This is a genomic window from Nostoc sp. 106C (assembly GCF_002154725.1).
Lineage (GTDB): Bacteria > Cyanobacteriota > Cyanobacteriia > Cyanobacteriales > Nostocaceae > Aulosira.
The window spans coordinates 1-46,811 of record NZ_MTAW01000096.1 but is presented as its reverse complement, the minus strand read 5'-3'; the positions used below and the strand labels follow the sequence as shown (position 1 = coordinate 46,811).

Annotated in this window: 44 protein-coding genes and 3 pseudogenes; 20 read left to right on the top strand and 27 right to left on the bottom strand. The window is 40.8% G+C overall.

What is annotated here, in order from left to right; genetic code table 11:
• Nucleotides 1–39: 39 nt before the first annotated feature.
• Nucleotides 40–357 (top strand): type II toxin-antitoxin system RelE/ParE family toxin, encoded by a 318-nt coding sequence (locus tag BV375_RS12370; RefSeq protein WP_243713923.1) that lies wholly within the window; start codon nucleotides 40–42, stop codon nucleotides 355–357.
• An 81-nt stretch (nucleotides 358–438) separates the two neighbouring features.
• Here BV375_RS12370 and BV375_RS12365 read toward each other — a convergent pair whose 3' ends face one another.
• Together BV375_RS12365 and BV375_RS12360 are read right to left on the bottom strand one after the other, a co-directional pair.
• Nucleotides 439–1,161: a hypothetical protein gene (locus tag BV375_RS12365; RefSeq protein WP_086760826.1), complete on the bottom strand. Its 723-nt coding sequence runs from the start codon at nucleotides 1,159–1,161 to the stop codon at nucleotides 439–441.
• A gap of 21 nt (nucleotides 1,162–1,182) precedes the next feature.
• A complete protein-coding gene (locus BV375_RS12360; RefSeq protein ID WP_086760824.1) occupies nucleotides 1,183–2,595 on the bottom strand; it encodes a methyl-accepting chemotaxis protein in 1,413 nt (470 codons plus the stop codon).
• A 220-nt stretch (nucleotides 2,596–2,815) separates the two neighbouring features.
• Between BV375_RS12360 and BV375_RS12355 the strand changes: the two genes are divergently transcribed.
• The 3 genes from BV375_RS12355 (at nucleotide 2,816) to BV375_RS12345 (ending at nucleotide 4,526) form a co-directional block, all read left to right on the top strand.
• On the top strand, nucleotides 2,816–3,847 hold the full coding sequence (locus tag BV375_RS12355) for a serine/threonine-protein kinase (RefSeq protein ID WP_086760822.1): 1,032 nt from the start codon (nucleotides 2,816–2,818) through the stop codon (nucleotides 3,845–3,847).
• A gap of 113 nt (nucleotides 3,848–3,960) precedes the next feature.
• Nucleotides 3,961–4,227: a hypothetical protein gene (locus BV375_RS12350; protein ID WP_086760820.1), complete on the top strand. Its 267-nt coding sequence runs from the start codon at nucleotides 3,961–3,963 to the stop codon at nucleotides 4,225–4,227.
• Entirely contained in the window at nucleotides 4,224–4,526 is a 303-nt protein-coding gene (locus BV375_RS12345; protein ID WP_243713922.1) for a type II toxin-antitoxin system VapC family toxin, read from the top strand. Before BV375_RS12350 ends, BV375_RS12345 begins: the two co-directional genes overlap by 4 nt.
• Nucleotides 4,527–4,718: 192 nt before the next feature.
• On the opposite strand, the gene BV375_RS12340 is transcribed toward BV375_RS12345, so the two are convergent.
• The gene (locus tag BV375_RS12340) at nucleotides 4,719–4,931 is read right to left on the bottom strand and encodes a helix-turn-helix transcriptional regulator (protein ID WP_045872408.1); all 213 of its coding nucleotides are present in this window, start codon (nucleotides 4,929–4,931) and stop codon (nucleotides 4,719–4,721) included.
• A 199-nt stretch (nucleotides 4,932–5,130) separates the two neighbouring features.
• On the opposite strand from BV375_RS12340, the gene BV375_RS12335 reads away from it, so the two are divergent.
• Both BV375_RS12335 and BV375_RS12330 read left to right on the top strand, forming a co-directional pair.
• Entirely contained in the window at nucleotides 5,131–5,625 is a 495-nt protein-coding gene (locus tag BV375_RS12335; RefSeq protein WP_086760818.1) for a hypothetical protein, read from the top strand.
• A 211-nt stretch (nucleotides 5,626–5,836) separates the two neighbouring features.
• Nucleotides 5,837–6,400: a Uma2 family endonuclease gene (locus tag BV375_RS12330; protein ID WP_086760816.1), complete on the top strand. Its 564-nt coding sequence runs from the start codon at nucleotides 5,837–5,839 to the stop codon at nucleotides 6,398–6,400.
• Between the two features lie 126 nt (nucleotides 6,401–6,526).
• On the opposite strand, the gene BV375_RS12325 is transcribed toward BV375_RS12330, so the two are convergent.
• Both BV375_RS12325 and BV375_RS12320 read right to left on the bottom strand, forming a co-directional pair.
• Nucleotides 6,527–7,429 carry a S1 RNA-binding domain-containing protein gene (locus tag BV375_RS12325; protein ID WP_086760814.1) on the bottom strand — a complete coding sequence of 301 codons (903 nt, stop codon included), beginning with the start codon at nucleotides 7,427–7,429 and terminating at the stop codon, nucleotides 6,527–6,529.
• Between the two features lie 78 nt (nucleotides 7,430–7,507).
• Nucleotides 7,508–8,248, bottom strand: a complete 741-nt coding sequence (locus BV375_RS12320) for a dienelactone hydrolase family protein (protein WP_086760813.1) — start codon at nucleotides 8,246–8,248, stop codon at nucleotides 7,508–7,510.
• Nucleotides 8,249–8,447: 199 nt separating this feature from the next.
• Here BV375_RS12320 and BV375_RS12315 point away from each other — a divergent pair, with 199 nt between their 5' ends.
• The 3 genes from BV375_RS12315 to BV375_RS12305 are packed head-to-tail and all read left to right on the top strand — an operon-like array spanning nucleotide 8,448 to nucleotide 10,883.
• Complete coding sequence (locus BV375_RS12315; RefSeq protein ID WP_086760810.1) at nucleotides 8,448–9,431, top strand: GntR family transcriptional regulator; 984 nt, start codon at nucleotides 8,448–8,450, stop codon at nucleotides 9,429–9,431.
• A 34-nt stretch (nucleotides 9,432–9,465) separates the two neighbouring features.
• Entirely contained in the window at nucleotides 9,466–10,053 is a 588-nt protein-coding gene (locus tag BV375_RS12310) for a Uma2 family endonuclease (protein WP_086760808.1), read from the top strand.
• A 41-nt stretch (nucleotides 10,054–10,094) separates the two neighbouring features.
• Complete coding sequence (locus tag BV375_RS12305; RefSeq protein WP_086760806.1) at nucleotides 10,095–10,883, top strand: DUF4058 family protein; 789 nt, start codon at nucleotides 10,095–10,097, stop codon at nucleotides 10,881–10,883.
• 196 nt (nucleotides 10,884–11,079) lie between these two features.
• Here BV375_RS12305 and BV375_RS12300 read toward each other — a convergent pair whose 3' ends face one another.
• The 4 genes from BV375_RS12300 to tig all read right to left on the bottom strand — a co-directional run bounded on the left by BV375_RS12300 (nucleotide 11,080) and on the right by tig (nucleotide 16,051).
• Entirely contained in the window at nucleotides 11,080–11,991 is a 912-nt protein-coding gene (locus tag BV375_RS12300) for an alpha/beta hydrolase (protein WP_086760804.1), read from the bottom strand.
• 70 nt (nucleotides 11,992–12,061) lie between these two features.
• Nucleotides 12,062–13,405, bottom strand: coding sequence for an ATP-dependent protease ATP-binding subunit ClpX (clpX, locus tag BV375_RS12295; RefSeq protein WP_086760802.1), 1,344 nt, complete (start codon nucleotides 13,403–13,405; stop codon nucleotides 12,062–12,064).
• 9 nt (nucleotides 13,406–13,414) lie between these two features.
• On the bottom strand, nucleotides 13,415–14,113 hold the full coding sequence (gene clpP / locus BV375_RS12290; RefSeq protein WP_086760833.1) for an ATP-dependent Clp endopeptidase proteolytic subunit ClpP: 699 nt from the start codon (nucleotides 14,111–14,113) through the stop codon (nucleotides 13,415–13,417).
• 489 nt (nucleotides 14,114–14,602) lie between these two features.
• Nucleotides 14,603–16,051 (bottom strand): trigger factor, encoded by a 1,449-nt coding sequence (tig, locus tag BV375_RS12285; RefSeq protein ID WP_086760830.1) that lies wholly within the window; start codon nucleotides 16,049–16,051, stop codon nucleotides 14,603–14,605.
• 868 nt (nucleotides 16,052–16,919) lie between these two features.
• On the opposite strand from tig, the gene BV375_RS12280 reads away from it, so the two are divergent.
• From BV375_RS12280 to BV375_RS12270, 3 genes are all read left to right on the top strand, one after another.
• Nucleotides 16,920–17,963: an aspartate-semialdehyde dehydrogenase gene (locus tag BV375_RS12280; RefSeq protein WP_086760800.1), complete on the top strand. Its 1,044-nt coding sequence runs from the start codon at nucleotides 16,920–16,922 to the stop codon at nucleotides 17,961–17,963.
• Between the two features lie 163 nt (nucleotides 17,964–18,126).
• Complete coding sequence (gene dapA, locus BV375_RS12275) at nucleotides 18,127–19,011, top strand: 4-hydroxy-tetrahydrodipicolinate synthase (protein WP_086760798.1); 885 nt, start codon at nucleotides 18,127–18,129, stop codon at nucleotides 19,009–19,011.
• A 286-nt stretch (nucleotides 19,012–19,297) separates the two neighbouring features.
• On the top strand, nucleotides 19,298–21,070 hold the full coding sequence (locus tag BV375_RS12270; RefSeq protein WP_086760796.1) for a ribonuclease J: 1,773 nt from the start codon (nucleotides 19,298–19,300) through the stop codon (nucleotides 21,068–21,070).
• Between the two features lie 111 nt (nucleotides 21,071–21,181).
• On the opposite strand, the gene BV375_RS12265 is transcribed toward BV375_RS12270, so the two are convergent.
• Both BV375_RS12265 and BV375_RS12260 read right to left on the bottom strand, forming a co-directional pair.
• Complete coding sequence (locus BV375_RS12265) at nucleotides 21,182–22,078, bottom strand: AAA family ATPase (RefSeq protein WP_086760795.1); 897 nt, start codon at nucleotides 22,076–22,078, stop codon at nucleotides 21,182–21,184.
• 279 nt (nucleotides 22,079–22,357) lie between these two features.
• On the bottom strand, nucleotides 22,358–23,554 hold the full coding sequence (locus tag BV375_RS12260; RefSeq protein ID WP_086760793.1) for an anion transporter: 1,197 nt from the start codon (nucleotides 23,552–23,554) through the stop codon (nucleotides 22,358–22,360).
• A 582-nt stretch (nucleotides 23,555–24,136) separates the two neighbouring features.
• Between BV375_RS12260 and BV375_RS12255 the strand changes: the two genes are divergently transcribed.
• Nucleotides 24,137–24,514, top strand: coding sequence for a Mo-dependent nitrogenase C-terminal domain-containing protein (locus BV375_RS12255; protein WP_086760791.1), 378 nt, complete (start codon nucleotides 24,137–24,139; stop codon nucleotides 24,512–24,514).
• A 182-nt stretch (nucleotides 24,515–24,696) separates the two neighbouring features.
• Here BV375_RS12255 and BV375_RS12250 read toward each other — a convergent pair whose 3' ends face one another.
• Entirely contained in the window at nucleotides 24,697–26,694 is a 1,998-nt protein-coding gene (locus tag BV375_RS12250; RefSeq protein WP_086760789.1) for a caspase family protein, read from the bottom strand.
• Between the two features lie 197 nt (nucleotides 26,695–26,891).
• Between BV375_RS12250 and BV375_RS12245 the strand changes: the two genes are divergently transcribed.
• From BV375_RS12245 to BV375_RS12235, 3 genes are all read left to right on the top strand, one after another.
• On the top strand, nucleotides 26,892–27,407 hold the full coding sequence (locus BV375_RS12245; RefSeq protein ID WP_086760787.1) for a hypothetical protein: 516 nt from the start codon (nucleotides 26,892–26,894) through the stop codon (nucleotides 27,405–27,407).
• Nucleotides 27,408–27,605: 198 nt separating this feature from the next.
• Nucleotides 27,606–27,782, top strand: a complete 177-nt coding sequence (gene rpmF, locus BV375_RS12240) for a 50S ribosomal protein L32 (protein WP_086760785.1) — start codon at nucleotides 27,606–27,608, stop codon at nucleotides 27,780–27,782.
• Between the two features lie 333 nt (nucleotides 27,783–28,115).
• Entirely contained in the window at nucleotides 28,116–28,709 is a 594-nt protein-coding gene (locus BV375_RS12235) for a sulfite oxidase-like oxidoreductase (RefSeq protein WP_086681734.1), read from the top strand.
• A gap of 106 nt (nucleotides 28,710–28,815) precedes the next feature.
• Here BV375_RS12235 and BV375_RS12230 read toward each other — a convergent pair whose 3' ends face one another.
• The 5 genes and pseudogenes from BV375_RS12230 to ureC form a co-directional block, all read right to left on the bottom strand.
• Complete coding sequence (locus BV375_RS12230; protein WP_086760783.1) at nucleotides 28,816–30,198, bottom strand: aldehyde dehydrogenase; 1,383 nt, start codon at nucleotides 30,196–30,198, stop codon at nucleotides 28,816–28,818.
• 137 nt (nucleotides 30,199–30,335) lie between these two features.
• Entirely contained in the window at nucleotides 30,336–31,481 is a 1,146-nt protein-coding gene (locus BV375_RS12225; protein ID WP_086760781.1) for a hybrid sensor histidine kinase/response regulator, read from the bottom strand.
• A 750-nt stretch (nucleotides 31,482–32,231) separates the two neighbouring features.
• Nucleotides 32,232–32,363 (bottom strand): hypothetical protein, encoded by a 132-nt coding sequence (locus BV375_RS38705; RefSeq protein ID WP_279432924.1) that lies wholly within the window; start codon nucleotides 32,361–32,363, stop codon nucleotides 32,232–32,234.
• A 66-nt stretch (nucleotides 32,364–32,429) separates the two neighbouring features.
• Nucleotides 32,430–33,240, bottom strand: a pseudogene (locus BV375_RS35945) (transposase).
• A 3-nt stretch (nucleotides 33,241–33,243) separates the two neighbouring features.
• Nucleotides 33,244–34,959, bottom strand: a complete 1,716-nt coding sequence (gene ureC, locus BV375_RS12210; protein WP_086760779.1) for an urease subunit alpha — start codon at nucleotides 34,957–34,959, stop codon at nucleotides 33,244–33,246.
• 246 nt (nucleotides 34,960–35,205) lie between these two features.
• Between ureC and BV375_RS12205 the strand changes: the two are divergent.
• Nucleotides 35,206–35,388 (top strand): annotated as a pseudogene (locus BV375_RS12205) (element excision factor XisH family protein); the annotation flags it as partial.
• Nucleotides 35,379–35,708 (top strand): XisI protein, encoded by a 330-nt coding sequence (locus BV375_RS12200; protein ID WP_086760775.1) that lies wholly within the window; start codon nucleotides 35,379–35,381, stop codon nucleotides 35,706–35,708. The pseudogene BV375_RS12205 and the gene BV375_RS12200, both read left to right, overlap by 10 nt.
• 69 nt (nucleotides 35,709–35,777) lie before the next feature.
• Here BV375_RS12200 and BV375_RS12195 read toward each other — a convergent pair whose 3' ends face one another.
• From BV375_RS12195 to groES, 7 genes are all read right to left on the bottom strand, one after another.
• On the bottom strand, nucleotides 35,778–36,083 hold the full coding sequence (locus BV375_RS12195; RefSeq protein WP_086760772.1) for an urease subunit beta: 306 nt from the start codon (nucleotides 36,081–36,083) through the stop codon (nucleotides 35,778–35,780).
• A gap of 18 nt (nucleotides 36,084–36,101) precedes the next feature.
• Nucleotides 36,102–36,404 (bottom strand): urease subunit gamma, encoded by a 303-nt coding sequence (gene ureA, locus BV375_RS12190; RefSeq protein ID WP_086760770.1) that lies wholly within the window; start codon nucleotides 36,402–36,404, stop codon nucleotides 36,102–36,104.
• A 39-nt stretch (nucleotides 36,405–36,443) separates the two neighbouring features.
• Nucleotides 36,444–37,289 (bottom strand): urease accessory protein UreD, encoded by an 846-nt coding sequence (locus tag BV375_RS12185; RefSeq protein ID WP_086760768.1) that lies wholly within the window; start codon nucleotides 37,287–37,289, stop codon nucleotides 36,444–36,446.
• A gap of 31 nt (nucleotides 37,290–37,320) precedes the next feature.
• Nucleotides 37,321–38,607 carry a photosystem II assembly protein gene (locus tag BV375_RS12180; protein WP_086760766.1) on the bottom strand — a complete coding sequence of 429 codons (1,287 nt, stop codon included), beginning with the start codon at nucleotides 38,605–38,607 and terminating at the stop codon, nucleotides 37,321–37,323.
• Entirely contained in the window at nucleotides 38,600–39,538 is a 939-nt protein-coding gene (locus BV375_RS12175) for a radical SAM protein (RefSeq protein ID WP_086760764.1), read from the bottom strand. The genes BV375_RS12180 and BV375_RS12175 overlap by 8 nt, the downstream gene beginning before the upstream one ends.
• A gap of 156 nt (nucleotides 39,539–39,694) precedes the next feature.
• Nucleotides 39,695–41,332 carry a chaperonin GroEL gene (groL, locus tag BV375_RS12170; RefSeq protein WP_086760762.1) on the bottom strand — a complete coding sequence of 546 codons (1,638 nt, stop codon included), beginning with the start codon at nucleotides 41,330–41,332 and terminating at the stop codon, nucleotides 39,695–39,697.
• A 100-nt stretch (nucleotides 41,333–41,432) separates the two neighbouring features.
• Entirely contained in the window at nucleotides 41,433–41,744 is a 312-nt protein-coding gene (groES, locus tag BV375_RS12165; protein WP_086681770.1) for a co-chaperone GroES, read from the bottom strand.
• Between the two features lie 336 nt (nucleotides 41,745–42,080).
• Here groES and BV375_RS12160 point away from each other — a divergent pair, with 336 nt between their 5' ends.
• Together BV375_RS12160 and BV375_RS12155 are read left to right on the top strand one after the other, a co-directional pair.
• Nucleotides 42,081–42,554 carry a ferredoxin gene (locus tag BV375_RS12160; protein WP_086760758.1) on the top strand — a complete coding sequence of 158 codons (474 nt, stop codon included), beginning with the start codon at nucleotides 42,081–42,083 and terminating at the stop codon, nucleotides 42,552–42,554.
• 331 nt (nucleotides 42,555–42,885) lie between these two features.
• The gene (locus BV375_RS12155) at nucleotides 42,886–43,563 is read left to right on the top strand and encodes a response regulator transcription factor (RefSeq protein ID WP_010997804.1); all 678 of its coding nucleotides are present in this window, start codon (nucleotides 42,886–42,888) and stop codon (nucleotides 43,561–43,563) included.
• A 662-nt stretch (nucleotides 43,564–44,225) separates the two neighbouring features.
• Here BV375_RS12155 and BV375_RS38700 read toward each other — a convergent pair.
• From BV375_RS38700 to BV375_RS12140, 3 genes and pseudogenes are all read right to left on the bottom strand, one after another.
• Complete coding sequence (locus BV375_RS38700) at nucleotides 44,226–44,996, bottom strand: hybrid sensor histidine kinase/response regulator (protein WP_279432925.1); 771 nt, start codon at nucleotides 44,994–44,996, stop codon at nucleotides 44,226–44,228.
• Nucleotides 44,997–45,032: 36 nt separating this feature from the next.
• Nucleotides 45,033–46,206: pseudogene (locus BV375_RS12145) on the bottom strand (IS4 family transposase).
• A gap of 17 nt (nucleotides 46,207–46,223) precedes the next feature.
• Nucleotides 46,224–46,418: a transposase DNA-binding-containing protein gene (locus BV375_RS12140; RefSeq protein ID WP_086760754.1), complete on the bottom strand. Its 195-nt coding sequence runs from the start codon at nucleotides 46,416–46,418 to the stop codon at nucleotides 46,224–46,226.
• Nucleotides 46,419–46,811 lie beyond the last annotated feature (393 nt).

The following is a 46,811-nucleotide window of genomic DNA, read 5'->3' as shown; positions in this document are numbered from 1 at the left end:
ATCTTCTCAAATTTTTGTCCTGCATAGCTTAGAGTTGCCTTGTCACCCTCTAAGGCCAGAGTGAATGTTTACTGGACAGAAACAGCAGTAGAAAATCTTTCAGCAATTTATGCTTATATTGCTCAAACTTCTCCACAGTATGCGGCTAGGGTAGTTGACCGTCTAACTAGACGTTCCCAACAGATTGCAAATTTTCCTTTGTCGGGTCGAATTGTTTCAGAATTTGAAACTGAGCAGATTCGAGAAGTGATTGAAGGCTCATATAGAATTATTTATTATATTAAACCTGAACAGATTGAAGTACTTGCTGTTCTACATGGTTCACAGCAAATTACATCAACTTCTGTGGATGAATAAGATTGGATTTTAATTGGTTCAACTCTTATTTTAGATGGTATTAAGTGAGTAGAGGTTTTATAAAAATTAGTCAAAAAGATATTAGCGGTTATTACCTGGGGTCTTATATTGTCCGAGTTGGGCGAAGCGAATTTCAATCCGCCGACGCTTGGGATTATCGTTTCTGTCTGGGGGCGCAAATCCTTGATCATCTGGTAGTAGTAGTTGCGCCGCAGAATAGGCTCTAAACTTTAGCCGCTTGAAAAGTCCAGCTTTTTTTTGCCGTTGCACGTTTTGCAGTTCTTTAACTACTGCTAAGGCTCGCATTAAACCCAAATCAGCATTAGAACCTGGACAAAGAATAGAAACATCTTTATTACGAGTAGCGACTTCTTCTAGTTTTGTATCTAAATTACCACCATCGCGATCGCTACACTTTAAAAAACCAACTTCTTCACCGTCGGTATGACCAATAACTTCTATAACATCAACTTTTTTATTACTATTTTCAATTTGATTTATATTATTTTCAATCTCTTTTAAAATTATGCCATTTTTACCGTTCTGACTAATATCTGTTTTCAAATTAGACGGTAAAACTGCACTACCTGAATCAAAATTATATTTTTCTGATGGTAGTTCAATGATTGTTTGTTTATCATCTGCACCAGTTGATATTTGAGAACTATTACTTTTTGAATTTCTAGCTATTACTAATAATAAAAGTAACGTAATAATCATAAAAGCATTAGACATTAAGTCAGTAAAAGAAGTCCAAATGCTAAAAGTATCATTCATTGGTAAAGTTCTTGTTCTTCTACGCATCTTCCAATTTCTCCATTGAGGCTATCCTCCAGTTTTTTGCAATTGTACTAATGCATTTAATAAATCAGAAAAATTAGTCTGGATTTGCTTCATTGTTTGAGAATTCCGATCAATGTTCTCTGCTATATTCTGTAATTGATTAATTTGGTTGCTCAGTAGCGATGCATTTTGATTTAACACTGATACTACTTGCGATATATTTGTATTAGAAGACTGTGTAGTATTTTCAATTACCCCAGCTAAACTCTGCAATCTATTATTGTGGTTGCCAACTTGTCCTGTGTGCTGAGTTAAAGATGTCGTTAGCTGTGATACATTATTATTGAATGATTGGCTAGTTGCTGATAGTGTATTAGCATTTTGTACTAGGCGATCGCTCACACGCTCTAAGTTTTGTTGAGTATTTTGAATTAAGCTCTGGATTTGTGAAGAGTTATTCACTAAAGCCTTACCAATATCTTGGAGATTATCTGCATAATCTTCTAATTTATCTATTGCATAATCGAAAGATTTGGTTGAGTCGCGAAGAGAAGATGTGATATCTGAGAAAGTTGTTGTTAATCTTGCTAAATTATTAGTAGCATTGCTTAAGACATTAGCGCCTGTTTGCATCGACTGCGAAGACTGATTTGCTACAGCCTGAAAATTATTAGCAGATGTATTTAATGTATTAGAAGCTGCTGTGACAGCATTTTGAAAATCTTGAGTATTTTTAGGTAGAGTTGTAATAAAACTGTTTAAGCTTTTGGAATAGTTGTCTATAGATTTAATTAAAACATCAATCTTTTCTGCTACAGTTGGCTGATTTTGAGAGAGAAAAAAATCATTATCAAGATAATCTTCTAACGAAATCAGCAGTTTATCCTTCTCTAAGTCTAAATCATAAGTAGGATGAAACTTCGTCAGGAAAACACTTCCAGCTAAAGCAGACAGACTACTAACGAATGCGATCGCCATTGAGCCGATAATATCTGGTAAGGCTTTTTGCAATTGCAGTTCACCACCAGTGTTTCTACTTATCAAAAATAAATTCATTGTAATACCCAAGAACGTTCCCAGTAAGCCAAGAGCTAATAGGGAATTGGGAAGTAATTGATAAGAGCGCTTATGTCTTTCCCAAATTTTTAATTCTTGATTTTCACTACATCTTTTTTCTATTAAAGCTATTTTATTAATTTTTTCATATTGATTTTTACTAATAGCTTTAACTTTCTGAACAAGTTCAATCTGAATTCGTTGTTCAATGATATCTACTTGTTTAAGTAAAGTATTCTTCAGGCGAATACCGTCAATAGTAGATTTTAAAGTTAAACCCACAAAGGCAAGCACTATTAAAAAAGGAAACCAAGGTATAAATGATGGCGTAATTAAATAAAGCAGAAACAATACAAAACAAATTATAAATACACCATAACGGATTGAAAGTTGATTCATAATTTAGCAACTTCAAAAACTTATTAATAGACGAAAAATATGTAATAAAAATTCTAAGTACGTAAAGTTTATCATATCATGTTGGTTGTAGTATAAAATACCTTAAATACAATTAGTCAATCATCTTCTAAGTTCAGCCTAGGTTCCTAGTTTTGACTTAGAGCATTGAATCCAAATTGACAAGGATTGCTTGGGACAATCTCTGCCACGGTGGTGTCACATGAATACAGGGATTTCAAAAATTATCAGTCGACGTTACGAGATTGTTGCATTGCTTGGGGAGGGTGGTTTTAGCAAAACTTATCTAGCCAACGACTTGTTTCAGTCTGGAGTCCAGTATGCTGTTAAGCATTTTACTTTCTCTAGCACTAAGCAAAGTGAAGTTGCTATAGCTAAGGAACTATTTCAACGCGAAGTAATAATTCTGGAAAAGTTAAATGGGCATCCACAAATTCCTAAATTTTTTCAATACGTAGAAGAAAATCAAGAGTTTTACTTAATCCAACAATATATTCAGGGAAATACTTTAAGTCAAGAAATAAAATATCGGCAAAAGTTAAAAGAGCCTGAAGTTATAAAAATTTTAAATAAACTAATAAATATTCTTGTGTTTGTACACAGCAATAATGTCATTCATCGTGATATTAAACCCGATAATATAATTCTAGACAAGCACGATAATTTATTTCTAATTGACTTCGGTGCCGTCAAAGAATTTATTGTTAATAATACTAGGCTACAAAAACCAGGAACTCAAATTTATACACAAGGTTATGCTCCAGTAGAACAAATGCGAGGCTTTCCTCAACCCAACAGCGATATTTATGCATTAGGAATGACAGTAATTGAAGCACTCACAGGTTTAGAACCTCAATTTTTGCCAATAGATAATTTAGGAGAGGTTATTTGGCGAGATAAAGCAAACGTTAGTGATTGGTTAGCAAGTATTTTGACTAAAATGGTTCGCTACGAATCCCAAGTAAGATATCAATCAGTTGAAGAAATCCTAAAAGATTTAGATACACTTTCAACTGCATCTAATTCATCAATCACTCAAGTGATAGCACCACCTGTAAACCCATATCCAATAACTGGTGAATCTACAAGTAATATAATTTTATATGTGCTAATGGTAGTTTTATCTATAATTGCAATCATGTATGCTGCTGGTTTACTACCAGGGAAAAAAGATACACAGCCAAAAAGACAACAATCTTCATTAATAGAAACATCGTTGAGTTTGGATGTTTAGTAGCAAGCTTAGAAGCGGCGTATCTTATCGCTAATATTGCCTATTATTCTCTTTTCTTCCCCTTGCTTGTATCGTGCTACCATTACCAATAAATTCTTTTGGGAGGTCAAGATATGGCTACCCTTCATCCACTAAATATACCTGATGAGTTATACGAACTTCTGCAAGAGTTAGCTAAAGCTGAAAATAGCTCAGTTGATGCTCAAGTTATTACAATATTGCAGAATGCCTTGGAAACAAAGACACAGGAAACGGAAGACGAAAGGCGAAAGAATGTGCCAAAACTTTTAGAGGAAATTCGTCTTCGTCGTGAAAGTCGTCGAACTGATGTGGAATGGCCTGATAGCACTGCGTTAATTCGGGAAGACCGCGACAGATGACTATCTCTCTTAGGTGCGTTGTAGATGCTAGTGTTGCTATTAAGCAATTTATACCTGATGATCCACTAACACCGAAAGTTAATCAACTGTTTGTTCACCTTACCAATCCTCAAACAGCAATCTTTGTTCCAGACCTGTTTTATATTGAGTGTGGCAATATTATCTGGAAGTATGTCCGCGCCAGACTTTATGCTGTTTCTGATGTTCCAGTAGATTTAGCAACTCTCAAACGCTTTCCTTTGCGTGTCGTTTCTACAGCTGACTTAATGGCAGATGCAGTTACTATCGCCTTGACTTAGGGAATTTCTGCCTACGATGCTTCTTATGTTGCACTTTCACAGCAGGCTGGTGCTACTTTGCTAACTCTTGACGGGAAGCTGGTAAGGGCATTATCTACTTCATCTTATGATGTTTGTTCGTTTAATGACTTTGATGTTCCACCATTGCCCTAATATAAAAGCAATCGCTCTCATCCCTAATGCAAACATCAATTATTCCTGCACAACCTCAACTAATTCCTCAATCATCACATCAAAAGTCCGTGCTAACTTCTGAATTGCGGTAAAATCTACAGTTGCTAGCCCAGGCGATCGCGCATAGGTTCTGAGAGTACTATAAACTACACCAGAACGGTCAGATACCTCTTTCAGCGTCCAGCCCTTCTCCGCAGCAAATTCTCGAATCTTTAGCCTAACCATTCCCATAATTTGCTTGACAAATGACTTATATGAGTCGTTTAATTATTATATTCTAATAATAACAATCGCCCTCTGGCCTGGAAAACTAAAGGGCGATTGCATTTGGGTTTTTTACACATATCCCGTTAAAGGAGATGTTGTCTCTTTCAACGGTAAGCATTCCATTTAAACGGAAGGCATTCCTTTTAAACAGAAATTTAACTTTATGTTATCATCACTCAAGCCAAAAGCGCTTGTCATCCGTGAATCGAAAATAGTTCATAAATCAGCAATTGTTCACCCACTAGCGCGATTTGTTACCGAAGAGGCAATCTGCTTAATATTCCAAATCAGCGTTGAAGAGATATATACAGTAGAATGCTGGCATTACATGGTTTATGTCCACGGTAAGGGCTTGAGTAAATTTGTGAGCTACGCTGATTTTCCGCCAATTCTGGGTGTACAACCACCTAATAAATCAGACTTTGTGAAATGGCGTAGACGCTGGCGCAAGCAAAATGAACCTCATCAAAATAAGCAAGCACCCCAATGGTGGACAGAATTTTTCGCTAATGAATTTTGGCAAGCCCACTCCGAAGATATATTACATAGTTGGGAACAATTAGTTGAGTTAATTCAATTTGCTTTTAATCCAGAAAAGTTAGAAGAACTGCGAAAGAAAGTTTGTGAATATAAAATTTTAAGTTGTGAGAGAACATAAAGTGTAAAAAATTCAGTGAACTACTAGGGTGAATCAATGTTTTCGGTATCAATTCTCCTTGAGAAATTTATCTGTCTAAACTTGGTTGATATTTATTAGGGAGTTTTAATTTGCCTACTCAAAAGCAGTCGAATATCGCTCTTTAATCAAGTGGCAAGCCTTCGGTTTGTTAGACTAAAAATACATCTTGTCATGCAGGATTTTTGGAGCTATGAGCGCCACAACTGCCCAACCCCTCACCCTGGAAGAATTTCTTAAGCTCCCAGAAACCAAGCCTGCTAGCGAATATATCAACGGTGAGATAGTTCAAAAGCCCATGCCCAAAGGGAGACACAGCCGCTTGCAAGGTAAAATCTGTGCTGCGGTCAATCAAGTTGCAGAGGATCGCAGAATTGCCTATGCGTTTCCTGAATTACGCTGTAGTTTTGGCTCACGCTCGATCGTACCCGATGTGGCTGTATTTCAGTGGACGCGCATACCATTCATCGTTGATGGAGAAGTTCCTGATAACTTTGAACTCCCCCCAGATTGGACAATTGAAATTCTATCGCCAGAACAAAAACCCAATAAAGTAATTGGCAATATTTTGCACTGTCTAAAGTATGGTAGCCGCTTAGGATGGTTTCTTGACCCTGATGACTTCAGTATCTTAGTATTTTTACCAGAGCAACAGCCATTGCTGCTCCAGGGAAAAGATTCTTTACCCGTCTTATCAGAAATTGAGCTAGTACTAACTGTCGAACAAGTTTTTGGTTGGTTAAAAATGGGTAGTTAGTATTGTGCTATTTGTATGCTATTCCTATTTATAGTGCGTTAATACAAAGACGCTTTCTTCTTGCCCAAGGGGTTGTAAGAAAAGCGTCTGATGAGTGGAAATAAATAGTGTGCTTAATGAAAGCTGCTATTCCGCAGATTTTTGACTAGCACGATTAGCACGCGCTTCCGCAGAAGCCATCACTTCATCCATATTCTCTAAAACTTCACCGGGGAAATTTTCTAAAACTCTGGTGGAAAGTGCAACGCGGCCTTTACCTTCATCTAAGTCAATAATCACAGCTTTAATCGGCTGACCGACTTGAAATACTTTATCTAGAGACTCAATAAATTTTTGGCTGACTTGTTTGATATGCAGTAAGGCGCTGACACCATCTAAATCTATAAATACGCCAAAAGATTTAATGCCAGTTACTTTACCTTCCACTAATTGACCTAGTTCTAACAAGCTAAAGTTGCTAGAACGAGTCGCCAAACGCTGGGAAAGTATCAGCTTTTTGTTATTGCGGTCTACTTCCAAGAAACCAGCAGTTAGAGTTTGACCCTTGAGCGCTTCTAAATTATCACGCTCAATCAAGTGCGATCGCGGAATAAATCCCCGCAAAGATTGAAGTTCAACGGTGACACCACCTTTATTTACTCCTGTAACCCGCACTGGTACAGTTTGGGAATTTTCTTGCATTTCTACCAGCCGTTCCCAAATGTGCTGAATTTCTAATTGTTTTCTAGAAAGGGTTACTTGACCTTCTGCATCCTGTTCCCGGATAATTAAAAACTCTAGTTCCTCTTGCAGTGGTAGCACCTCAGACAAATCGGTAACTGCTCTCAAAGCAGCCTCATCACGGGGAATAAAGGCTGACGACTTGCCACCAATATCGACATAGGCCCCATCATGGTCAAGTTGGAAAACTTTGCCATGTACCACCTGTCCCTTTTGAAACTGGTAGTCGTGTTTTTCCAGCGCTTTGGCAAAATCGTCCATTGTAAATGGCGAATTGGCTGTTTGAGAACGTTTCGATTCGGAATTCATGACGTTTGAATATAAATTATTAGTGGTCAGTTGTAGGGGTTTAGCAATGTGCTTTACCCCTACTGACGGTGTAGGTTTTCAGGCCAGTTGACCAAAGAGTTGTTTCACCTGCTCCCAAGCATCGGCGGCAACTTTAGGATTATAGCTGGCGCGACGGTCGCAGAAAAATCCGTGATCAGCTCCATCGTAGCGAAACGCACGGTGCGGAATTTTGTATTTTTCTAACGCTGCTTCAATTTCATCTACCTGTTCAACAGGAATGCTTACATCTTCCATCCCAAAAAAGGCGTAAAGCGTACCTTTAATTTGGTTGGTACGAGTAACAGTGGGGTCACCGCCCCCTGGTGTACGGGTAGTAATTCCCGCACCATAGAAGGAAGCAGTAGCTTTGATATCTGGTAGTGTGGCAGCAAGATATGCTACATGGCCACCAAAGCAAAATCCTATACAGCCAAAGCTATCTTTTTTAACATTCGGGAGGGTTTTCAAGTAATCGATCGCGGCTTGAATATCGCCCAACAATTCTGAAGCTTTGGTTTGCATGGCATAGCCTCTACCAATTTCGATATCCTCTGGAGTATAGCCAGTTTCAAAACCCGGTGCTTGGCGTTGGAAAAGTGCAGGCGCGATCGCTATATAACCCAATCGAGCGATCCGTTCTGTGACATCCCGAATATGATCGTTAACACCGAAAATCTCTTGCAATACGACAATTGCTGGGTAAGAGCCTGATTCTTGTGGTTGTGCTAAGTAAGCTAATATTGAAAAATTATCTTGCGAAATTTGAACCGTTTTGGTGTCGATTGCTCGCTCTGTCATAATAGTTTTTACCAGGGTTGCATGATTGTTTGATATAACTATGCCAGTATCTCAAAGCTTTCTGTCATCAGATTATCAATTAACAAAAGTCAGTACGCTAGAAATTTCCTCTAAAGAAATTCAATGTATAAATAAAATATTTAACAAGTAGCAGATGCAGCTGGTCACATGCCGCCACTAGCACCTAGGAGGTTTGGTGATGATTCAATTCCGCATTCAGCCAGACAGTGAAATTCCCGCATCAACCCAGCTGTTTAATCAAATCCGGTTTGCGATCGCTTCCCGGCAATATCCACCTGGGTATAAATTACCGAGTACACGAGCGCTGGCAATGCAAACTGGTTTACACCGCAATACTATCAGCAAGGTTTACCGTCAGCTAGAAGAAGACGGATTTGTCGAAAGCTTAGCTGGTTCAGGGATTTATGTACGTGCCCAAGGTCATGAGGGCGGTAGCAAGCTGCAATCACCGACTCTTAAGCAACATCCCGATGCCTACAAAATTGTGCAGCAAGCACTTGATGAGCTACTTTCCCAAGGATGTTCTCTCTCGGAGGCGAGAGAATTATTTTTAGCGGAAATGGATTGGCGCTTGCGTTGCAGTTCCCAAGTGTTGGTGGCAGTGCCTTCTTACGACATCGGTGCAGGCGAGTTGATGGTATATGAATTAGAAAAAGCTTTGCATATACCAATACAGTTAGTACCAATGGAAGAATTAACGGCTGTACTAGATAAAACTTCCTCTGCCACAGTCGTTACTAGTCGGTATTTTATAGGAGATGTAGAAGAAATTGCTGCCCCGAAAGCTGTACGGGTGATTCCTTTAGATATCTATGACTATTCCAAAGAACTCAATCTGCTGAAAACCTTGCCCAAAGAAAATTGTGTCGGCATAGTTAGCCTGAGTTCTGGAATTGCTCGCGCCGCCGAAGTTATTCTCCACGGACTGCGGGGGGATGAACTACTGGTGATGACTACGCAACCAAAAGATGCTTACAAACTTCAGGCGATCGTCAAGCGAGCTGAAGTAATCATCAGCGATCAAGCAAGTTATGCAGCGGTGCAAGCTGCGGTACAAGCTGCATCTGAAGATATTATTCGCCCGCCCAAATTAATTAAGGTTGATAATTACATTGGTACTAAGTCGATTAATTTATTGAAACGAGAATTGGGTTTGGGTTAATCATCTAGCCACAATGATGAGGAGCGCGATCGCTATGACCGCAGCAACCAAAAAACTTACTTTTGCCGATTGTCTCAAGTATGACGATGGCACAGACACCCAATACGAATTGGTTGATGGAGAATTAATCCCCATCAGTCTTGGCACTGGTAAGCACGGCGGAATTTCCAAGTTTCTAGAGCAAACCTTTAATCACGAAAGTGCCAAAATGGGAAGGAATTGGACAGCACAAAAGTTTGCCGTCGGGATTCTTTCACCACGCGGCGGACGCTGGGATACTTCGCGGGTTCCAGATGTGGTAGTTTTACCAACAGAGGAGTGGAAAGCACTCTTCAACCGGGAAGCGGTCATTGAATTCAATCAACCTTTCCCCATATTGGTAGTAGAAGTCGTTAGCGAATCAACTCAAACCACAGATTACCGCAGCAAGCGTTCCGAGTCTGCTGTTCTAGAAATTCCTGAATACTGGATTATTGATCCGATTCCAGGAGTGGTAACAGTATGCACTTTATTAGAAGGGTTTTATGATGCGATCGCATTTCGTGGGCAAGAACGCATCATCTCTCCCATTTTCTCAGATTTGGATGTGAGTGCCGGACGAGTTCTAGCTGGGCGGAATTAAGGTTATGAGAATTAAATTATGAACTATTTGCAGGTGTAGCGATGGCTTCCCCATTTCCGGGGATGAACCCGTATTTAGAAAATCCACTATTTTGCTCAGAAATTCACAATCTGCTCATAGCGGCTATTTTCCGGAACTTGAATCCTCAATTGCGTCCTAAATATAAAGTTGCCATTGAAAAACGAGTGTATCAAACAATTGATGAAGATTCGCTGCTAGTGGGTGTTGCTGATGTCGCGGTGCAGAGTACGCAAAAAGAATTATCACCAGCACCAGCTAGTATCGCTGTTGCTTCACCATCAGTCGAAGCTGTGACAATTGATCTGACTATGCCAGAAACTGTCAAAGAGACTTATTTAGAAGTACGAGATGTAGCAACACAAGAAGTCGTAACTATAATTGAAATCCTATCTCCAAAAAACAAACGTCCAGGAGAAGGACGAAATGCATATACAAAAAAGCGGTTACAGGTTTTAGAAAGTTATACCAATTTAGTGGAAATTGATTTGCTGCGAGATGGTAAACCAATACAGCAATTACAAAATAACCTGCAAACTGATTATAGAATTTTAGTCAGCCGCGCTGCCAAACGTCCTAAAGCTGATTTATACGCTTTTAATTTACCAAATCCGATACCTTCTTTTTCCTTACCTTTACGTGAAGGCGATACAGAGCCATTATTAGATCTACAAACATTAATTAGTGAACTCTACGACGAAGGTAACTATGATTTGGTGATTGACTATACTCAAGAACCTGTACCTGCGATATCAGCAGAAAATTTAGCTTGGGTAGATGCAATTTTAAAACAGCAGGAATTGAGGAATTGAGAAGAATTTTTTAGTTTTATTCCTCATTATTACAGCTAATACAAATTCAAATAATAGACCTGTCGCAAAAGTCTTTCTTTTCATTCTTTCCTTTGCCTCTACCTGCGGGAAGAACCTCGTCGAATGCGTAAAGCTAATTCATATTTTCAATCAGCAACGCCTAAATTCTTAATAGGGAACATTGTTGTGCTCTTGCTTAATTAACTGCTGTAGGAATTTGCAAAAATTCCCGCACCCGCTGTAGGTAAGTTGGGGCATCTTCTAGCATTGGAAAATGGGCTGTATTAGGAAGCATGGCAAACACAACTTTGTCATTCATTGCCGCTGCTTGCCGCCCCATCTTTGCAGGAATAATTTTGTCATACTCTCCTGCTACTAGCAGTGTTGGCACTGTTAGCTTGGCAAATTCTTGCGGCATCAATTCAGATTGTGCTTTACTTACTGAGGTAAAAATTGTTCCGAGGGCAGCATCATAATCAGCTTCCAGAAAATCTTGCAAAAAGGCTTGGCGCTCAGCTTTTGGTATGGAACGATGCAGAAATCTCGCCATAAACATCCGATCAACAAATGGTATTTTTCCTAACCATTTGGGACGGAATTTGACTACGTAGCCTCCGAATTTATGAAAAGCAGCAAAAGCTTTTTCGTCGTAGTCAAAAATCCCGCTACAAGTTAAAATTCCCCGTTCGACTTTTTGGGGATAGCGGTTAAAAAACAAAGCTGCGATGGATGCGCCCATAGAATGAGCATTGATATAAACACGCTGAAGCTGCAACTCATCTAGCAACGCTGCTAAATCATCAGCGTATTCTTCTAATTCATAAGTTAATTCTTCAATTGCTGCCACTTCTTCTTGAGGAGATTGCGATGCAGCAACAGATTCGCTTGCTTGGACTATGGTTGGTTTACCACTAGAACGCCCAAAGCCTCGTAAATCATAAAGCAAACAATCAAATTGGTCTAATAAAGCATTAGCCGTACTTTGCCAGTACCTAGCCGAGCCAGCCCAACCGTGGATGAAAACCATCACTGGCTTTACCCAGGAATTAGATGGTTTTTTCACCCACTCGTAGTAATGCTCAACTCCACGAACATTAATGTAAGGCATTTGTCATTTGTCCCTTGTTATTAGATTAATTATCATTTACTAATGACTAATGACTCATGACTCATGACTATTAGGCTGATTCTGGCTTAGGTAGCGAAGACGGATGTACCAAGAGTTCAGCAGTTGAACGCTTCTCAACCATTTCCCGCGTGACTGTACAGCGAGTTACGTCTTTGCGAGATGGTAACTCGTACATTACATCCAACATGAGTTCTTCGACAATGCCCCGTAATGCTCTAGCTCCAGTTTTGCGGCGGTAGGCTTCTTGAGCGATCGCTCGCAAGGCTTCTGTTTTAAAGTCTAATTGGACGTTATCCATCTTCAGCAGTTTTTGGTACTGCTTGACTAAAGCACTGCGTGGTTGAGTGAGAATTGCCATCAAAGCTTCTTCATCCAGTGGTTCTACCACGGCTACCATCGGTATCCGGCCAATGAATTCGGGAATCATGCCAAATTTCACCAAGTCATCTGGTTCTAAATAGCGAAGTGTATCTGCTGCCCGCTTTTCTTTTGTTTGGCCTTCTCCTGGTTGTACAAAGCCTATTGACTTTTTACCCACTCTCTGATCTACTACTTTCTCTAAGCCAACGAAAGCACCACCACAGATAAACAGAATGTTACTGGTATCAATTTGAATACAGTCTTGATAGGGGTGCTTGCGTCCTCCTTGAGGTGGTACGTTAGCGATCGTTCCCTCCAGCATTTTCAGCAAAGCTTGCTGTACACCTTCGCCAGAAACATCGCGTGTAATTGAGGGGTTCTCACTCTTGCGAGCAATTTTGTCAATCTCATCGATGTAGATAATTCCCCGTTGCGCTTCCTCGACATCCAAATCTGCCACCTGCAACAGTCGCAGCAAGATATTTTCCACATCTTCGCCTACATACCCAGCTTCTGTCAGAGTTGTGGCATCGGCAACGGCAAAGGGTACATCGAGGATTTTGGCTAGCGTTTGTGCTAAGAGGGTTTTGCCACAGCCAGTAGGACCAATCAACAAAATATTGGACTTTTGCAGTTCTACGGCATCTTCCGTCCCAGCTTTACCACTGGCTTTTGACTGAACTATTGCCAGACGCTTATAGTGATTGTAAACCGCCACTGACAGCACTTTCTTCGCTTCGTCTTGACCAATGACATGTTCGTCTAGATACTTTTTAATTTCTCTAGGCTTGGGTATTTGATTAAACGAGAGACTGGCAGAGCGGGTACGGCGTTTCTGAGGTGGTTCCGACTTTGGTGTAGGTTGCGACGCTGCGGCACCATTTGTGTCGAGTAATTCCTCATCTAGGATTTCATTACACAAGTCAACGCATTCATCGCAGATGTAGACTCCCGGCCCTGCGATCAATTTACGCACCTGCTCTTGAGACTTGCCACAAAACGAACATTTTAAATGGGAGTCGTATTTAGACATACCAGCCTCTTATTTCAGAATGGTGACGTTTTCCCCTGGTGTGGGAATATTTTGTCTGGAAATTACTTGGTCAATTAAACCGTAGTTCTTCGCTTCGTCCGCCGACATGAAAAAGTCGCGTTCCGTATCTGCTTCAATTCTTTCTAGGGGTTGACCAGTATGCTCAGACAGTAACTGATTCAACTTACCTTTAATGTAAAGAATTTCTCTAGCTTGAATTTCAATGTCAATTGCTTGCCCTTGAGCACCACCAAGTGGTTGGTGAATCATAATCCGGGAGTCGGGTAGAGACATACGCTTACCCTTAGTCCCTGCCGTTAACAAAAATGCTCCCATGCTTGCGGCTAATCCAAAACAGATGGTAACAACATCAGGACGGATTTGCTGTATTGTATCATAGATTGCCATCCCTGCGTAGACCGAGCCACCAGGAGAATTAATGTATAGTTGAATGTCCTTTTCTGAGTCTTCGGCATCCAAGAATAATAATTGGGCAACAATGGAATTGGCAACGGCATCGTCTATTGGCGTTCCCAAAAAGATAATCCGCTCTCGCAGCAGGCGGGAGTAGATGTCGAATGCCCTTTCTCCCATACCGGATTGTTCTACCACCATCGGTACGATGTTGTTGGGGCTGCTTAAGTGAGAATTAATATTTATTCTACTGAAGCTGCTAATTGGGTAATTTCCCGACTGTGATACAAGCATAAAAAACATTTGACAACTAAGTGGGACAAAGACTAAAGCAGCCAGTGCTGCCTCTTTCACTAATTTAGATTTTTATTTGAGCTATGTGTTAACCATTATGCCTCATCTAAATCTCTCGTGTAACACAGTATCTAGCCACGGCGGTACTGGAGACAGTAATTTCTTTAAGATATCTTAACCATTGTCTTAAGTTTAGCTGCTGAAGAGATAGTCGGGTAGTTTACTAAAAAAAGCAGGGATAGCAGGGGTGGCAAGGGAAGAAATAATTCTTCATGAGTCTTGGTATAAGCTTTTCATGATGGCTACTTGCTACCCTACCTACAAGACCTTAACCAGAGTAGATTGGCGTTTCTAAGTACCAATAACTCAATAATTATTCTCTGTACCTCCCCCTGCTTTTTGCAATTCAAAAGGTAAGAAAGCTAATTTTACAGACTTTTCCACCTTTTGCAAGTAGATAGTGATTTTTGCCATGTGGCATGAGTTTGTTTACTCAGGATTAGTAGGCTCGTCGCTCGTAGCGGCTTCACCACTTTCTCCTTCAACCTCAGGTGCAGATAGTGCTTCGGATTCCGCATCTACACTTTCTGTTGCTTCTGGGATATTTAGAGAGCCTTCAGGAACAAGTTCAACGGATGAGTGTTCTAACAGCCAATCGACGATTTTTTCGGTTGACAGTTCATTTTCCACTACTGAACGCAGTCTATCTTCGTCCACATCTTCTTGTGAGTACTGCTGCAACAGTTCTGTGACTCTAGCTTGAATTTCTTGATCTGTCACCTGGATAGATTCACGTTTACTCACTTCCTGTAAAGCTAGGGAGCGTTTCAGCCGTTCAATTGCTTCATCGCGCGATCGCGCCCGTAACTGCGGAATAATATCTTGGGTAAACAACTTCTTAATATCCAGCCCCTGCTGCGACAGCCGAATTGCTGTTTGCGTCAGCATTGCATCTACTTCCTGCTCAATTAAGGTTGCTGGCAAATCAACTTCTACATGTTTGAGCAGTTCTGCTAATAAGGCTTCTTGCTTATTGGCTTTAGTTTTCTGTTCTGCTTCTTTTTGATATCGCTCTTCTAAAGAAGTCCGCAACTCCGCTAACGTTTCAAAGTCGCTGACTTCCTTAGCAAAGTCATCATCCAATTCGGGTAACTCTTTCTCCTTCAGTTCCTTAAGGGTCACTGTGAACAAAGCCGGTTTGCCTGCTAACTCTTCGTTAGCATAAGGATCTGGAAACTGAGCCGAAATTTCTTTTGTTTCCCCTGGATTCATTCCAACTATGCCAGATACAAATCCGGGAATAAATCGATCTTCGTATAATTCCACTTGAAAATCTGTTGCTTCTCCCCCAGGAATTGGCGTTGGTTCTGTAGATTCGTCTTCACCTTCAGCTTTCGCCAATACCCCTTTGAAATCTAAGACTGCGACATCGCCAATTTGAGCAGCACGCCCTTCGACAGGAATCAATGTTGCCAGTTCTTGGCGTTCTTTATCCAGAACTTCATCAACCCGAGCCGAGTCATATTTGACTTCCTCTGCTTTGGCTTGCAAACCTGTATACTGGGCTATCTGGATTTCTGGTTCCACATCGATAGCAGCAGAAAAGGTCAGCGGTTTACCTGGTTCATAATTACTAATCAATTCGTCAAAGGAAGAGCGTAACTGTGGTTGCCCAATAGCTTGAATTTCTTCTTGTTTAACAGCTTTCTCGATTCCATCTTGAATTAGTTCTTCTAGAGCTGCTGCCTTGATGCGAGTTGTGCCTAGGCGCTGTAGCAAAATCTGCCGAGGCACTTTGCCTTTGCGAAACCCAGGAATATTGGCAGTACTAGCTAGGTTTTTAATTACCTGTTCGTAAGTTTGTTTGGTAATTTCCGGTGTAATCTCTATTTCCAATCCTATTTGGCTGGCGGGAAGTTTTTCCTGGGTGACTTTCATGCTTCGTCTCTGTTTTCTGGTATTTTTGACTCCGAGTACAGACAAAACGCGATTGAGCGCTTGTGTTTCGTTGATGTCTCTTAGCTGGGATGGCCAATGCCCACAAGGCATCATGAGAATCCAATGATGGATCAGTGCCCTTCAGCAGAGATCCAGTGTACTGCTAATGGCAAAAGACTGAACATCTTAGTGCAATAAGTTTACCGATCGCACCTCCAAAGTCGATTACAATAAGTGCTTCATCCTAAGTCCCAAGCATGAGTGAAAGAATCCAAAACCACTGCTGATGTGCTGATGTTGGGGGTTGCACACTCCATCATCTAGGCACGAAAGTGGATTTATGATTCACAAGGCTAACAGCGTGATATCCTGGTGTTCAAGTAGGAACTTGGATTTCCATGTTGGATCGATTGGGACTGACTGCATTGCTGCATAGCTCAGTTAGCTGTTTTGCTGGTTTTCTTTCACTTGGATCATAGTACATCCATATATCTTTGCAGCCCACCTTCACAGGCAAAATTGTTGTGTTATCTGGAAAACTATGAAACTTTAACAATGCCTAAGTAGAGAATTTTAATTCTTTCGCTGCTGAATAAATTCGTTGTATAATAATATAATTTAAATAAATAAAAGTACCAAAACTGTGAATGTCAACAAAACAAAGGAAATTGGCGAAAACTGGAAGATTAGTTAATTAATTAAATCAAGAAAAGTTAATAATTTAATTAGGAAAAACGAAAGAATAAATTTAAAAAAAGTAAAGAAAATTTTATTTAATGTTAATGTATACGACTGCCATTTAAATAGTGAAATAAGTTTTGCATCGGTTCAATAAATCGTAAATAACCTCTTAAAGGAGGAAGCAAGGTTGTCTAAATCCTATAATGTAGCTATTTTGGGTGCAACTGGTGCTGTTGGTACCGAGTTGCTGGAATTATTGGAGAGTAGGAATTTTCCGCTATCTAATTTAAAGTTGTTGGCATCACAAAGAAGTGTGGGGCGGACGCTGCCTTTTAAGGGAGAAAATTTACCAATAGAGGCAGTAAGCGATCGCGCCTTTGATGATGTAGATATAGTACTGGCGAGTGCAGGTGGTTCTACATCCAAAACTTGGGCAGCAAAAGCAGTCGAGAAGGGCGCTGTAGTGATTGATAACTCCAGTGCTTTCCGCATGAAAGAGGAAGTTCCTTTAGTAGTACCAGAAGTCAATCCCCAAGCTGCTGCTCATCATCAAGGCATTATTGCTAATCCCAACTGCACAACAATTTTGATGGCAGTGGCAATATGGCCTCTACATCAAGTAAAACCAATACAACGGCTTGTAGTCGCAACCTACCAATCTGCTAGTGGCGCTGGCGCAAAAGCAATGGCAGAGGTGAAAACTCAAGCAAGCGCTATCTTAGAAGGACAAGCGCCTGTTGCAGAAGTATTGCCTTACCCTTTGGCATTTAATTTATTTCCTCATAATTCTCCATTAAACGATTGGGGCTACTGCGAGGAAGAAATGAAAATGGTCAACGAAACTCGCAAAATTTTGGGAACGCAACAAATCAGAATTACCGCCACTTGTGTGCGGGTTCCCGTACTGCGTGCTCACTCGGAAGCGATTAATATAGAATTTGAGACACCTTTTAGTCCAGATGAAGCTAGGGAAATATTGAGTCAGTCCCCTGGGGTAAAATTGGTAGAAGATTGGAGAGCAAATTATTTTCCGATGCCAATTGAAGCCACTGGTCGAGATGAAGTTTTAGTGGGAAGAATTCGTCAGGACATTTCTCATCCATGCGGCTTGGAGCTATGGTTATGTGGTGACCAAATCCGGAAAGGTGCAGCTTTAAATGCAGTACAAATTGCCGAGTTATTAGTAGAAAAAAATCTACTGAAGCCTGCAATAGCACAGGCTATGAGTTAAAAAAATAGCAAGTTAAATTGCGGATATTTAGCCTCGATTTTAAAGATACAGGAAAATCTCAGCAAATCTGCGGCTCACGCTTAAAGCAATTTGCAGATAGTTTATTAAAATAGAAAACCACCAAGCTACAAAAAACAAAAAGGTAATCAGGAGTGAAAAGAGGGTGGGAGATTTTGGCAGAGTTTTAACCGCTATGATTACGCCGTTTAAAGAAGATGGCGGCGTCAACTATGATGTAGCGGCAGAACTAGCAGCACATCTAGCTAACAACGGTACAGATACATTGGTGGTGTGTGGTACAACAGGGGAATCCCCCACCCTAAGTTGGGAGGAGGAATACCAGTTGTTTGTTGAGGTGTTGCAGGCTGTAGCTAAAAAAGCCAAGGTGATAGCAGGATGTGGTTCCAACTCCACAAAAGAAGCGATCGCCGCCACCCAAAAGGCAGCTAAAATAGGAGTACATGGATCTTTACAAGTTGTTCCTTATTATAATAAACCGCCACAAGCAGGGCTTTACCAGCACTTTCAGGCGGTAGCACAAGCCTGTCCCGACCTACCAGTGTTGTTATACAACATTCCAGGTCGTACCGGTCAAAACCTCAGTTCCGAAACAGTTGCCCGGTTAGCGGAGATTAATAATATTGTTGGGATAAAAGAAGCTAGTGGAAATTTAGACCAGGCGAGTGAAATTCGCCGCTTGACACCACAAGAATTTCAGATTTACGCTGGAGATGATTCTTTAACCTTGCCTTTGTTAGCGATCGGAGCAAAGGGCGTGGTGAGCGTAGCTTCTCATCTGGTAGGAAACCAACTACAGCAGATGATTCAAGCTTTTAGTGTGGGTAAAATTCAAGTTGCGACTGAGATTCATCTTCAACTTTTTCCGCTGTTTAAAGCTTTATTTTTAACTACAAATCCTATTCCAGTTAAAAAAGCACTAAAACTTCAAGGTTGGGAGGTAGGTTCAACTCGTCCGCCCCTATGCGAAGCTGATCCAGAAGTCAGTCACAAGTTAGAGGTGGTTCTAAAAGAACTTAGTTTAATCTAGGTGCCAACTTGTTGAGCGCTTGCAAGTTTTTGGTTGCCATAGATACATATAAACAAGGAACATACATAATTTATACCAAGGTGTACTTAAAACGCCTGTGCTAGGGCTAAATAGATATATTATGAATCCTTCAGTTTAAAGTCCATTTTTATTGAACCAACAATAGAAGATCTGATTCAAAATAGGCTGCTTTGGGAGTGACTTTATAAGACAGCTAATGTTGTCTTTAGTACAATTTCGCTAACTTTTTAACTTAATTAACCACAAACAACAATCCAAGGAGCAAATGGCTAAAAACGAAGCTGGCTCCGCCCTAAAAATCATTCCTTTGGGCGGTTTGCATGAAATTGGTAAAAATACTTGTGTTTTCGAGTATGACGATGAAATCATCCTATTAGATGCAGGTTTAGCCTTTCCTACAGAGGCAATGCATGGTGTAAATATTGTCCTGCCAGACATGACTTATCTAAGGGAAAATCGCCATAAAATTAAAGGGATGATCGTTACCCACGGTCATGAAGATCATATCGGCGGTATTGCATTTCACCTCAAGCAGTTTGAAATACCCGTAATTTACGGTCCAAGGCTAGCAATGGCGATGCTAGAGGGGAAATTAGAAGAAGCAGGAGTACGCGATCGCACAGAATTAAGATCGGTTCTTCCTCGAGATGTAGTCAGAATTGGGAAATCTTTCTTTGTAGAATATATTCGCAATACCCACTCCATCGCTGATAGCTTTACCGTTGCTATCCATACACCCATAGGTATCATCATCCATACAGGAGATTTTAAAATTGACCACACTCCAGTAGATGGGGAGAGATTTGACTTACAACGGTTAGCAGAACACGGTGAGAAAGGCGTGCTTTGTCTGTTGAGTGATTCAACTAACTCAGAAGTACCCGGATTTACTCCTTCTGAACGTTCCGTGTATCCCAATCTTGACCGAGTATTCTCTCAAGCCACAGGGAGATTATTTGTTACTACTTTTGCTTCCAGCGTCCATCGCATCAACATGATTTTAGATCTGGCGCAGAAGCACAACCGCACAGTGACAGTTGTTGGTCGTTCGATGCTAAATTTGATTGCCCACGCTCGCAATCTAGGTTACATCAAGTGTCCAGATCATCTGTTGCAACCGTTACATACTGTTCGCAGTATGCCAGATGAGAATGTACTGATTCTTACTACTGGTTCTCAAGGTGAAACGATGTCAGCAATGACTCGAATTGCCAATAAAGAACACCCCCACATTAAAATTCGTCAAGGAGATACGGTAGTCTTCTCCGCTAACCCGATTCCTGGAAATACGATCGCAGTTGTCAATACTATAGATAAATTGATGCTGCAAGGGGCAAACGTTGTCTATGGTCGAGATAAAGGAATTCACGTTTCTGGTCACGGTTGTCAAGAAGACCAAAAACTGATGATTGCTTTAACTCGACCGAAGTTTTTCGTGCCATTTCACGGAGAACACCGGATGTTGGTGAAGCACGCCCAAACGGCTCAGAGTATGGGCATTCCCCCAGAAAACATGATCGTGATCCAGAATGGCGATATCGTGGAACTGACAGAAGATGCCATCCGCGTCGCTGGTAAAGTGCCTTCTGGGATTGAACTGGTGGATACTACTAGTTCTGGTATGGTTAGTGCCAAAGTACTGCAAGAAAGGCAACGCATGGCTTCCGAAGGCATTGTTACCATCGCCGCCGCCATCGATTGGAGTGGTAAATTGTTAGCCAAGCCAGAAATTCATCTGCGGGGTGTAGTGACAAGTATAGAGCGATCGCTCTTACAAAAATGGGTACAACAGCGAATTGAAGAAATCCTGGGAGTTCGTTGGTCAGAATTTGCTCAACCCAGTGAAGGCGAGCAATTAGAAGTAGATTGGGGTGGATTGCAAGGGATGTTAGAAAGAGAATTGCAACGCTCCATCCGTCGAGAACTGCAATGTCAACCTACTGTGACATTGTTAATGCAGATTCCTGATGAGCCACCTGTAAAAGTAAGCGATGGTAGAAGACGCCGCACTCGTACTGCTGCTCAGGTAGCATCGTAAAGAATTTAGAATTATAGCCTCACGCAAAGGCGCAAAGACGCAAAGTTTTTTCTGAGCGTCTTTGTGTTTTGGAGTAAGTATAAAAAAAGATTGTGACAAAACCTATTAGATTTAAGGTATATCTTCGGGCATAATTTTCATCATCATTTCTTTGCTGACTTCAGAAATTTTGACAAGTCTATTTGCTTGCTTCTCGATGGATTTTTCAAAAATATTTCTTACAAGCCTTCCATTACCAAATTTTTTATCTCGACTTAGATATAAATCATTTAATTTATTCAGTAATGTTTTTTGTGATTGCTCAGTAAGATGGAAATGGTTCTGCTCACAAATTTTTTCAAAAATATTTAGTAATTCGTTAGGCTTATAATCTTCAAAATAGAAATATTTGTTAAATCTTGACTGTAATCCAGGATTGGCATCTATAAATCTAGACATTTCTTCACTATAACCAGCAACTATTACTACTAGCCTGCCTCTATAATCCTCCATTCTTTTCAAAAGTGTATCTATAGCTTCTTGCCCAAAATCATTACGCGAGGTCTCCGGCTTTAATGCATAGGCTTCATCAATAAACAACACACCATCTAATGCTGACTCAATAATTTGATCGACTTTAATAGCAGTTTGTCCAACGTACCCTGCTACCAATCCAGATCTATCAGTTTCGACAAGATGACCTTTAGAAAGTATCCCTAGTTCTTTATATATTTCGCCCATTAAACGAGCTACTGTTGTCTTTCCAGTTCCGGGAGGGCCACAGAACACAGAGTGAAGTGTAACAGAAACAGTAGCAAGTTTTTTTTCTTGGCGGAGTTTCTGAATTTTCAAAAAGTTGATCAGAGTATTGATTTCATCTTTGACATTCTGCATACCTACCAGATTGTTTAGTTGTTCAAGAACATTCTCCATCCCTCCAGAAGAACAATCATTATTAAGGTTGCGCTTCCTTAACTCTTTTTTCAATTGTTCTAGTTCAGCATCAATTTCTCTATCCCATAAAGTCATATTCCATAACCTCTACAAATCAGTAATTTGTCTCTCTACTATGTAGAGGTACAATCCGAGTAAGATACATTGAATTTCGGCTGAACCTATTACATATAGCTCAAAGACTCTAAAGCAAGGCGAACCATATACACTGAGATTATGTGATACATATGTCCCCTTGCTCAAGACTAACTCAGATATCTTGTAGACGTAAAGTAGCTGTCTGGTATGTTCAGAAAGCGCAGCATCTTAAGCCTGTAACCTAATATTTCCTATAGTTCAATAATCTTCTCTTACCTAGTGAATCCACAGGTAAGCTAAAATTAAAGTACACAATGTAAGCGGTACTCCAAAACGTAGGTGCTCCCGAAAAGTAAGCTTGTAGCCTAAATTGGTAGCAGCTTCTACGACTATTAAGTTAGCAACTGAACCAAACAAAGTTAGATTACCTGCTAATGTAGATCCAGCTGCTAGTAATAGCCAGTAGTGAGTCTCATTTTTGGGAATTAGAGGGTGTAAAAGAAGTACAGCCGGAACATTTGAAATTAAGTTAGATAAGACAACAGTTACACTCAAAAAACTCGCAGATGAGTTAACTGCATGAGTAAATAACTGCAATAAATTTAAATTTTGTGTGACTTTGGTGAGAATAAATAATCCCGAAAACATTACTAACAGGTTCCAATCTATCTTTTGGAGAATGCGCTGTGGTTTGAGTCGCCGCGTAATCAACAACAAACTAGCAGCAACTAAAGCAGACTCCGCTAGAGGAAAGCCAATAGCAAAGGCAATGAGCAATCCTGTGGTGATGACTAATGTTTTATTAAATAAAGGTTTGAAAATCCGATCATTTCCATCAACTTTCTGCTGACAAGGATGGATGGAACGTACCTCTGGATAAAATAACCATAATAATCCTACCTGAATCACTAAACCAGTTAAGGCTACTGGGGCAAGCGCGCGGAGAAAATCTAGGTAGGGAATGCCTGAAAATGAGCCAATTAAAATATTTTGCGGATTACCGCTGAGAGTGCAAACAGAACCGATATTAGTTGCACCTGCGATCGCTAATAAAAAAGGTATAGGATTTAAACCTAATGCTTGAGTCAGGCTCAATGTCAGCGGTGTAAAAATTAGCGCTATGGTGTCATTGAGAAAAACGGCAGAGAGAATACCACTACCAAAAGTTAAGGCAATCAACAAGCCTAGTGGACTGCTAGTCAAACTCAAAAGTATTGATAGCGATCGCCTAAAAAATCCTGCATAGGCTAAGTTAGCGTTGACTACCATCATACTTAGTAAAAATATGATGGTATTGGCATCAATTGCCTGCCATGCCTCCTGCAAATTTACAGCACCCAAAGCAATTAAAAAGGCAGACCCCACTAGGGCAATGGTGGCACGGTTCATGCGTAAACCAGGAATGTAGCCCAATGCTAACCCCAGGTAAGTCAGCCCTAATACGCCATAGATTGCAAATTCAAGGACAGTCACTCGCTTTACCTAGTGATTGAGCAGTAATTCCTCACACCAGTAACTGGGGAACAAATTCTTTCAAGGGACAAGTCAGACAAGAAGGAATAATTAAAGAAAATCTACTTTTTTTATTGACATTGGCGACTATACATGATAAAAACCTGCTGTCTATCTAATACCAAATCTTTAATTGCTATACACTCCGTGTCTCCAAGTCCGTTTAATTGTTGCAACTTGAAAGTGAAATATTATCATGCATAAGCCGCCCGATCTGTATAGAATTTAGCGGCTAGTATTTGTACTCAGTGATATATTATATTGTTAATTTTTGTAACAATTAACAAAAAACCCACCCAAAGATAGATGTCTTCACTAAAATTTTAACTGTGTCAAGTTATGAAGAAGATCAGAATACTACACTTCCGATTACGGGGAAATTGCGTTTAACTTGACGTAGTTATAAATGGGTTCTGACTAAAGCGGCTACGGATAACATCAGATTGCATCCAGTCAGAACAAGATTTTTCCGGGAACGGTCGTAGCCACTATGTATATGTTCATCGTTAAGGTGAATACCCTCAATCAAATAGAGGAGTAACCATGAAGGTATTCGATAATACCACAAAAAGAATTTTTTTAGCAAGCTGGGTATCGATAAATCAAGCAGAAGCTACTAAGACCCACCTAACCCAGCTGCCACGTTCTGCTGCTCAGTCTTACTGTGATATTCTCCAGCCCCTACGACAAAAAGTAGACAGAATTCAAGTCCGCGATCGCGAATTAGCTCACCGCTTGTGTAAACTAATTCCTTCTCAATGTCCTTTTGAGCGTGATGTCAAATTATTTGGCAAAACTGTATTTCACATTCCGCCAATGTGTAAGCTTAATCCTTTATATGAAGAAGTAGTGGGCTTACGTTTCCGGGCGCTATGCTATCTAGCTGATGAATGTGGAGAGGATGTGTCGCAGTACTGCTAATACAGAGTGCTGAGGAGCCAGTACCTTAGGCGAGTTTCCCGACTTAAAGCCGTTGAGGCTCCCTCCGTTGTAGTAACTGCCAAGTTCCAAGTTATTATTTCTCAATTCTGAGTCATTAAATAAAGAGTCCAGAATTAAAGCAAACTGCCATTGATTCTGGACTCTAGACTTTGAACTTTTGACTAATTTTTAATCCGCCTTACCTGCCATTTTTGGATAGCTTCTTGAGCATCCTCATAAGCAGATGTCATCTCTGGCACTAAGGCCGCAGTTTCAATTGCTGCATTGAGTTCCCCTTGGACAGCGCGATTCTTCGCCATATCCAAAATTTTGTCACTCCATTTATTAATTGATTTTTGTGCTGTATCGAAACCTGGTTGACCTGGTGGGACTTTCTTGGCAACTTCGATAGCACGATTATATGTAGATGCTTGTCCAGGCTTAATTAAGGCATTAGCCGCATCTAAAAGAGTTTTGTTACTGACATACTGTTTGGCCTCTAGTCGCCATTGGTTAATCAGAGCTTGTGCTTTGGGATAAAGTAATTCGTCTTTGGTAATTAATTGCGCCGCAGCAACCGCACTAGGATACTGTCTTTGCTGAGCACGACCTTCTGCCAAATCTAAAATCATCCGACTCCAGATTTTAATATCCTCTTGAGCTTGTTCGTAAAGCGGTTCACCCGATTGAATTTTACGAGCCGTGGCGATCGCCAAGCTTAAATCACTAGCTTGAGTTTCCCTGAGCGACATTTTCGCTAGGTCTAAAACTGCTTTATTCCGCTTTTGTGACTCGGAATTGAAAGCTGTGGGCGAGTTTGATGGTTTGGTGGCTTGAGTTGGTGTAGTGGAATTGGAAACTGAGCGAGCATTTGGTAAATTCTTAAGATCTTTTGCCTCATTAGTAGCAGTATTAGACGATGTCCCGAATACTTCAGCAACTCTAAATCGTGTCTGATTGCGGAGAAAAACTACTGCGACTAAACCTACTATTAATAAGCTGCCTCCCACCCACCATAAAAGCTGCTGCCAAAATGGAGTATTTACCTGATTTACAGGCGCTTGGGAGATGAAAGGTGGGGAAGACTCAGGAATAGACCGTCCCCCAGCATTCACCTCTTGAGCAGGTGGGAGCATCTGGGGTTGCTGCTTGAGATTTCGATCTGGATTCAGAACTGCTTGGGAGGCTACATTGCCACCTGAGCCTTGGACTTGTTGGCTCTCCAATTTCTCGCTGACTGCTGGAAATTTTGAAGACTTCCCTTGGTTGGATCTGCGGCTAACAGTAGTTTCCACTCCTTGGAGTTCTCTAGGTGTAGCCGTTGTTTGTAACTTCTCTGAAGTTTTAGCGGAATTTGCTGCAAGAGAGGGTGCTGCACGTGCAACCGCAAAAGATTCTTCTGGAAAAATAACGGATTCTACTTCACTTTTATTCGGTGTATTATTGCTTCTCAATCGCGGCAGGATAATTTGCTGCTTAGATGGGATCACAGCGATCGGGTTTTGTATCGGTCGCCAATGATTTTGACACAATTTTGGCGTGAGAATGCTCAGGTAGCTTTCTAAATCCACCAAGCTACTGCCACGACCGGAACCTAAAGCTTCTAGTAACGCTGCTGTGAAGAATCCGTGACCTAGTTCACTGCTTTCGTGGGAGAATTGCTCTGGTTGGCAAGAAAGAATTGTTGCTAGTTGTAGTTCTTGAGCAAGTTCTACCGTTTCTTGTCCAACAGGGGCATCCGCTTGAGTGCCGAAAGCGCGGTTGATATCCAGCAGTAGCAATACATTCAGCCCAGTAAGTTGCAGACTTTGCATTAGCGATCGCAGTTCTATGCCAGTCTCCTGCACGAGATCGGGGTTCCCCTCGACTGGCATTAAGTAATCTTGTCCTTTGTAGTTGATGCCATAACCGCTGAAGAACAACCACACATGATCTTGTGGTTGCCAATATGATGCTGCCAAATCCTCTAATAACAGGAAGATATTCTCCCTCGTTGGATAGGTGGATCTATCTCTAATCGGCACAGAAGTGTCTGTCATCAGCAGGCAGTGTTGAGGTATAAAACCTGCCTCTGTAGACAAAAAGTCTTTGAGCGCCTCGGCATCAGCTTGGGCGCAACTTAAAGGTTGAAATAAATGATATTGATTGATGCCAATAGTAATCGCCCAGTAATTTGCCATCCCCTCTTTGTCGCTTATTGTTTGCTTGCCTAAAATTGTGGTTGGCTTTGCTGAAAAAACAAAGTTAACCTATGTCTTATAGTCTAGGAGATTCCCATCAGACTCAAAATAGTATGTAATTTTTATTACATATTTTAGCCGGAAATTACTTTCACTCAATTTAAATTAGAGATTGTTTAGTAAGGAAGCTCAAAGTCATGAGTAGAAGAGTTGCTCATCAACCATCATCGATCATTCCCTTTTCAGTTATTAGCCAATTTGCCAGAAAAATCCGGATAGTTCCGATAGCAGTTTTGCTATTCTCTGGGGTTCCTGTGTGGTTTGCGTGTGAAGCGATCGCCCCTCAGATTGTAAGGGCTTACACCGCTAGAGTTGATCTTGCGATTGATCGCTTGCCAGAAGAAAATTACGAAACCATACTCAGAAGGGCAGAAGCGGCAGCCAGAGCAGCTGCTCAACGAAGCTTTGATCAAGATATTTTAGTGACAGATGTTTCAGTAATTGTATCCGTACAAAGTCAGGGAGCGATCGCACCAGTTTTGGCTTTAGATGTTAGTCGTCCGCAATGGCGAACTCGCCCCGATCCCCAGCGTTGGGCAACTTACTTTAAAACGGCGCGATCACTACTGTGGTTTGAACAAAATTCCACAACATCAAATACAGGACAAAATCCTACAACCCCCAATCCGGGACAACCAGCCACTACCAAATAGCCATTGAAGAAGATGCAGAGAAACAGGGACACAGACACACAGAGAAGGAGAATTTCTTCGAGTCTACCCTTGTTTGCATCTTCTTGGTTCACAATTTCTTGTTATCTCCTTGTCTCAATTACCAACGGAGTTCTTGTTGCCAGTGTCAATGGATGGCTTAGAATAAAAAGGTTGTCAAGAATTGCGATATCCGCTATCATGGCTGTTCCTAAGAAGAAAACATCTAAGTCTAAACGAGATAAACGCCGAGCTACCTGGAGACATAAAGCTGCTGTTGAAGCTCAAAAAGCTCTTTCCCTAGGCAAGTCGATTTTGACTGGACGCTCTACATTTGTCTACCCAACTGCTGAAGAAGAGGAAGCAGAAGAATCATAATTCTCTAGTCACGAAAAGCACGAATAACGCTGTTATATAAGCGCTCTATCGTTGCTTTTCTGATTGCAGAATGACTAACTAAGTAGTTTACAAAAGCCCATTTTGTTAATAATAAATTGGTAATAAGTAATTAGTCGCACCCCATTAAATATTACTCATGACTGATGCGCCAATAATTTATTAACAGTAAGGTAGCTTTAGTAATTCTTAGCTATTTAGTATTGAGCACAATTATTATTTTGTCTTTTATTGAGGGTAGACCAAATCCTCAAATACTCAGACAATTATCTCAAGAGAACAAATTAACTTGAAAAAACCAATTTTTCTACAAGTATGTTAGGAAAATTTTTTCAGAAACCAGACAAAGAAGAGAGCGAACGCGTCCCTCCTGGCCAACACTTGGCTAAAGGCTTCCCAGTCTTAACTTATGGTGCAACTCCGCAAATTAGCACAGAAGAATGGGAATTTCGGGTATGGGGTTCAGCAAAACCTGCCACTTTTACCTGGGCAGACTTTATGGCATTACCCCAATCTGAATTTACAGCAGATTTTCACTGTGTAACGCGCTGGTCTAAGCTTGATGTTAAATGGACTGGCATTAAAGTAGCAGACTTCATGAGTTTAATTGAAGTAGATCCAGAAGCAGTTCATATCATGGAACACTGCTATGGTGGCTACACTACCAATATCTCAATGGAAGACTTTCTGCGTGAAGAAAACTTCTTTGCCTTTCAACTATTTGGTGAGCCTTTACCAGCAGAACATGGTGGACCCATGCGGCTAGTTGTCCCCCATCTCTACGCTTGGAAAAGTGCCAAGTGGATCAATGGTTTAGAGTTTCTCAATCGCGAGGAACTTGGTTTTTGGGAGCGTAATGGCTACCATCGCCGTGGTGAACCTTGGGCGGAAGAACGTTATAGCTACTGACAATTAATTACTAATTGGTAATTGGTAATTAAGAAACGGGTTTAAGCTTATCGCCCTCAAGCTAGAAGCCTAAGGCTAGAGATACAAAGCCTACCTTTGCAGACTATTAACCAAGAAGTCGCTTGAGAAAAGCTAATTTCCCTTGATATGGAGCGTAACGCCATTTTAAGTCTAATAAGAAGGAGTTTTGCAAGACACTTTTGCTATGGGAAAAAGTATCAAAACTCGCTTTACCGTGATAGCTACCAACACCACTATCACCTACACCACCAAATGGTAAAGATGGCACACCACAATGCATCACTGTATCGTTGATACAAACTCCACCAGATGAAGTTTCCTGCAAAACTAGCTTTTGTAGGTTTTTATTTTGAGTAAATAAGTATAAAGCCAGGGGTTTTGGTCGAGAATTAATTAAGGCGATCGCTTCTTTAATGTCGCTATATTCAATTATTGGCAAAATCGGTCCAAAAATTTCCTCCTGCATAATCGCAGCATCCAAGGAGATGTTATCAATCACGGTTGGGGAAATATAACGCTCTTCAGGGTTAGTTTCACCACCAATGATAACTTCACCATTGTTGATCAGGCTCGCTAATCTATCAAAGTGTTTTTGAGAGATAATCCTGGCATAATCAGGACTACTAGCAGGGCTATCTCCATAAAATTCTTTAATACATTTTTTGAGACCATCTACTAAATTTGTTTTAATTTTTTTATCAACTAAAATATAGTCAGGAGCAATACAAGTTTGACCAGCATTTAGAAATTTGCCCCAAGTAATTCGCTTTACTGTGTGCTCTAGATTAATTTCAGTATCTACAATACAAGGACTTTTACCACCTAATTCCAAAGTAACTGGTGTGAGGTATTTTGCCGCTGCTTCCATGACAATTTTCCCGACATTGGTACCACCAGTAAAAAAGATATAGTCAAATTTTTCTGCTAATAGCTTTTGGCTGGTTTCTACACCACCTTCTACCAAGGCAATATATGCTGGTTCGAAATATTTAACAATCATCTCAGCCAGCAGACTAGACGTATGAGGTGCAAGTTCTGAAGGTTTCAGGATTGTACAATTGCCTGCGGCGATCGCACCGATTAATGGTGAGATAATTAAGTTAAATGGATAATTCCAAGGGCCAATAATTAAAGCAACTCCTAAAGGTTCAGGATAAATTCTTGCTGAGTATTGAAAAAAGTCAATGGTAACTGGGGCTTTTTTGGGTTTCGTCCAATTTTTGATATTTTTGATGGCGTAATCAATTTCCTTAATTACAAAAATCTCTGTAGCGTAAGTTTCAAATTCTGGTTTATGTAAATCTGCTCTCAATGCCTGAACAATGGCTTGTTCATTCTCTAGAATTGCCTGCTTAAGAATTTTTAATTGTGCAATCCGAAAAGCAACGTCTTTAGTCTTACCAGTCTGAAAAAAATCACGCTGTTTGCGAATAATATCAGCAGGAGAAAAAGATAATTCAGTAATCATATTTTTTATTGCTAAAATAGCTCATTTTATCAGAATGAATGTTTGATGTTCTGCTTAGGATTTTTGGTGTAAGACAAAGTTTATGTTCACTTACAGTCTAATTGTCATCAATTTAAGCGGTCTAAATCATCATTGTTTTATGATTTAACAGGTAGCATGACAATGAATACACTACCTTTACCAACCTCAGATTTGACGAGGATAATACCTTCATGAGCCTCGACAATTCGACGGGAAAGGTAAAGTCCTAAGCCACTACCAGAACTCTTGTGGCTTCCTTGGCGAAATCGTTCAAACAAAGTGGCTTGTTCTTCGTCTGGAATACCGGGGCCTGTGTCTTCTACCTCAATGATAATGTAGTCACTAGAGGCGGAATTTTCGGAAGTGTTAAATTCATAACTTTTGCCGCTCTCAAGTTTAGAAGAGAGACGGACATTTACTGAGCCAGAATCAGTAAATTTAATTGCATTACCTATAAGGTTAGTAAATAAGCGATGTAATTCTAAGCGATCGCCCATTATGTTACTAATGTTTGTCTCATCTGCAACTACCAAATTCATTGATAGTGATTTTGCTTCAGCTAAAGGCATCAATTCTCCTACTACTTCATCTAGTAGTTGGCGGAGATTCACTGGTTGAAACGCCAAGGTTTTGCGACCAGCTTCAAAGCGGTAGACTTCCAATAAGGTATTTACCATCGCAAGCAAGTTATTATTGCTACGTGCCATAATCGCAATTACCTCCTGTATTTGCGGAGATAAGGCTCCCAAAGCACCTTCCTGAAACAGCATCAGTACGCGATCTGCGGCTACTAGGGGGGTGCGTAAATCGTGGGTGAGGCGGGAGACAAAATCTTCGCGTTGGCGAGCAATTTCATCACGTTCATCGATACTGTGTTTTAAGCGCAAAAGCGATCGCACCCGCGCTAGCAATTCATCCACTGTTACAGGCTTACGGATAAAATCATCAGCACCTAAATCTAATCCTTTAGCAACATTGGGTGCATCGTGAGCAGTAATCAGCAATATAGGGATAAATTGCTGCATTGAAGCATTGCTACGAATACGCCTAGTAACTTCGTAACCATCCATTCCTGGCATCATCAGATCCAGCAATACCAAGTCACAAGGAGAGGCTTCTAGTTGTGCTAATGCCGAAGCCCCGTTTTCTGCTGTGCTAATTGTGTAGCCTTCTTCCTCCAAAATAGTTTTGATTAAAAACACATTATCTGGAGAATCATCTACAACCAAAATTTTGTCAGAGCGAGAAGTTTGCGAATTCATGTACCGACCTGGTGTAGGTAAAATTTAATTTTTGTAATCTTAGCTGTAATTATATGAATTTTAGATAACCTCCCTTGACTAAACATTATTTACCTAAAAACTTAAATCAATTGTTGAATTTTATATTAATTTCAATTTGCTAATTTTTATTAGCAAAATAATTACTAATTAATTGAATCATGATTGGTTAATTTTAAAAACTAAATTGCTATCAATTCAATATATCGTAAGCAAGACGCAGTAGTTTTAATAAGCAAATGCATACAGAGAGTAGTTCTGCCAATTTTGAAGTAGAGCATAGAGATAGGTTTAGCTTATCAACTAAGGAAAGGTTTGATGCTGTGTCATGCCCTACCTCTTCGATACTAACCACTAATTTTTGAATTATTATCTTGTGCTGATTCAGGTAGATATTTTAGAGGTATTTTGAGCAAAATCCAATTGAGATAGAGTGCGAGAACCTGCATTTTCAGGAATTGGTTCAGGCGTTGGAAGTTTTTATCTTTACAGCACCCAAGCCCAAAATCTTTCCAGCAATAGCCCAAAGATAATTTCCACAGACTTATTGAGAATTTGGGAGAGTAGTGTTTCCAGCATTGTGATCGCACCCTCACCACAAAATAGGCGATCGCTTATTCTCCAGCAGTGAGATTATCTAAGAGTTGCTGAAATTCGGCTGTGGAAGAAATTGCGTAGACGCGCAGCGGCTTGTCGAAGACATCTTACTCTCACCACAAAATAGGCGATCATTTATCCATCAACCTTAAAACGCTGTTTAATTGGATAAAATCCATAAAACGCAACATCTTGCAATGTTAATGCATCAGTCTGTGATGCCAATACATCGGCTTGCAATGTTAATGCATCAGTCTGTGATGCCAATACATCGGCTTGTTATGTTAATACATCAGAGCGATGCCTAGCGGCAAGCCCTTCGTGTCTACGCATTTATTCCCCTGAGGTAATACTATCCAAAACTTGCTTAAATTCGGCTGTGGAAGGAATTGCGATCGCTCTTTTATGAAGTGTTTTCAGTACCGATGCTTCTGCTATACGATTAATAGCTTCCACAATAGCACTTGGCACTTCTCCAAACCGTGTTTCTAAAACTTCAATCACGCTTTCTCTAGCATTTTCCACAATCCCTTCTTCTTTTGCTAATCGTTCAATACTCGTTACGTACCGCATTCTATTTACCTCTTCGTAATTTCTCACTTCTGTTTTGAAACTACTTGCCAATTCTTTTGGTAAAACCATCACCCAGTCGATAAACCGGAATAGTTCTTGAATATCTTCCCGGCTATATCCTCTTTCAAAGAGTCGTCTGACTAGGCTTAGTTTCCACTGTAGCCGACTTTCTGGGTTGCGTTGCGTCGCTTTGGTTTTGAGATGCGCCATCACAATTATCCCAAAGGGGTTGGTAAGCTAACCCGCCTTTAAGTTGCAGAATCCTTAGCCTCAGAAAGACGCGGCGACGCGGAGAAAGGGAGACGCGGAGATGCAATTTTAATGATTATTAGCTTAGTTTGCTCTAGAGTTTCCTATGTTTGTTCATAGTCCAATAACTTAGCTGTGGGAATCTCTAAGCTGACGCGACATCCCCTTCTAGCTGTTGCAGTTCTGTGTCCAGAAATTCATACGGTCGTGTCCAGTCGATCGCGGCGTAAGCTAGGGTGAAAAAGAATTCTAGAAAGCGGGGAAAATATAGCTCAATGATTTCTTTCCAAGGACTATCGTAATCGGTAGATTGCTCGGTCATGGATTAAAACAAAAAGTATCTTTGCGCCATTGGTAAAACTGTTGCAGGTTCACAAATCAACAATTCGCCATCAGCTCTGACTTCATAGGTTTCTGAATCTACTTCAATATGAGGTAGCGCATCATTCAGTTTCAAATCTCGTTTACTTATTTGGCGTGTCCCGGAAACTGCTACGGCTGATTTTCGCAAACCTAACTGGCTGGGAATCTCCCTTTCTAAAGCCGCTTGAGAAACAAAAGTTAACGATGTGGCGTGACGCGCACCACCAAAACTGCCGAACATCGGTCGCATATGCACTGGTTGCGGTGTGGGAATACTGGCGTTAGCGTCGCCCATTTGCGACCATGCGATCAACCCGCCTTTAATTACTATCTCTGGCTTCACACCAAAAAATGCCGGTCGCCACAAACACAAATCTGCAAGTTTCCCTTCTTCTACTGACCCGACATACTGGGCTATTCCGTGGGTAATTGCTGGGTTAATGGTGTACTTGGCAACATATCTTTTAGCTCGAAAATTATCTGCTCTTTGCTCTTGGTCTTGCGGGTTAAGGATTCCCCGTTGCACCTTCATTTTGTGAGATGTCTGCCAAGTGCGAATTATTACTTCCCCTACCCGCCCCATCGCTTGGGAATCGGAAGAAATCATGCTAAACGCGCCTAAGTCGTGCAAAATATCTTCGGCGGCGATGGTTTCTCGACGGATACGAGACTCAGCAAAGGCGACATCTTCGGCGATCGCTGGATCGAGATGATGGCATACCATCAGCATATCCAGGTGTTCGTCTAAGGTGTTGAGGGTGTAAGGGCGTGTGGGATTGGTGGAAGATGGGAGAACATTCGCCTCGCCACAAACTTTGATAATATCTGGTGCGTGTCCACCGCCTGCGCCTTCGGTGTGGTATGTGTGGATGGCACGATTTTTAAAAGCTGCGATCGTATCTTCGACAAATCCGGCTTCGTTGAGAGTGTCGGTGTGAATTGCCACCTGTACATCATACTCATCGGCAACGCTAAGACAGGTGTCAATAGTTGCGGGTGTGGTTCCCCAGTCTTCATGCAGCTTTAACCCCATTGCACCGGCTTGTACTTGTTCAACAAGTCCTTGGGGTTGGCTGGCGTTACCTTTACCTAAAAACCCTAAGTTCACAGGAAACGCATCAGCAGCTTGCAACATCCGGTACATATTCCAAGGACCTGGGGTGCAGGTGGTGGCGTTTGTACCCGTAGCTGGGCCTGTACCACCGCCAATCATCGTAGTAACTCCGGAGGCGATCGCCACTTCAATTTGTTGAGGGCAAATAAAATGAATATGGCTATCGATACCGCCAGCCGTGAGAATCATCCCTTCTCCAGCTAAGGCTTCGGTTCCTGGACCAATAATAATATCTACATTATTTTGAATATAAGGATTGCCGGCTTTCCCAATTTTAAATATCTTGCCGTCTTTAATACCAATATCAGCTTTAACTACACCCCACCAATCAAGAATTAAAGCATTAGTAATTACTAAATCTACAGCACCATCAGCATTAGAAATAGGGGATTGTCCCATCCCATCTCTGATGACTTTACCACCACCAAATTTCACTTCATCGCCGTAGGTGGTGAAGTCTTGTTCTACTTCAATAAATAATTCTGTATCAGCAAGTCGGACGCGATCGCCTACTGTCGGACCATAGGTTTCCGCATAAGCACGGCGATCCATTCTGTAAGGCATAATGCAACTCCTGGTGATGGTGTTGATTTAAATATTTTTCAGCAACCTGAGGCAACTAAAGTAAAAATTTTTGTATAGCTTTATTTTTACGATGATGTTTAATTTAGGGAAATAAATATTAATGAAAGAGGTTTATGCTATAAATGAGCGTTCTTGGAGGCTTAAACAGAATGACCCTAGCAGAGTTAATTCCCATAGCTCGCAAGCTTTCTCCATCAGAAAAACTCAAGCTAAGCCCTAGGACAATTCATCAACTATCAATTTGCCCTAGAAGAGTTTGAACCAGAACGAAAGCTTTATCTAGCAGTACCTAAGTCCATTTACAACTCATTTTTTCAGCGTCGCTTTGTGCGATCAATGGTTGAGCGAATGAAAATTTGCTTACTCATTTATGATGAAAAACTGGAGGTTTTAGTTCAATGGATATAGAAAAATATCGTCAAATTATACAACAGCTAATTCTAGAACGGGCACAGAGGCGATCGCCACAATCGGAAATTGAAACTCAAGCTATTCTGGATACTGAACGAGATCACTACCTCTTACTGCATACAGGCTGGCGGAATGATCGTCGAACACATGGATGTAGTTTGCATCTTGATATAAAAGACGGGAAAATCTGGATTCATCATGATGGAACCGAAAGCAGTATTGCTACCCAATTACTCGAAATGGGTGTACCAAAAGAAGATATTGTTTTGGCTTTTTATTCTCCTTTCATGCGTCAATTCACTGAATTTGCCAGCTAACAGAGGAATTTTACTTCGTAATTTCAATTATTTCTATGCTTTTTTAAGCATATAAGGAAGCAGAAGCTTTTAGAGGTTTCCGTTAATTTTGGCGTTGAAGCCGTAGACTTGACGAGTACCAACAAGGGCGACGAGAGTAATTTCTTTTTCATCGCCTGGTTCAAAGCGAACTGCTGTACCTGCGGGAATATCGAGGCGCATTCCTCGCGCTTGTTCTCTGTCAAAGTTTAAGGCAGAGTTAACTTCAAAAAAATGGAAATGTGAACCCACTTGTATCGGGCGATCGCCTGTATTTGCCACTTGTAATTTTATAGTTTGACGACCAGCATTTAATTCAATTTCTCCTGCTGGTGTGATAATTTCCCCTGGAATCATACGTTACTCATTTCCAAATTAACGAATGGGATTATGCACAGTCACCAACTTTGTTCCATCAGGAAAAGTTGCTTCCACCTGCACTTCATGTACCATTTCTGGCACACCTTCCATCACATCATCTCGCGTTAACAAAGTTGTGCCATAACTCATCAATTCTGCGACAGTTTGCCCATCTCTCGTGCCTTCTAAAATCGCAGCAGAAATATAAGCAACTGCTTCGGGATAATTTAATTTCAAACCTCTTTCCTTACGTCTTTCTGCTAATAAAGCAGCAGTAAAAATCAACAACTTATCTTTTTCCTGCGGCGTAAGTTGCATTTTTTCCTCCTCTGTGTTCTCTGCGCCTCTGTGGTTTAATCAAACCAGCCAAACTCTAGGTACACAGCTACCACGACTCAAAAACTCAACCCGTAGCATCTGCCAAACAGACGTAAACCAGTTTCTCACCTCAGATGACGAAGCACCGCGATATCTACATAAAAGTCCATGTTGTAACAGTGTCACTCCCGCCTGTCCTGCACCATGCCACAAACTGCGTGCTTTTTCTACGATTTCTGAGTCAACCGGATTACCAACCCAAACTAAACTACCCACTATTGGTTGTCCAGCCAAGCCGTGGGGACTGTGGAAAACCTCTTCGCTACCCGGTAAATATTGGCGATCGATCCACAAAGGAACACCTTGCTGCCAAATTTCGGTATGCGATCGCCATTCTCCTTGCAAAAACTTCTCTCCTCTAGCACTGCGCCCTAATCGCGTAATTTCCCAGCCTAACCACCTGGCTTCGGTTGCTAATTCTACCCGTAAATCTTGCCGATAAATCGCACCGTTAAACAGAATTGTTTCTTGGGGTAACCACTCTAAACAAGCGCCAGCATCAACTTTTATGTCTATGGTTTGTCTAGCTTGCTGTCCGTTGCTGCGGTATATCTTACTGGCTGCGGCTGTAGTGATTAAAGCTTGTGCGTGGGGTTGAAGGTGGAAATTGAGAGACAAGCAATCGCCTCCTACTACTCCCCCAGCCGTATGTAGAATTACGCTATGACAGACTCTTTCACCTTCTGGATAAAACGGACGCTGTACCTTTAGCGGTGCTTGCTGGTGGTTGTAAATTAGCTGGGTGGTATTTAGGCGATCGGCATAGACTAAATTCAGTTTGCCATGCCAGCTCCAGCTTTCTACGCTATGTAGATCAGAATTCATGTATCAATTAAACATTAAATGATGATAAGGTTCATTTTTTCGCCAAAATTACGTAATCATCTAATTTATAGTTAGAATCATGTTTCTGTTTGAAATACTTCTGAATCATCTGCGTCATGTAAATTTGCTTAGGAAGTTTCTCTTCAGCAAATTTGGCAAATTCCCTAGCAGAACAAGGTATTCTAGAATTTCTAGAAGTTAAATATTTATACCAAACAAGCTCTAAACCGAGTTCCGAAGTTAATTTTATAACTACATTTCTTTCTGTTTCTTGGTCTTCAATTTGTTGAGCATTGTAAAATTTAAATAATTTTTTATCTTGTACAATTAATAAAACGTAACCTTCGTTTTTAAGGCAATTAGCAAATAGATATTTGTAAATATTATTGGCTTGTAATCTAGCAGATGTATCTGAAAAGAAACAGTGAGAAATGACAATAAAATCAAAAAAATCTTGAGGTAATTTATGAGATTTATCTTCCCATGCAAATAAATCAGCAGTTACAAAGCGAAAGTAAGCATTCATTGGATTCATGCTTAATTCTATATACTTTCGCCAAAACTGAAGTCCTCGAAATTGAAATGAATCTTGTTTTTCTAGAGAATAGTAGGATATATGAGTTTGTGATAGATTATCAAAATCACTGATACGTTGCAGAAATAGAGCTAAAGCGTAAGCAACTGTTCCTGGGCCTGCTGCAATATCGAGGATATTAAGTTTATTGCTAAATAAGCCATTTTGATAGATGAAAAACCAAGCTAAATATAGACAATATACATTTTCTAAAAAAAACTTCATAAAGTAGACATGAGGAGTCAGACTAAAATTATAGTCTGGGTCTTGTCCGATTTTTAAATTATTAATATCTTCAAAAGCATCTTCTAGTTTTATAGATAATTGCTTTTCAGGAACTTTACTAAACTCTTCCTGGAGATATTCAACCAATTTTATTTCAAAATTTTCAAAGATATCTTTATCGATTCCAGTAGATTGAATTTTGTATTGATCGTGCTGGATTAATTGAAATCTTTGATAAACTAAATTTACAAATTCTTCATTTGGAGATAACTTGAGATTATCTACTTGTACCTGAGGAAAGTCTGTTAATTTTTTGCTTAAATTTGCTATTTCTTTTTTATAGTCCAGAGAATAACGCTCAAATTGCAGCTTATCTCTAAATAATTTTTCTAACCATGAAAATTTTGCACCAGATTTTTGAATATCATGTAATATTTTGACAGCTTTTTGTGTGTCTCCACGGCTTAATGCTAGTTTGAACTGCTGACTACGCCACCAATTCGCTACAGGATTATTCATAACCAAATCCGTCTTTACCTTCTTTAATTTCTACACCTGTAAGCTGAGAAATTAATTTATCCTTAAACTTCATATAGCTGAATTGCTGATTTTGATACCACCAAGCGTATTTTTGCTTAATTTCTTCAGCTTCTGGGCGGGTTGATGCTATTAGAGAACGGTTATAAGTAGGATGAAAATCTTGAATTACAACTCTATCAGCGATAGATAGTTTATTAATAAAGGCTATTTCATCAGTTACTAAAGTAGGAAGTAGCGGTGTAATAGTAATAGAAATTTTTGGAACAAAACCTTTGAAATTATCTATATTTTTTTTAATCTTTGAAAGAGCATTTAATCTTGCTTTAATACTAGGCGATCGCGGTTCAAAATCCCTACGTACTGACTCACTACCAGTGGGAATACTCATATTAATTCGCAATCTTTGAAATCTTTGTAAATAATCAATATCTCTAGTAATAATGGGGCTGCGAGTTTGGATTACCAATGTGGGTGTAGGATGATTATTATCCCTCACATCAAGCATTACCTCTAACAATCTGCGCGTCAACTGATGCTTAGACTCCAGCGGTTGATATGGATCTGTAACGCTACTCATGTAAATCTTAGGAGGTCTTTGCGGATTTTTTGTGTACCATTTTTGTAATTCCTTTAGTAAAGTTTCAGCAGCATTTTCTTTATAAATTACCCATTTACCCCAATCTTGGCGCATTTTAGTATTGGGGCTAAATGCCGCAGCATAGCAATAACTACAACCGTATTGACATCCACGGTAAGGATTTAGTGTAAAATCGTAAGCATTAATAAACCCATTCGCTTTAGTCAATAAGGATTTAGCATTTTGAGCATAAACATTAGTATCTCCAAATTTTTCTTTAATTAATTTTGTTGGTTTAGTTTCGCAATAGCCTTCATAAGTTGGTTTTGCCATTTCCCAATCTGATAATCTTTAATTTCTATAATTCCCATTTTTAACTTTACTCACTCATATTCTGCTGTTCTAAGCAAAGTCCCAAATCAGCAAAACAAAAAAACAGCCGCCTCCACCAGGAAGCAGCTGTTTTGACAAATAGGGGGCTAGTAAGTATTAGTAATCGAAGTCGCCGCCACCCATGCCAGCACCAGCAGCAGGTGCTGCATCCTTAGGTTCAGGCTTGTCAACTACGATGCACTCGGTTGTCAACACCATACCAGCGATGGAAGCAGCGTTTTGCAGTGCAGAACGAGTCACCTTGGCAGGATCAACGATACCAGCACCAAACAAGTCAACGAATTCGTTGGTTGCAGCGTTGTAGCCAACGTTGAATTCTTTTTCTTTCACACGTTCAGCGATTACAGCACCGTTTTGACCTGCGTTTTCTGCAATTCTCTTCAGAGGTGCAGGTAAAGCACGAGCAACAATCAATGCACCAGTTAACTCTTCACCAGTGAGGTTGTGGTTAGCCCATTCTTCCAGTTGAGGAGTTAAGTGAGCGAGGGTTGTACCACCACCGGGAACAATACCTTCTTCTACAGCAGCTTTGGTGGCGTTGATAGCGTCTTCTAAGCGCAGTTTCTTATCCTTCATTTCGGTTTCGGTAGCTGCACCCACTTTCACAACTGCGACACCACCAGCCAACTTAGCTAGGCGTTCTTGCAGTTTTTCTTTGTCGTAGGAAGATTCGGTTTCTTCAATTTGACGACGGATTTGCTCAATCCGAGCCTTAACAGCGGCTTCGTTACCTTCAGCAACAATTGTGGTGTTGTCTTTGGTAATGGTAATGCGGCGAGCTTTACCCAGGCTATCCAGCTTGGTGTTGTCCAGCTTCAAACCAGCATCTTCAGTAACTAGCTGACCGCCAGTGAGAATGGCGATATCTTCTAGCATAGCTTTGCGGCGATCGCCAAATCCGGGAGCCTTAACAGCAGCGACGTTCAGCACACCGCGTAGGCGGTTAACTACCAAAGTTGCCAAAGCTTCTTTTTCAATATCTTCAGCGATGATCACCAAGGGACGACCAGCACGAGCTACTTGCTCAAGTACGGGTACGAGGTCTTGTACCAAAGCGATTTTCTTATCGGTCAACAGAATGAAAGGCTCATCGAAGACGGCTTCCATCCGTTCTGCGTCGGTAGCGAAGTAAGGAGAGATATAGCCTTTGTCAAAGCGCATCCCTTCGGTGATTTCCAGTTCGGTAGTCATGGATTTCCCTTCTTCTAGGGAAATTACGCCTTCCTTACCTACCTTGTCCATTGCTTGGGCAATCATTTGGCCGACTTCTTCGTCGTTACCGGCTGAGATTGCACCAACTTGAGCAATAGCTTTGGAATCTTCTACAGGACGGGCATGTTCAGCAATTTTTTCTACTAAGAAGTTAGTAGCTTTATCAATACCGCGCTTTAATAAAATTGCATTTGCGCCAGCAGCAACGTTCCGCAAGCCTTCTTTAACAATCGCGTGAGCCAAAACGGTAGCTGTGGTGGTACCATCACCCGCAGCGTCGTTGGTCTTAGAAGCAGCTTGGCGAATTAAAGACACGCCAGTATTTTCAACGTGGTCTTCTAATTCGATTTCTTTGGCAATGGTGACACCATCATTGACGATTTGCGGTGCGCCAAATTTCTTCTCTAGCACTACGTTACGACCTTTAGGACCAAGGGTAACGGCCACAGCTTCAGCTAGGATGTCCATGCCTCGCTCAAGGGCGCGACGGGCGTTTTCGTTGTAGATAATGCGCTTTGCCATAGGTGTCTAATTGAGGGAGTAAGTCAACTTTGTCTTTAAATTTTGGTAATAGATCGCTGGAAATTGGGCACGATCGCCATGCCTCAGGCACCAAGACCCATTAGCTCACAACTGCTAAAATATCTTTTTCAGAAAGCAGGACGTACTCTTCAGTGCCTAGCTTGACATCAGTGCCAGCATATTTGGAGTACAGTACTTTGTCTCCGATTTTGATTTCTGGTTCTTGACGAGAACCGTCATCGTTCCGCTTACCAGGACCAAGGGCGACTACTTCCCCTACCTGGGGCTTTTCCTTGGCGGTGTCGGGTAAATACAGACCACCTGCGGTCTTTTCCTCAGAGGCGCTCACTTTCACGAAAACGCGATCGCCCAAAGGTTTAACTGTCGAAACGCTTAAAGATACAGCTGCCATATGAATTTCTCCAGAGTTAGCACTCTCAACTCCTGAGTGCTAATTTACCGAAGAGAAGCATACAATGGCAACAATTCTTGGTGTACGGGTTCCCGAACTAAGGGATTGGAAGATAGGGGAGAAGGGGTGCAAGGAAGACAAAGGACTCTTGACCCTTGACGCTTGACCATTTTTATTCGTTATTCATGCAGGTTGTTCAAGCATATACTTAAGTATAAATACTTATTTATTTTAAATCTTCAGGTTATGTTGTGTAAGTTACGAATATTTTTATATGAACAAATTTATTTGCAAAGCGGGGAAATTGTTATAGAACTGTAATCAGGGAGCCGCTCGATGAGTAACAATACAGTGATCCAGTGCAGCCGTAAAATCCCCAAAACCACTAAATCTCTAGACAATAAAGCCCTGCGTAATTGTGTAGAAACTTTAGGACTTGCAAAGATTCAAAGACATATTTTTATTTGTGCCGATCAGACAGTTGCCAACTTCTGCTCAAAACAAGCTAGTCTGGAATCCTGGGAATACTTAAAAAAGCGATTGCAAGAGCTAAAATTCGACCAGTCGCAAAACAGTCGTCCCATTTGCGTCGCTAGAACTAAAGCCAATTGCTTGCGAGTTTCTTGTTCTAGACCGATAATGATGGTTTACCCGGATGGTGTCTGGTATCGTCAAGCAAACCCGGAAGTGATTGAGCGGATCATCCAAGAACACTTGATAGGCATAATGGTGGTTGAAGAATATGCATTTTTAACCCATCCTTTGCCAGAAACTTCTCTGGTTGCTTGTGAACATCTGATAGCGGCTTAACATCCAAAGGATATCGTATTAAGTAGTAAGTGCTCTGAAGCGGTGGTTGGTTTTGAGCTAGGGTCATCTTCAGCCAATACTGAACCTGTGAATCGGAAGGATTATTATTTAATCAGCGTTTTTTCACCCGCCACTTTCAAAGCGATATATAATAACGCATTATAAGTTACTACTGCTCTACGTATCCTTACTGGAATATTGCCTATATGCTAGTAGTCTTCTAAACTGTGGTTATCACTGATAAGAATTCCAACAAGCACAGGCAAGTTAAGTGGAAAAAAAGACAACATCTCAAATAATCCACCATAGAGGATAAATATACAAGACCTTGATGGACCGAAGCGCGACAAGTGCCACTGCTATGAAAGAGCCCAGCATGAAAGATCACAAACGACTTCTACTGATTGATGATGACCCTAACCTCATCTTGCTGGTGAAGGATTACTTGGAATTCCGGGGATATGAAGTCATCACCGCTGAAAACGGACGAGAAGCTCTGGAAATTTTAGAGCATGATGTTCCAGATATGATTATCTGCGACGTGATGATGCCGGAAATGGACGGATACACTTTTGTAGAACAAGTCCGGCAAAATGAACGTACTAGCTGGATTCCTGTTCTATTCCTTTCAGCTAAGGGACAAAGTGCAGACCGAGTTAAGGGTCTGAATAAAGGTGCTGACGTCTATATGGTCAAGCCCTTTGAACCAGAAGAACTCGTAGCGCAAGTAGAATCTTCACTGAAGCAAACTATCCGTTGGAAAGAACACCAAGCAAAAGGAGGAGAAAATGGTTCCCGCATCCAAGTTCCCTTCGATGTGCAGTTAACTCCAACCGAACTGAAAGTAGTACAGTTTGTAGCGAGAGGTTTAGCTAACCGGGAAATTGCCGAAGAATTAAATGTCAGTCAGCGTACCGTTGAAAGCCATGTGTCCAATATGTTGGGCAAAACAAATCTCCACAACCGCACTGAACTAGCGCGGTGGGCGATTGAAAATCAAATGGCTTAAATAGCTATCAGCATTCAGCCGTCAGCTTTTAACTGTTTATTTGACTGCTGATAGCTGATAGTTTGATTGGTAACGGTCTACTCACAAGACTAATTGAATTGAGCAATGGTGTGCCAATTCATGCAATTCTTGCGCTCAATTTCAAGACCGATGAATTATAAATTGTGAAGCTCAGAATTAAATTTTTTAATTTGGACTTCATAGTTGATAACTGGCAACAGAGTCCTTGCTCCTTGATTCTGGCAACTCTACCATTTTGCAGAATCTTCACCTTCTGGGTAAACTTGGTGAGCTTGCTTTTGGACTATTATCGGTATTCTATTGCTTACAAGTAGGTGATTATCCCTTTGCTAAAAAGCTTCTAGATGTTGTCAAAGCATACAGGGTCTTCAACTTAGGGCATCAGCACTAGCTTCATACTCTGCTTCACAGATAGTTAATTTGCCGTAATAGTTAGTCTTTACTTCAACATCCCGACCTAAAGATTAGCATTGGGAGGCATTGCCTTCATCAGTAACACTCGCTTGTTTCTACCAAATCAAGGTACGCATCTCCTCATTATGTTGCGCCATGAAATTAAGCAAGCGAGTGTTTATTTACTTAACTAATCCTATGGGGATTTCTATTGCAAATTCTGTCCCATAACCAGGTTCAGATTTGACCTAGATAGTGCCTTTATGTCTCTCGATAATTTGATAGCTAATTGCTAATCCTAACCCTGTTCCTTTATTTACAGGTTTAGTTGTAAATAAAGGGTCAAATATCTTATTGTGTATCTCTGGAGGGATTCCTGAGCCGTTATCTATAATGTTAACTCTGATTGTTTTTATATCAGTTACATCAGTTTTAATGAGAATTTGCTTTTGAGTTTGATGTTCTTGCTTCTCTAATAAGGCATCAATAGCATTACTGAGAATATTCATAAATACTTGGTTAAGTTGTGCCAGAAAACATTCAAATAATGGCAAATCTCCATATTGTTTAATAATTTGAATTTCTTGCTTGATGTAATGATTTAAAAGTAATAGTGTACTTTCAATACCTTCATGAATATTCACAGCTTTTTTTTCAGCTTGATCGAGCCGGGAAAAATTTCGTATTGATAGAACAATTTCTCGAATTCGCTCAGTTTCAATCTGCACAGATGAAAGTATTTTTTGCAAATCATCACCATCCATCGTCGGCATGAGCACATCCATCAAAATTAAATCAGGAGTATCAACTGCACATTTACGCACAGCTACTGCTCGTAACAGTGTGTCATCATGAAAACTGCTTTTGGTAAGGTAATAGTCTGCACCTGCTTCTAAACCCTGAATTCTATCTTCTTCTCGGTCTTTGTAAGAAACGATAATTACAGGTATTTGTTTCAACTTGGCATGATTTTTGATTTCGCTGGTAAGTTCAAAACCATTCATGCACGGCATATCAATATCTGTAATTACTCAGTCATAATCTGACTTTTCCCGTTAAGTCTCTTTTGCAAGCTGCCACCCCTCACAGAGATCGTGCAATTTTAACCAGCCTCGCCACAGTACCTGGATACCAATAGGGGTTTTATGTCGATGTTCTAAGTAGCCCCCTAAACGAGCGATCGCTTGCACAGCCCAACAAATTGTTAATGTCTTGGGTAGTTTTGGTGATTTAGCTTTCAAAATGCGAAGCTGAAGGGGATTGAGGATAATAATTGCGTCGGTGGTTGGCTGAGTGCGGTGTAGATAAGTCAACTGCAACAATTCCACAGCAATTACGCTCAAGAAACCAACTAAAGCTTTCATACCATCAGCAGCAAGTCTGTAGCGTTCCACCTGACAGCCCGATTTAAAAATTTTGTGGTATTCTTCTATGCGCCAACGATACGTATACCAGCGTAAAATCATCGCAGCTGCCTGAATATCTGCAGTAACTTCCGTTGTTAACAACATCCATTCCACAGGTGATTCACCGTCTGGACAATCAATTTCAGTGGCATAAACAGCGTAGACCTGTTGTGGGTCACGGTTATCAAAACGGTAAGGAGTACGGAGATTAATCTGACAAAATCTGATGGACAGTTTGGTTTGGCGAGCAGGACGCTTTTGAGTTGGTGGTAATTCGATTTGTTGTTCAAAACTAATGGGTTGTGCTTCTAGCTTCGACCAAAGACGTTCACTATTAGAATCTAAACTGCGGTTATGAGCCGCACGAACAAGAATTCCTGTGTGCTGAAGTTGACGAATTTTATCAAAAACTTCTGTGATATCGCCTTCGCGGTCAAACACATGAATTACTCGTGTGTGATGACTCACAAGACTTTCGACAGTGCTGATAGCTTCCACCCATTTGTAATAGCACTTTTTGTTCAAACGGACGGTTTCGGGCTTCTTTACGAGCTTGCGCTTGCCGTTGTTTCTTCTGTGTTGAGGTTTCATCTTTTGGTGGCTTCGGCTTTTGCTCCCGATTCCAGAGTTTTTGCCACAACAAACCTATTGATTGACCATTCTGAGGCTCTATGGCTAAGGCACTGTGTAATATTAGACCGTTACCTGCCTTACCAATTGGGCCGTAACCTTCTGTTTTAGCTTTAATACTGCCATAATCAAGAAAACTCGTATCTCCGACGCACAGCACTACATCGTGTTCTGCTACAGTTTCCGCCGTCATTTGACAGTGCGGCTCAATCACCCTGGAAAATTCCACTTTTGGGTTAGCAAAAACTCGTAAGCTCTCTTGAGTACGGTTCCATTGTTGAAAACTTCCGACATTGCCTTGCCAAATCCCAGACTTAGAGCATAACCTATCGACATTGCACGCTCATTTAATCGGCGATCGCCTAGTTCTAAGGTTGCAAAATTTTTCTCCCACCAGTCCAGCATTGCTTGTTACCTTTAGCACCCGATTTTAATTACTGTACCGTATTTGCTGTGTTGTTTCTTAACTCCTTTTCCAGCGAGCTTTTCGAGACTTAACAGGAAAAGTCAGAGTCATAATAACCACTGCGGACTGCGTTCCAGCCATCCATACCATTAACCTGAACTTACCCCTGTGCAAATGTACTAAATAGGCCTCAAAAGCCTGTTTTGAAAGCAATACAGGCTTTTAAATTCTCCTGATTGTACCCATGTAATTTTAGATTTTTTTAATTTTTGGGAGAGGGGTGAAAATGGGATAATTGTAGCCATGTATGTAGAACGAATTCCCAACAGAACCTCTCCTCCAGCCGTGTTGCTTCGCGAGTCATATCGTGAAGGAGATAAAGTGCGTAAACG

What these genes read in the sequence shown, in the direction of transcription:
- BV375_RS12365 (WP_086760826.1), bottom strand. Translation starts at nt 1,161, where the DNA reads ATGCGTAGAAGAACAAGAACTTTACCAATGAATGATACTTTTAGCATT.
- BV375_RS12360 (WP_086760824.1), bottom strand. Translation starts at nt 2,595, where the DNA reads ATGAATCAACTTTCAATCCGTTATGGTGTATTTATAATTTGTTTTGTA.
- BV375_RS12355 (WP_086760822.1), top strand. Translation starts at nt 2,816, where the DNA reads ATGAATACAGGGATTTCAAAAATTATCAGTCGACGTTACGAGATTGTT.
- BV375_RS12350 (WP_086760820.1), top strand. Translation starts at nt 3,961, where the DNA reads ATGGCTACCCTTCATCCACTAAATATACCTGATGAGTTATACGAACTT.
- BV375_RS12345 (WP_243713922.1), top strand. Translation starts at nt 4,224, where the DNA reads ATGACTATCTCTCTTAGGTGCGTTGTAGATGCTAGTGTTGCTATTAAG.
- BV375_RS12340 (WP_045872408.1), bottom strand. Translation starts at nt 4,931, where the DNA reads ATGGGAATGGTTAGGCTAAAGATTCGAGAATTTGCTGCGGAGAAGGGC.
- BV375_RS12335 (WP_086760818.1), top strand. Translation starts at nt 5,131, where the DNA reads ATGTTATCATCACTCAAGCCAAAAGCGCTTGTCATCCGTGAATCGAAA.
- BV375_RS12330 (WP_086760816.1), top strand. Translation starts at nt 5,837, where the DNA reads ATGAGCGCCACAACTGCCCAACCCCTCACCCTGGAAGAATTTCTTAAG.
- BV375_RS12325 (WP_086760814.1), bottom strand. Translation starts at nt 7,429, where the DNA reads ATGAATTCCGAATCGAAACGTTCTCAAACAGCCAATTCGCCATTTACA.
- BV375_RS12320 (WP_086760813.1), bottom strand. Translation starts at nt 8,248, where the DNA reads ATGACAGAGCGAGCAATCGACACCAAAACGGTTCAAATTTCGCAAGAT.
- BV375_RS12315 (WP_086760810.1), top strand. Translation starts at nt 8,448, where the DNA reads ATGATTCAATTCCGCATTCAGCCAGACAGTGAAATTCCCGCATCAACC.
- BV375_RS12310 (WP_086760808.1), top strand. Translation starts at nt 9,466, where the DNA reads ATGACCGCAGCAACCAAAAAACTTACTTTTGCCGATTGTCTCAAGTAT.
- BV375_RS12305 (WP_086760806.1), top strand. Translation starts at nt 10,095, where the DNA reads ATGGCTTCCCCATTTCCGGGGATGAACCCGTATTTAGAAAATCCACTA.
- BV375_RS12300 (WP_086760804.1), bottom strand. Translation starts at nt 11,991, where the DNA reads ATGCCTTACATTAATGTTCGTGGAGTTGAGCATTACTACGAGTGGGTG.
- clpX (WP_086760802.1), bottom strand. Translation starts at nt 13,405, where the DNA reads ATGTCTAAATACGACTCCCATTTAAAATGTTCGTTTTGTGGCAAGTCT.
- clpP (WP_086760833.1), bottom strand. Translation starts at nt 14,113, where the DNA reads ATGCTTGTATCACAGTCGGGAAATTACCCAATTAGCAGCTTCAGTAGA.
- tig (WP_086760830.1), bottom strand. Translation starts at nt 16,051, where the DNA reads ATGAAAGTCACCCAGGAAAAACTTCCCGCCAGCCAAATAGGATTGGAA.
- BV375_RS12270 (WP_086760796.1), top strand. Translation starts at nt 19,298, where the DNA reads ATGGCTAAAAACGAAGCTGGCTCCGCCCTAAAAATCATTCCTTTGGGC.
- BV375_RS12265 (WP_086760795.1), bottom strand. Translation starts at nt 22,078, where the DNA reads ATGACTTTATGGGATAGAGAAATTGATGCTGAACTAGAACAATTGAAA.
- BV375_RS12255 (WP_086760791.1), top strand. Translation starts at nt 24,137, where the DNA reads ATGAAGGTATTCGATAATACCACAAAAAGAATTTTTTTAGCAAGCTGG.
- BV375_RS12250 (WP_086760789.1), bottom strand. Translation starts at nt 26,694, where the DNA reads ATGGCAAATTACTGGGCGATTACTATTGGCATCAATCAATATCATTTA.
- BV375_RS12245 (WP_086760787.1), top strand. Translation starts at nt 26,892, where the DNA reads ATGAGTAGAAGAGTTGCTCATCAACCATCATCGATCATTCCCTTTTCA.
- rpmF (WP_086760785.1), top strand. Translation starts at nt 27,606, where the DNA reads ATGGCTGTTCCTAAGAAGAAAACATCTAAGTCTAAACGAGATAAACGC.
- BV375_RS12235 (WP_086681734.1), top strand. Translation starts at nt 28,116, where the DNA reads ATGTTAGGAAAATTTTTTCAGAAACCAGACAAAGAAGAGAGCGAACGC.
- BV375_RS12230 (WP_086760783.1), bottom strand. Translation starts at nt 30,198, where the DNA reads ATGATTACTGAATTATCTTTTTCTCCTGCTGATATTATTCGCAAACAG.
- BV375_RS12225 (WP_086760781.1), bottom strand. Translation starts at nt 31,481, where the DNA reads ATGAATTCGCAAACTTCTCGCTCTGACAAAATTTTGGTTGTAGATGAT.
- ureC (WP_086760779.1), bottom strand. Translation starts at nt 34,959, where the DNA reads ATGCCTTACAGAATGGATCGCCGTGCTTATGCGGAAACCTATGGTCCG.
- BV375_RS12200 (WP_086760775.1), top strand. Translation starts at nt 35,379, where the DNA reads ATGGATATAGAAAAATATCGTCAAATTATACAACAGCTAATTCTAGAA.
- BV375_RS12195 (WP_086760772.1), bottom strand. Translation starts at nt 36,083, where the DNA reads ATGATTCCAGGGGAAATTATCACACCAGCAGGAGAAATTGAATTAAAT.
- ureA (WP_086760770.1), bottom strand. Translation starts at nt 36,404, where the DNA reads ATGCAACTTACGCCGCAGGAAAAAGATAAGTTGTTGATTTTTACTGCT.
- BV375_RS12185 (WP_086760768.1), bottom strand. Translation starts at nt 37,289, where the DNA reads ATGAATTCTGATCTACATAGCGTAGAAAGCTGGAGCTGGCATGGCAAA.
- BV375_RS12180 (WP_086760766.1), bottom strand. Translation starts at nt 38,607, where the DNA reads ATGAATAATCCTGTAGCGAATTGGTGGCGTAGTCAGCAGTTCAAACTA.
- BV375_RS12175 (WP_086760764.1), bottom strand. Translation starts at nt 39,538, where the DNA reads ATGGCAAAACCAACTTATGAAGGCTATTGCGAAACTAAACCAACAAAA.
- groL (WP_086760762.1), bottom strand. Translation starts at nt 41,332, where the DNA reads ATGGCAAAGCGCATTATCTACAACGAAAACGCCCGTCGCGCCCTTGAG.
- groES (WP_086681770.1), bottom strand. Translation starts at nt 41,744, where the DNA reads ATGGCAGCTGTATCTTTAAGCGTTTCGACAGTTAAACCTTTGGGCGAT.
- BV375_RS12160 (WP_086760758.1), top strand. Translation starts at nt 42,081, where the DNA reads ATGAGTAACAATACAGTGATCCAGTGCAGCCGTAAAATCCCCAAAACC.
- BV375_RS12155 (WP_010997804.1), top strand. Translation starts at nt 42,886, where the DNA reads ATGGACCGAAGCGCGACAAGTGCCACTGCTATGAAAGAGCCCAGCATG.
- BV375_RS12140 (WP_086760754.1), bottom strand. Translation starts at nt 46,418, where the DNA reads ATGCTGGACTGGTGGGAGAAAAATTTTGCAACCTTAGAACTAGGCGAT.